General features: G+C 73.1%; 59 protein-coding genes and 1 pseudogene (1 of these 60 only partly in view). 44 read left to right on the top strand and 16 right to left on the bottom strand.

What is annotated here, in order from left to right; translation table 11 throughout:
* Nucleotides 1-506, bottom strand: a 506-nt coding sequence (locus E4P39_RS06865) for a cytosine permease (RefSeq protein WP_209306395.1), incomplete at its 3' end; no start/stop codon positions are given.
* Between E4P39_RS06865 and E4P39_RS06860 the strand changes: the two genes are divergently transcribed.
* Genes E4P39_RS06860 through E4P39_RS06845 form a run of 4 tightly spaced genes read left to right on the top strand, consistent with a single transcriptional unit; the run spans nucleotide 400 to nucleotide 2,764 of the window.
* Nucleotides 400-1,248, top strand: coding sequence for a 2-oxo acid dehydrogenase subunit E2 (locus E4P39_RS06860; RefSeq protein WP_280790824.1), 849 nt, complete (start codon nucleotides 400-402; stop codon nucleotides 1,246-1,248). The two genes, E4P39_RS06865 and E4P39_RS06860, sit on opposite strands and share 107 nt — an antisense overlap.
* 1 nt (nucleotide 1,249) lies before the next feature.
* Nucleotides 1,250-1,810 (top strand): antibiotic biosynthesis monooxygenase, encoded by a 561-nt coding sequence (locus E4P39_RS06855; RefSeq protein WP_135135625.1) that lies wholly within the window; start codon nucleotides 1,250-1,252, stop codon nucleotides 1,808-1,810.
* A 16-nt stretch (nucleotides 1,811-1,826) separates the two neighbouring features.
* Entirely contained in the window at nucleotides 1,827-2,387 is a 561-nt protein-coding gene (locus E4P39_RS06850) for a hypothetical protein (RefSeq protein ID WP_135135624.1), read from the top strand.
* Nucleotides 2,384-2,764, top strand: a complete 381-nt coding sequence (locus tag E4P39_RS06845) for a hypothetical protein (protein ID WP_135135623.1) — start codon at nucleotides 2,384-2,386, stop codon at nucleotides 2,762-2,764. The genes E4P39_RS06850 and E4P39_RS06845 overlap by 4 nt, the downstream gene beginning before the upstream one ends.
* Before the next feature lie 154 nt (nucleotides 2,765-2,918).
* Here E4P39_RS06845 and E4P39_RS06840 read toward each other — a convergent pair whose 3' ends face one another.
* Nucleotides 2,919-3,971, bottom strand: coding sequence for an amidohydrolase family protein (locus E4P39_RS06840; RefSeq protein WP_135135622.1), 1,053 nt, complete (start codon nucleotides 3,969-3,971; stop codon nucleotides 2,919-2,921).
* A 155-nt stretch (nucleotides 3,972-4,126) separates the two neighbouring features.
* Here E4P39_RS06840 and E4P39_RS22220 point away from each other — a divergent pair, with 155 nt between their 5' ends.
* The 3 genes from E4P39_RS22220 to E4P39_RS06830 are packed head-to-tail and all read left to right on the top strand — an operon-like array spanning nucleotide 4,127 to nucleotide 5,579.
* Nucleotides 4,127-4,420: a hypothetical protein gene (locus E4P39_RS22220; RefSeq protein WP_167761662.1), complete on the top strand. Its 294-nt coding sequence runs from the start codon at nucleotides 4,127-4,129 to the stop codon at nucleotides 4,418-4,420.
* A complete protein-coding gene (locus E4P39_RS22215; RefSeq protein WP_167761661.1) occupies nucleotides 4,408-5,298 on the top strand; it encodes a 2,3-dihydroxyphenylpropionate 1,2-dioxygenase in 891 nt (296 codons plus the stop codon). The genes E4P39_RS22220 and E4P39_RS22215 overlap by 13 nt, the downstream gene beginning before the upstream one ends.
* A complete protein-coding gene (locus E4P39_RS06830; RefSeq protein ID WP_135135620.1) occupies nucleotides 5,295-5,579 on the top strand; it encodes a hypothetical protein in 285 nt (94 codons plus the stop codon). Before E4P39_RS22215 ends, E4P39_RS06830 begins: the two co-directional genes overlap by 4 nt.
* A gap of 80 nt (nucleotides 5,580-5,659) precedes the next feature.
* On the opposite strand, the gene E4P39_RS06825 is transcribed toward E4P39_RS06830, so the two are convergent.
* On the bottom strand, nucleotides 5,660-6,532 hold the full coding sequence (locus E4P39_RS06825) for a 3-hydroxybutyryl-CoA dehydrogenase (RefSeq protein ID WP_135135619.1): 873 nt from the start codon (nucleotides 6,530-6,532) through the stop codon (nucleotides 5,660-5,662).
* A 204-nt stretch (nucleotides 6,533-6,736) separates the two neighbouring features.
* On the opposite strand from E4P39_RS06825, the gene E4P39_RS06820 reads away from it, so the two are divergent.
* From E4P39_RS06820 to E4P39_RS06795, 7 genes are all read left to right on the top strand, one after another.
* The gene (locus E4P39_RS06820) at nucleotides 6,737-7,570 is read left to right on the top strand and encodes a shikimate dehydrogenase (protein WP_135135618.1); all 834 of its coding nucleotides are present in this window, start codon (nucleotides 6,737-6,739) and stop codon (nucleotides 7,568-7,570) included.
* 38 nt (nucleotides 7,571-7,608) lie between these two features.
* Complete coding sequence (locus E4P39_RS06815; protein WP_135135617.1) at nucleotides 7,609-8,643, top strand: MBL fold metallo-hydrolase; 1,035 nt, start codon at nucleotides 7,609-7,611, stop codon at nucleotides 8,641-8,643.
* Nucleotides 8,640-10,088, top strand: coding sequence for an NAD(P)/FAD-dependent oxidoreductase (locus E4P39_RS06810; RefSeq protein WP_135135616.1), 1,449 nt, complete (start codon nucleotides 8,640-8,642; stop codon nucleotides 10,086-10,088). The genes E4P39_RS06815 and E4P39_RS06810 overlap by 4 nt, the downstream gene beginning before the upstream one ends.
* A gap of 88 nt (nucleotides 10,089-10,176) precedes the next feature.
* The gene (locus E4P39_RS22210) at nucleotides 10,177-10,347 is read left to right on the top strand and encodes a hypothetical protein (RefSeq protein ID WP_167761659.1); all 171 of its coding nucleotides are present in this window, start codon (nucleotides 10,177-10,179) and stop codon (nucleotides 10,345-10,347) included.
* A 412-nt stretch (nucleotides 10,348-10,759) separates the two neighbouring features.
* Entirely contained in the window at nucleotides 10,760-12,157 is a 1,398-nt protein-coding gene (locus E4P39_RS06805; RefSeq protein ID WP_135135615.1) for an MFS transporter, read from the top strand.
* Between the two features lie 93 nt (nucleotides 12,158-12,250).
* A complete protein-coding gene (aroQ, locus tag E4P39_RS06800) occupies nucleotides 12,251-12,709 on the top strand; it encodes a type II 3-dehydroquinate dehydratase (RefSeq protein WP_135135614.1) in 459 nt (152 codons plus the stop codon).
* A complete protein-coding gene (locus tag E4P39_RS06795) occupies nucleotides 12,706-13,758 on the top strand; it encodes a Gfo/Idh/MocA family oxidoreductase (protein ID WP_209306393.1) in 1,053 nt (350 codons plus the stop codon). The genes aroQ and E4P39_RS06795 overlap by 4 nt, the downstream gene beginning before the upstream one ends.
* Before the next feature lie 17 nt (nucleotides 13,759-13,775).
* On the opposite strand, the gene E4P39_RS06790 is transcribed toward E4P39_RS06795, so the two are convergent.
* From E4P39_RS06790 to E4P39_RS06780, 3 genes are all read right to left on the bottom strand, one after another.
* On the bottom strand, nucleotides 13,776-14,021 hold the full coding sequence (locus E4P39_RS06790; RefSeq protein ID WP_135135613.1) for a hypothetical protein: 246 nt from the start codon (nucleotides 14,019-14,021) through the stop codon (nucleotides 13,776-13,778).
* Nucleotides 14,022-14,288: 267 nt separating this feature from the next.
* On the bottom strand, nucleotides 14,289-14,774 hold the full coding sequence (locus E4P39_RS06785) for a DUF3043 domain-containing protein (RefSeq protein ID WP_135135612.1): 486 nt from the start codon (nucleotides 14,772-14,774) through the stop codon (nucleotides 14,289-14,291).
* Nucleotides 14,771-16,699 carry a sugar phosphate isomerase/epimerase and 4-hydroxyphenylpyruvate domain-containing protein gene (locus E4P39_RS06780; RefSeq protein ID WP_135135611.1) on the bottom strand — a complete coding sequence of 643 codons (1,929 nt, stop codon included), beginning with the start codon at nucleotides 16,697-16,699 and terminating at the stop codon, nucleotides 14,771-14,773. Before E4P39_RS06780 ends, E4P39_RS06785 begins: the two co-directional genes overlap by 4 nt.
* Nucleotides 16,700-16,910: 211 nt before the next feature.
* Here E4P39_RS06780 and E4P39_RS06775 point away from each other — a divergent pair, with 211 nt between their 5' ends.
* Nucleotides 16,911-18,638, top strand: a complete 1,728-nt coding sequence (locus E4P39_RS06775) for an alpha/beta fold hydrolase (protein ID WP_135135610.1) — start codon at nucleotides 16,911-16,913, stop codon at nucleotides 18,636-18,638.
* 39 nt (nucleotides 18,639-18,677) lie between these two features.
* Here the strand turns inward: E4P39_RS06775 and E4P39_RS06770 are convergent, their stop codons facing one another.
* Nucleotides 18,678-19,502 (bottom strand): IclR family transcriptional regulator, encoded by an 825-nt coding sequence (locus tag E4P39_RS06770; protein WP_135135609.1) that lies wholly within the window; start codon nucleotides 19,500-19,502, stop codon nucleotides 18,678-18,680.
* Between the two features lie 219 nt (nucleotides 19,503-19,721).
* Between E4P39_RS06770 and E4P39_RS06765 the strand changes: the two genes are divergently transcribed.
* The 9 genes from E4P39_RS06765 to E4P39_RS06725 all read left to right on the top strand — a co-directional run bounded on the left by E4P39_RS06765 (nucleotide 19,722) and on the right by E4P39_RS06725 (nucleotide 28,049).
* Nucleotides 19,722-20,654, top strand: coding sequence for a LysR family transcriptional regulator (locus E4P39_RS06765; RefSeq protein ID WP_167761657.1), 933 nt, complete (start codon nucleotides 19,722-19,724; stop codon nucleotides 20,652-20,654).
* Between the two features lie 87 nt (nucleotides 20,655-20,741).
* The gene (locus E4P39_RS06760) at nucleotides 20,742-23,504 is read left to right on the top strand and encodes a LuxR family transcriptional regulator (RefSeq protein WP_135135607.1); all 2,763 of its coding nucleotides are present in this window, start codon (nucleotides 20,742-20,744) and stop codon (nucleotides 23,502-23,504) included.
* Between the two features lie 74 nt (nucleotides 23,505-23,578).
* Nucleotides 23,579-24,367 (top strand): fumarylacetoacetate hydrolase family protein, encoded by a 789-nt coding sequence (locus E4P39_RS06755; RefSeq protein ID WP_135135606.1) that lies wholly within the window; start codon nucleotides 23,579-23,581, stop codon nucleotides 24,365-24,367.
* Nucleotides 24,368-24,374: 7 nt separating this feature from the next.
* Complete coding sequence (locus E4P39_RS06750; protein ID WP_209306392.1) at nucleotides 24,375-25,166, top strand: fumarylacetoacetate hydrolase family protein; 792 nt, start codon at nucleotides 24,375-24,377, stop codon at nucleotides 25,164-25,166.
* 38 nt (nucleotides 25,167-25,204) lie between these two features.
* Entirely contained in the window at nucleotides 25,205-25,495 is a 291-nt protein-coding gene (locus tag E4P39_RS06745; RefSeq protein ID WP_135135605.1) for a DUF2218 domain-containing protein, read from the top strand.
* Nucleotides 25,496-25,503: 8 nt separating this feature from the next.
* Nucleotides 25,504-25,890, top strand: coding sequence for a Rid family hydrolase (locus tag E4P39_RS06740; RefSeq protein WP_167761656.1), 387 nt, complete (start codon nucleotides 25,504-25,506; stop codon nucleotides 25,888-25,890).
* Nucleotides 25,883-26,743 carry a TIM barrel protein gene (locus tag E4P39_RS06735; protein ID WP_167761655.1) on the top strand — a complete coding sequence of 287 codons (861 nt, stop codon included), beginning with the start codon at nucleotides 25,883-25,885 and terminating at the stop codon, nucleotides 26,741-26,743. The genes E4P39_RS06740 and E4P39_RS06735 overlap by 8 nt, the downstream gene beginning before the upstream one ends.
* An 8-nt stretch (nucleotides 26,744-26,751) precedes the next feature.
* A complete protein-coding gene (locus E4P39_RS06730) occupies nucleotides 26,752-27,339 on the top strand; it encodes a GNAT family N-acetyltransferase (RefSeq protein WP_135135603.1) in 588 nt (195 codons plus the stop codon).
* A 116-nt stretch (nucleotides 27,340-27,455) separates the two neighbouring features.
* Nucleotides 27,456-28,049, top strand: coding sequence for a hemerythrin domain-containing protein (locus tag E4P39_RS06725; protein WP_135135602.1), 594 nt, complete (start codon nucleotides 27,456-27,458; stop codon nucleotides 28,047-28,049).
* Nucleotides 28,050-28,059: 10 nt separating this feature from the next.
* On the opposite strand, the gene E4P39_RS06720 is transcribed toward E4P39_RS06725, so the two are convergent.
* Entirely contained in the window at nucleotides 28,060-29,415 is a 1,356-nt protein-coding gene (locus E4P39_RS06720; RefSeq protein ID WP_209306391.1) for an MFS transporter, read from the bottom strand.
* A 74-nt stretch (nucleotides 29,416-29,489) separates the two neighbouring features.
* Between E4P39_RS06720 and E4P39_RS06715 the strand changes: the two genes are divergently transcribed.
* From E4P39_RS06715 to E4P39_RS06705, 3 genes are all read left to right on the top strand, one after another.
* Nucleotides 29,490-30,500, top strand: coding sequence for a LacI family DNA-binding transcriptional regulator (locus E4P39_RS06715; RefSeq protein WP_209306390.1), 1,011 nt, complete (start codon nucleotides 29,490-29,492; stop codon nucleotides 30,498-30,500).
* A 71-nt stretch (nucleotides 30,501-30,571) separates the two neighbouring features.
* Nucleotides 30,572-30,952, top strand: coding sequence for a helix-turn-helix transcriptional regulator (locus E4P39_RS06710; RefSeq protein ID WP_135135601.1), 381 nt, complete (start codon nucleotides 30,572-30,574; stop codon nucleotides 30,950-30,952).
* Between the two features lie 56 nt (nucleotides 30,953-31,008).
* Nucleotides 31,009-31,263, top strand: coding sequence for a hypothetical protein (locus E4P39_RS06705; RefSeq protein ID WP_135135600.1), 255 nt, complete (start codon nucleotides 31,009-31,011; stop codon nucleotides 31,261-31,263).
* 90 nt (nucleotides 31,264-31,353) lie between these two features.
* On the opposite strand, the gene E4P39_RS06700 is transcribed toward E4P39_RS06705, so the two are convergent.
* Together E4P39_RS06700 and E4P39_RS06695 are read right to left on the bottom strand one after the other, a co-directional pair.
* Entirely contained in the window at nucleotides 31,354-31,620 is a 267-nt protein-coding gene (locus E4P39_RS06700) for a hypothetical protein (RefSeq protein ID WP_135135599.1), read from the bottom strand.
* The gene (locus E4P39_RS06695) at nucleotides 31,617-32,384 is read right to left on the bottom strand and encodes a ParA family protein (protein WP_135135598.1); all 768 of its coding nucleotides are present in this window, start codon (nucleotides 32,382-32,384) and stop codon (nucleotides 31,617-31,619) included. Before E4P39_RS06695 ends, E4P39_RS06700 begins: the two co-directional genes overlap by 4 nt.
* Before the next feature lie 251 nt (nucleotides 32,385-32,635).
* On the opposite strand from E4P39_RS06695, the gene E4P39_RS06690 reads away from it, so the two are divergent.
* Both E4P39_RS06690 and E4P39_RS06685 read left to right on the top strand, forming a co-directional pair.
* Entirely contained in the window at nucleotides 32,636-33,733 is a 1,098-nt protein-coding gene (locus E4P39_RS06690; RefSeq protein WP_167761654.1) for a PHB depolymerase family esterase, read from the top strand.
* Between the two features lie 23 nt (nucleotides 33,734-33,756).
* Nucleotides 33,757-34,530: an inositol monophosphatase family protein gene (locus E4P39_RS06685; RefSeq protein WP_135135596.1), complete on the top strand. Its 774-nt coding sequence runs from the start codon at nucleotides 33,757-33,759 to the stop codon at nucleotides 34,528-34,530.
* 85 nt (nucleotides 34,531-34,615) lie between these two features.
* On the opposite strand, the gene E4P39_RS06680 is transcribed toward E4P39_RS06685, so the two are convergent.
* Nucleotides 34,616-35,818 (bottom strand): alpha/beta fold hydrolase, encoded by a 1,203-nt coding sequence (locus E4P39_RS06680; protein ID WP_167761653.1) that lies wholly within the window; start codon nucleotides 35,816-35,818, stop codon nucleotides 34,616-34,618.
* 250 nt (nucleotides 35,819-36,068) lie between these two features.
* Between E4P39_RS06680 and E4P39_RS06675 the strand changes: the two genes are divergently transcribed.
* The gene (locus E4P39_RS06675; protein WP_135135594.1) at nucleotides 36,069-36,464 is read left to right on the top strand and encodes a CopG family transcriptional regulator; all 396 of its coding nucleotides are present in this window, start codon (nucleotides 36,069-36,071) and stop codon (nucleotides 36,462-36,464) included.
* A 136-nt stretch (nucleotides 36,465-36,600) separates the two neighbouring features.
* Complete coding sequence (locus E4P39_RS06670; RefSeq protein WP_245159679.1) at nucleotides 36,601-37,752, top strand: PHB depolymerase family esterase; 1,152 nt, start codon at nucleotides 36,601-36,603, stop codon at nucleotides 37,750-37,752.
* Between the two features lie 13 nt (nucleotides 37,753-37,765).
* Here the strand turns inward: E4P39_RS06670 and E4P39_RS06665 are convergent, their stop codons facing one another.
* Nucleotides 37,766-37,996, bottom strand: coding sequence for a hypothetical protein (locus tag E4P39_RS06665; RefSeq protein WP_135135592.1), 231 nt, complete (start codon nucleotides 37,994-37,996; stop codon nucleotides 37,766-37,768).
* 106 nt (nucleotides 37,997-38,102) lie between these two features.
* On the bottom strand, nucleotides 38,103-38,909 hold the full coding sequence (locus E4P39_RS06660; protein WP_135135591.1) for an alpha/beta fold hydrolase: 807 nt from the start codon (nucleotides 38,907-38,909) through the stop codon (nucleotides 38,103-38,105).
* A gap of 149 nt (nucleotides 38,910-39,058) precedes the next feature.
* On the opposite strand from E4P39_RS06660, the gene E4P39_RS06655 reads away from it, so the two are divergent.
* Entirely contained in the window at nucleotides 39,059-39,466 is a 408-nt protein-coding gene (locus E4P39_RS06655; protein WP_135135590.1) for a hypothetical protein, read from the top strand.
* A gap of 99 nt (nucleotides 39,467-39,565) precedes the next feature.
* Here the strand turns inward: E4P39_RS06655 and E4P39_RS06650 are convergent, their stop codons facing one another.
* Nucleotides 39,566-40,471 carry a LysR family transcriptional regulator gene (locus E4P39_RS06650; RefSeq protein ID WP_135135589.1) on the bottom strand — a complete coding sequence of 302 codons (906 nt, stop codon included), beginning with the start codon at nucleotides 40,469-40,471 and terminating at the stop codon, nucleotides 39,566-39,568.
* A 71-nt stretch (nucleotides 40,472-40,542) separates the two neighbouring features.
* On the opposite strand from E4P39_RS06650, the gene E4P39_RS06645 reads away from it, so the two are divergent.
* Both E4P39_RS06645 and E4P39_RS06640 read left to right on the top strand, forming a co-directional pair.
* Nucleotides 40,543-41,790, top strand: coding sequence for a multidrug effflux MFS transporter (locus E4P39_RS06645; RefSeq protein ID WP_209306389.1), 1,248 nt, complete (start codon nucleotides 40,543-40,545; stop codon nucleotides 41,788-41,790).
* Between the two features lie 165 nt (nucleotides 41,791-41,955).
* Nucleotides 41,956-42,699: pseudogene (locus tag E4P39_RS06640) on the top strand (amidohydrolase family protein); the annotation flags it as partial.
* A gap of 87 nt (nucleotides 42,700-42,786) precedes the next feature.
* Here the strand turns inward: E4P39_RS06640 and E4P39_RS22605 are convergent.
* Entirely contained in the window at nucleotides 42,787-43,260 is a 474-nt protein-coding gene (locus E4P39_RS22605) for an EAL domain-containing protein (RefSeq protein ID WP_209306388.1), read from the bottom strand.
* 165 nt (nucleotides 43,261-43,425) lie between these two features.
* Between E4P39_RS22605 and E4P39_RS22600 the strand changes: the two genes are divergently transcribed.
* Entirely contained in the window at nucleotides 43,426-44,721 is a 1,296-nt protein-coding gene (locus E4P39_RS22600; RefSeq protein WP_209306387.1) for a vanadium-dependent haloperoxidase, read from the top strand.
* A gap of 25 nt (nucleotides 44,722-44,746) precedes the next feature.
* Here the strand turns inward: E4P39_RS22600 and E4P39_RS06630 are convergent, their stop codons facing one another.
* Nucleotides 44,747-45,919, bottom strand: a complete 1,173-nt coding sequence (locus E4P39_RS06630; RefSeq protein WP_135135588.1) for an MFS transporter — start codon at nucleotides 45,917-45,919, stop codon at nucleotides 44,747-44,749.
* 154 nt (nucleotides 45,920-46,073) lie between these two features.
* Here E4P39_RS06630 and E4P39_RS06625 point away from each other — a divergent pair, with 154 nt between their 5' ends.
* The 9 genes from E4P39_RS06625 to E4P39_RS22860 form a co-directional block, all read left to right on the top strand.
* Nucleotides 46,074-47,507: a tannase/feruloyl esterase family alpha/beta hydrolase gene (locus tag E4P39_RS06625; protein WP_135135587.1), complete on the top strand. Its 1,434-nt coding sequence runs from the start codon at nucleotides 46,074-46,076 to the stop codon at nucleotides 47,505-47,507.
* An 86-nt stretch (nucleotides 47,508-47,593) separates the two neighbouring features.
* Entirely contained in the window at nucleotides 47,594-48,109 is a 516-nt protein-coding gene (locus E4P39_RS06620; RefSeq protein WP_135135586.1) for a DUF2243 domain-containing protein, read from the top strand.
* Between the two features lie 21 nt (nucleotides 48,110-48,130).
* Nucleotides 48,131-48,487: a DUF5655 domain-containing protein gene (locus E4P39_RS06615; RefSeq protein ID WP_135135585.1), complete on the top strand. Its 357-nt coding sequence runs from the start codon at nucleotides 48,131-48,133 to the stop codon at nucleotides 48,485-48,487.
* 103 nt (nucleotides 48,488-48,590) lie between these two features.
* Nucleotides 48,591-48,794 (top strand): DUF1918 domain-containing protein, encoded by a 204-nt coding sequence (locus E4P39_RS06610; protein ID WP_135135584.1) that lies wholly within the window; start codon nucleotides 48,591-48,593, stop codon nucleotides 48,792-48,794.
* A gap of 12 nt (nucleotides 48,795-48,806) precedes the next feature.
* On the top strand, nucleotides 48,807-50,885 hold the full coding sequence (locus E4P39_RS06605) for an elongation factor G-like protein EF-G2 (protein WP_135135583.1): 2,079 nt from the start codon (nucleotides 48,807-48,809) through the stop codon (nucleotides 50,883-50,885).
* A 180-nt stretch (nucleotides 50,886-51,065) separates the two neighbouring features.
* A complete protein-coding gene (locus E4P39_RS06600; RefSeq protein ID WP_135135582.1) occupies nucleotides 51,066-51,731 on the top strand; it encodes a CDP-alcohol phosphatidyltransferase family protein in 666 nt (221 codons plus the stop codon).
* Nucleotides 51,728-52,645, top strand: a complete 918-nt coding sequence (locus E4P39_RS06595; protein ID WP_135135581.1) for a DUF881 domain-containing protein — start codon at nucleotides 51,728-51,730, stop codon at nucleotides 52,643-52,645. Before E4P39_RS06600 ends, E4P39_RS06595 begins: the two co-directional genes overlap by 4 nt.
* A gap of 4 nt (nucleotides 52,646-52,649) precedes the next feature.
* On the top strand, nucleotides 52,650-52,982 hold the full coding sequence (locus E4P39_RS06590; RefSeq protein ID WP_135135580.1) for a small basic family protein: 333 nt from the start codon (nucleotides 52,650-52,652) through the stop codon (nucleotides 52,980-52,982).
* A gap of 458 nt (nucleotides 52,983-53,440) precedes the next feature.
* Nucleotides 53,441-53,498, top strand: partial view of a DUF881 domain-containing protein gene (locus E4P39_RS22860; RefSeq protein WP_245159677.1) — the beginning only. The gene runs 605 nt beyond the window's last position; only the first 58 of its 663 coding nucleotides appear in the window; the start codon lies at nucleotides 53,441-53,443; the stop codon falls past the right edge of the window.

Here is a 53,498-nt window from a genome sequence, read left to right as displayed (position 1 = left end):
ATCCCGAGAGCCAGCGTGCCGAGATAGGCGAACGGCCGCGTCTCTTCCGACACCGCATCGCCCAGGATGCCGAGCGTGGTGGTGGCGAGCAGCCAGAGGAAGGCTGCCCCCCAGAACAGCCGCGTGACCACGGCGAGCACGGCCGGCAGCACGTTGCCGAGCAGCCCGAACGTTGCGCGGGAGATGACCATCGTCGGCATGCCGCTGCGCTTTCCGGCGAGCGTGCCGAGCCCGAGGGGAAGGAACGACAGCCCCACGCCCACGAGCGACGCGACGACCCCCTGTCGGAGGCTCATCCCGCTCGCGAGCAGCAGCGCGCCGACGGTGACGCTGAGGGCGGATCCGTTGGCGCCGAACCATAGCCAGACCAGCCGCAGCGCGCGTCCGTTCCGCTGCTCGATCGGGGTCGGCTCCACGCCACCGCGTTCCAGGCTGAACAGCCGCGGCGCGACGCGCTCATCCTCGGTCGGCTCCTGCTCGGCGACCGCGCCCGCCGCCGCCGCCACGCCCCGCCCCGCGGCGCCCGCCGCGGGCGGCGACCCGCGCGACCAGGTCGTCGAGCTGTCCCGCATGCGCCTCGCCGTCGCGGCGGGGATGAAGGCCTCGCAGGGCATCGCCGCGGCCGTGTGGACGTCGGTCGAGGTCGACTTCGACAACGTCGAGCGCGTGCGCGCCAAGCACAAGGACCGGTTCAAGAAGGAGACCGGGTCGTCGCTGTCCTACCTGCCGTTCGTGTCCCGGGCCGCGGTCGACGCCCTGCGTGCCTACCCCACGGTCAACTCCTCGATCGACATCGAGGCGAAGACCATGACGCTGCACCCGTACGTGAACCTGGGCATCGCCGTGGACCTGGACCAGCAGGGCCTCGTCGTGCCGGTCGTCAAGGGAGCCGACGGCCTGAACATGCGGGGCATCGCCCAGCGCATCACCGAACTGGCCGGCGCGGCGCGGGGCAAGAAGCTGCCCATGACGGACATGCAGGGCTCGACGTTCACCATCACGAACCCGGGACCGTTCGCCAGCTACGCCTCGGCCCCGATCATCAACCAGCCCAACGTCGCGATCCTGTGCACCGACGGCGTGAAGCGGCGACCGGTCGCGATCGGGGACGCCATCGCGATCCACCCGACCGGGATCATCGGTCTGGTCTACGACCACCGGGCGCTCGACGGCTCGACGGCCTCGCTGTTCCTCATGCACCTGCGCGACTCCCTCGAGCAGCGGGACTGGGAGGCGGAGGTGGGCTGACATGGCCGAGCGGCCGGCCCCCCTGCGGGAACCGGTGACCGTGACGGTCGCCCGCCGCGTCGCGCCGGGCAGGGAGGCCGACTTCGAGGCGTTCAGCTCGGCGCTCACGCGAGCCGCGACCCGGCACCAGGGCTTCCTCGGCGCGGGCATGCTTCGCCCGGGACACGTCGGTGAACCGTGGCACGTCGTTTTCCGGTTCGACAGCGTCGAGCACTTGCGGGCCTGGGAGTCCTCACCCGAACGCGCAGAGCTGCTCGCCGCGGGAGAGGAGCTCGTGCAGTCCACCGACGTCCAGCGGGTGACCGGGCTCGAGACCTGGTTCGCCCTGCCGTCCCGAACCGCCCCGGCACCCCCGCGGTGGAAGATGTTCGCCGTGTCGGTGGTCGGGATCTACTCCCTGCAACTGGCCCTCAACCTGGCGCTGCAGCTGTTCGCCCTGCCGGTGGTCCTGCGCGTCGCTGTCGTGGCCGTCGCGGTGACCGCCCTCATGACGTGGCTCGTCATGCCGCGGGCCGCGCGCCTGCTACAGGATTGGCTCTACGCGCCGCCCCGGCGCAGCTGAAACCGAGAGGAAGCACATGCCCCGCTACCTGGTGTCCGGCATCGCCGGTCTGGTCTCCGACGTGGCCGCCGTCCTGCGTGAGCACGACGTCGAGGTCGTGGAGGTGGCCGACATCGACGATGTACCCCGGGTGTGCACCGACGCCGGGGCCGCTGCCTTCGAGGGGTACATCCAGCTCCCCGCGACCTTCACGGTGCAGGGCGACACGGCGGTCACCCGGGTGCACCACTTCTTCGCCGAGGGTGTGCTCGCCCGCTTCCCCGCCGTGGCCGCCGCGCTGCCCGCGCTCAAGCCCGACTCCCGCCTGACGTTCGTCACGGGGGTGCTCCCGCAGGACGTGTCGACGGAGGACGACGTGGCGGCCCGCGCGGCGCTGGTCCGCATCCTCGGCCGGGCCGCGCAGGCCGACGCCGCCAACGGGCTGCGGATCTGCACTCTCGGGTCCGGTGCGACGGCCAAGGAGATCGCCCTGACGGCGCTGGGCCGCAGTTCCGGCGCCGCGTCGACGACGAGCGAGCCCGAGGAGTACAGCGAGTGGCGGATCGAGCTGCTCGGCATGATGTGGGCGGAGACGTGAGCGAGGCCGGCCGGAGCGGACCGCCGACCCCCGCCGATTTCGCGGGCCAGCTCCGGGCGGCCGCCGACCGGATGATGGCGGGCTGGACGTCGATGGCCGGGGTGGGTGCCGGGGGCGGCGGGACGGCCGCGGTGCCCGGCCTGCCGACGATGCCGGCGACGATGTCGGCCCAGCAGATGGACACCTTCCTGGACGACCTCGCGGCCCGCCGCACCCAGGTGCAGGCCCTGATCACCCAGCTCCAGAGCTTCGACGAGCAGCTGGGGACGCTCGAGGCGAGCGTGCGGCCGTTCGTGGAGTGGACGCGCACGTGGGCGGACCTGGAGAAGACGATGGTCGCGATGTGGCGGCCCCCGCCGGGGGCGTCCGGGCAGTAGCGGTCCGGCTCGTTCCCCGCGGCGGGCAGGTCCCGTGACATGCGGGACGCGGCGCTCGGGCCGGCGTCGGTGCCCGGCCCGGGCGCCGACGAGGGAGGACGCGACGTACCGGGTGGGATCGCCGGCTACTCCGCCGTGGCCCCGGCGCGGGCGGTCAGGACGGCACCGGCAGGGCCAGCAGCTCCGCGGCGTTGCCGCCGAGGATGCTGCGCTCGTCGGTCTCGTCGAGTCCGAGGGCCCGGACGGTCTCGATCGGGGTGCGGTCGCCGAGCTCGAACGGGTGATCGGTGCCGAGCAGCACGTGCCCGACACCGACGTCCTCGACGAGGCGACGCAACAGCACCGGCGAGAACACGGCGGTGTCGTAGTACAGCCGATCGGTGAACTCGCTCGGCGGCACCGCGGTGGTCCGCGCCACGTCCTTGCGTTCCCAGCCCATGTCGAGCCGGCCACGCAGCGACGGCAGGCAGCCCCCGCCGTGGGCCAGGCACAGCGTCAGCGGAAAACGATCCAGCACCCGCCCGAACACCAGACGGGCGACGGCCAGCGCGGTCTCCATCGGGTAGCCGACGAGCTGTGGCAGCCAGAAGTCCTTCTGCCGTTGCGGATCGGGGACCCCGCTCGGGTGCAGGAAGACGAACGTCCGGCGCTCGGAGAGCAGCGCCCACAGGTCGTCGTTGACCGGATCGTCCAGGTCGCGTCCGCCGCCGCGGCTCCCGATGGCGATGCCCGCCAACCCGAGGTCGTCGAGAGCCCTGCGGGCCTCGTCGGCGGCACCGGGCCACCCCAGCGCGACCGAGCCGAGCCCGAGCAGCCGCTCCGGGGCGTCCGCGACGTAGGTCGCCAGATCCTCGTTGCCCTCGGCCACGACCCGCGTGGCCAGCTCCTGGTCCTCCGCCGTCGATGCGAACAGGAACGGGGGGAGCGACACCGCATGCCGGTGCACGCCGACCTCGTCCATCTCCGACAGGCGCACGTCGACGTCGTACATGGACCTGGCCAGCGGCAGCGGAGCGCGGGGGCCGACGCCGCTGACCCGCGGGTCGAGCCGCACGATCCCGGTGGGCACCTCGTCGAGTTCGGCGAGTCCGCGGTCGGCCAGCCGCTGCAGCAGGGGGAGTGGCATCGCGTGGGCGTGGACGTCGAGCGCCCCGATGTCGGAGGTGGCCACGTGCTCCGGCGCGCTCCGTACGACGTTGACGCTCATGGGCTCTCCCAGCTTCCGCACGATCGGCTCCGGTCACTGTCTTCCGCGGGAGCGGAGTGCGGACACCCCCTTCTCACTGGCCGGAACGTGGCCGCCACGCCATGGGCGCCGGCGTTCCGCCGTGCCAATCTCCGTCCGGAGCGCGAGGAGGAGCCATGAGCTGGTATCAGATGCACCGCTGCATCTACGACTGGGTTCGCGCCGGGGAGGTCAACAGCGAGGACTCCGGCGACGGTCGCGCCGGATTCGACGTCAGCGCCTACGAACTGACCGACGACGAACGCAAGGCGTTCGAGAACCGCGACATCGCGGCCCTCTACAACCTCGGGCTGCACGAGGTCCTGCTCAATCGTTTCTGCCGGGCGGCCGGGTTCGCGCGCGACGACTACCGGAAGATCCTCGAGCCGTTCGGACAGAAGGAAGAGAGGAAGGCCCGGTGGCAGAAGTAGTCCTGGCGTACTGCGCCTCGCACGCGCCGATGATGTCGTCGGCGCGGATGGCGGCACCGGAGGAACAGCGCAACAACTTCTTCGGCGCGCTGGACGCCGTCCGGGAGGAGGCCGTCGAACGCGGGGTGCAGGCCTGCGTCGTCCTCTCCAACGAGCACTACACGAACTTCTTCCTGGAGAACTTCCCGCAGCTGTGCATCGGCCTGGGTGAGAAGAACTGGGGCCCCACCGAGGAGTGGCTGCCGATCGACAAGGTGTGGGTTCCCGGGCACGCCGGGCTGGCCAACCACATCGCCCGGCACACGCTCGAAGCAGGCTTCGACCCGGCGTTCTCCCACCAGCTGGAGCTCGACCACGGGATCATGACGGTCTACTACGAGCTCGACCACAGCATGAAGATCCCGCTCGTCCCGATCGTGCAGAACTGTGCGGTGCCGCCGCTGGTGCCGGTCCGGCGGGCCTACGAGTTCGGCAAGGCGCTGGGCGACGCCATCCGGTCGTATTCGGGTCTGCAGCGGGTGGCCGTCATCGGCGCCGGCGGCCTCTCGCACTGGATCGGCAACCCGCGGGTCGGTGACATCGCCGAGGACTTCGACCGCTGGTTCCTCGAGCGCCTCGAGCGGGGCGAGCTCGACCAGGTGCTCGACATCCCGGACGACGAACTGGAACTCGCCGGGAACGGCGCGCACGAGATCCGCAGCTGGCTGGCGGTGGCCGGAGCCGTGGACCCCGTCCGGCCGCGGACGTTGGCCTACGAGCCGGTGTATCCGTGGATCACCGGCATGGCCGTGGCGCGGTGGGATACCACGCCCGACCGTGAGCAGACCTCCGCATCCGTGGGGGCGCAGGACACCCGACGAGAGGAGTCACTTCCATGACATCGACGGACAGCACACCCGCGGGCGGGGTCGACCTGGAGGCCGTGACGCAGCGCGTACGTGACCTCAGCGAGCAGGTGGTCGCCCAGGCGAAGAAGAACGGCCTGACGTTCCTCGAGGGCTACGAGCGGGTGCTCAAGCAGATGCTCGACCTCGAGGAGCAGGCCGCCAAGGGCACCGGACAGGACTGGGCGACGACGCTGGCGGCCACGCACGCGAACTTCGTCCGGGAGAGCTCCGAGGTGTTCCTGGGCGCGGTGAAGAACCAACTGAAGAGCTGACCCCCGCGGACACGCGCCCCGCCACGAAAGCCCGGTGGCGGGGCGCGTCTGCGTCGGTCGGCCCGGGGGGAGCAGGGCGGTCAGGCGGTGGCGTGCACCGGAGGGGCTGCATACTCGAAGAACCCGCGCCCGCTCTTCCGGCCGAGCAGTCCGGCCTCCACCATGCGCAGCAGCAGCGGCGGCGCGGCGTACAGCGGCTCCTTGAACTCCGCGTACATGGAGCAGGCGACCGCGTGCGTGGTGTCCAGGCCGATCAGGTCGGCCAGGGCCAGGGGACCCATCGGGTGCGCGCAGCCGGCCACCATCGCGGTGTCGACGTCCTCGGGGCTCGCGAAGCCGGACTCGACCATGCGGATCGCGGCGAGCAGGAAGGGGATCAGCAGGGCGTTGACCACGAAGCCGGCGCGGTCCTTGCAGAGCACGGTGTGCTTGCCCAGGCCCTCGGCGAACTCCTCGGCGCGCCGCACGGTCTCCGGTGCGGTGAGCAGGCTCGGCACCACCTCGACGAGCGGCAGCACCGGTACCGGGTTGAAGAAGTGCAGGCCGATGACCCGCTCCGGGTGGGTGGTCACCGACGCCAGCTTCATGATCGGGATGGACGACGTGTTGCTCGCCAGCAGGCAGTCCGGTGCGACGATCCCTCCGAGGGCGGTGAACACGGCCGACTTCTCCCTCTCCTCCTCGACCACGGCCTCGACGACGACGTCCCGGTCGGCCAGGTCCGCGAGCTCGGTGGTGAAGGACAGGCGGGCCAGTGCGGCGTCCCGGTCGGCCTCGGTGAACTTCCCGCCGCGCACGGCCCGGCCCAGCGACTGGGTCAGCCGCGCCTGCGCGCGCTCCGCGGCAGCGTCGTCGACCTCGCGGACGAGCACCTCGTGCCCGGCTCGCGCGGCGACCTCCGCGATCCCGGACCCCATGATGCCGCCGCCGACGACACCGACTCTTCGGGCCATGATCCTCCTCCTGCCGGCGCCCCCGAGGGGCGTCGTTCCGCGTCCTGCCGGTCCGTGCATGGTCTCCCGCGGGGGCGGGGGAACAGTCCGCGTTCCCGCTGGGCAGGAAGGTCGCCCGCCGTCCACAGGCCAGGACCACGATGCTGGCGGGAACGGCGTGGGCTCGCACCGCGCCACGCCACGGCGTCCACCGGAGGAGCGCTCATGATCAGCGGGAAGACGACCCTCATCGCCCACCTGGGCTATCCGACGTTCGCGTTCAAGTCGCCGATGATCTACAACCCCTGGTTCGAGAAGAACGACATCGACGCGGTCGTCGTACCGATGGGCGTCAAGGCCGAGGAGTACCGGGAGTTCTTCCCGTACCTGTTCAAGATGAGCAACATCCACGGTGCGCTGGTGACGATGCCGCACAAGGTGACCACGATGGAACTGGTCGACGAGCTCTCGCCCACGGCCGTCGTGGCCGGCGCGGCCAACGCCGTGCTGCTGCGCGAGGACGGCAGCCTCCTCGGCGACCAGTTCGACGGCGAGGGCTTCGTGCGCGGTGTGCTCCGCAAGGGCCTCGACCTCACGGGCAAGCGGGCACTCGTCGTGGGCAACGGGGGCGTCGGCTCGCCGATCGCGGCGTCCCTGGGCGCCGCCGGCGTCGGGATGATGGGGCTGTTCGACCCCAACGACGCGGCATCGGAGGCACTGGGGGAGCGGCTCGTGGCGGCCTATCCGAACATGGAGATCCGGACCGGCTCGAAGGACCCGGAGGGGTACGACCTGGTCGTGAACGCCACCCCGCTCGGCATGAACGACGACGATCCGCTGCCGATGGACGTCGACCGGATCGCGCCGACCACCTTCGTCGGCGAGGTGGTCATGAAGCAGGAGATCACGCCGTTCCTGCGCGCCGCCCTGGACAAGGGGTGCCAGGTGCAGGTCGGCAAGGACATGCTCTTCGAGCAGATCCCGGCCTATCTGGAGTTCTTCGGCTACGGGACGCCCACCCCCGACGAGCTCCGCGCGGTGTCCCAGGTGAAGGACTGACCCGGGTGCCGGCCGGGGTCCGGAGCGCAGCAGCGGGAATGGCCGGGATCGAGGCCGCCGAGGTCGCCGACGGGGTGTACCGGCTGGCACTGCCCCTGGGCATCCACGGCGTCCCGACCGTGAGCGCCTACCTGCTCCGTGGCGACGACGGCGACACCCTGGTCGACTGCGGCATCGCCGCGGGTGTGGACGGCGGCGACCCGGGGCCGGACGGGACTGCGGCGGTCAGCGCCGCGCTGGCCGCCGTGGGGAGCTCGCTCGACCGGCTCGAACGGCTCGTCGTGACCCACGCCCACATCGACCACTTCGGTCTGGCGGGGGAAGTGGTGCGTCGCAGCGGCGGGGAGCTGTGGATGCACCGCCGTACCGAACTCGACCTCGAGAAGTACGCCGACCCGGACGAGGCCGTCGATCGCCGCATGCTCATGCTCGCCGACCACGGCCTCTACGGCCCGGAACTGACAGCGAGCTCGGAGGGGCTGCGGGACTGGCTGCCCCTCATGCCGTCGGTGGGCCGGCCGTCCCGCCTTCTGAACGGCGGCGAGCGCTTCGCGACGGGCGGCCGGACCTGGGAGGTCGTGCACACGCCCGGGCACTCACCGGGTCACGTCTGCCTCTGGGACGCCGACGAGCGACTGCTGTGCTCCGGTGACCACCTCCTGCAGGTGGTGTCCCCGCCGGTGACGTTCGAGCGAGGGTTCGAACGCGACCCGATGGGGTCCTACCTGTCGTCGCTGGACCGGGTGCGCGACCTCGGGCCCGAGCTGGTCCTGCCCGGCCACGGGACGCCCTTCCGCGACGGCGCCCGGCGTGCGGAGTCGATCGCGGCGGGAAAGCGGAAGCGGCTGACGCAGGTGCGCGATCTCGTCGAGAGCCGCCCGCGGACCGTCTTCGAGCTGACGACCGACCTGTTCGGCGCCGCGCCGCTGACCGGAGCGCAGCGGCACTTCGTGATCGCTGAGATCCTCGCCTACCTCGCCTACCACGAGGTGCGGCGTGTCCTGCGACGGACCAGACGACCGGACGGGGTCTTCCTGTGGTCGGCGGACGAGACACCGGAGGTGGTCCCGTGAGCGAGCTCCGCGAGACAGCGACATCGGCAGCGACATCGGCGCCCGAGCCGGCGCATCGGCATCGCGTCGTGGTGGTCGGCGGCGGGTTCGGCGGTCTGAACGCGGTCCGTGCCCTGCAGCACGCCGACGTCGACGTGACCGTCGTGGACCGGACCAACCACCACCTGTTCCAGCCGCTGCTCTACCAGGTGGCGGCGGGCATCCTGCCGCCCGGCCTGATCGCGCCCGCCCTGCGGAGCGTCATCAAGAAGCAGACCAACGCCCGGGCGCTCCTCGCCGATGTGCACGATCTCGACCTCGACCGGCGGGTGGTGCACGCGGAGGGGCCCGACGGCCGGCCGCTGGAGCTGCCCTACGACTCGCTGGTCGTCGCGGCCGGCGCCACGCACTCGTACTTCGGTCGCGACGAGTTCGCCGAGTTCGCTCCGGGGATGAAGACGATCGAGGACGCGCGGCACCTGCGCGACCGCATCCTGTCCGCGTTCGAGATGGCCGAGCTGTCGACCGATCCAGCCGAGCGGGCCGAGTGGCTGACGTTCGTGGTGATCGGCGCCGGGCCGACCGGCGTCGAGCTCGTCGGGCAGGTGGCCGAGCTCGCGCACACCGTGCTGCCGCAGGACTACCGGTCGATCAACACGCGGGAGGCGCGGATCCTGCTGCTGGAGGGCGCGCCCTCGGTGCTGCCCCCCTTCGCTCCCAAGCTGCAGGCGTACACGCACAAGCGCCTGGAGAAGATGGGGGTGGAGATCCGCACCGGCACGCTGGCGGTCGGGATGGACGAGCACTCGGTGACCGTCAAGGGTTCGGACGGCGAGGAGACGATCCGCACCCGTACCCGTATCTGGGCCGCGGGCGTGGCCGCCTCACCGCTGGCGAAGCTGCTGGCAGCCAGCAGCGGCGCCACCACCGACCGCGCGGGCCGTATCGAGGTCGGGCCCGACTGCTCGCTGCCTGGGCATCCCGAGGTCTTCGCCATCGGCGACATGGTGTCCCTGAACGGGCTTCCCGGCATCGCGCAACCGGCGATGCAGGAGGGCAAGTACGTCGGGAAGCTCATCAAGGCCCGACTGTCCGGTGACCAGAGGATCGAACCGTTCAAGTACTTCGACAAGGGCAGCATGGCCACCATCGGTTACAAGTCCGCGGTGGCCGACGCGTTCAGCATGAAGGTCACCGGTTTCCTCGCCTACGTCATGTGGGGCTTCATCCATGTGCTGTACCTGATCGGCTGGGGCAACCGGCTCGGCACGCTCTACACCTGGCTGCGCGCGCTGGTGTTCACCAAGAATCGCGGCCACCGCATCATCACCTTCGAGCAGGCCCACGAGCAGGCCGGTGAGCTTCGGCGGGACGTGCGCGCGGACCGCGATGCCCCGAGCGTCACACCCGCTGCGCAACCGGCGTCCCTGCCGATGCAGCAATCGGCGTCCGAGCGAGCGGGATGACAGGACGCCGGCCGGCGCTGCCGTCGGCGGGTTCGTTCCACTGAACGGCGCTCGGCCGGTCCGCTCTCCCGTCGCGTTAACGTTCGGTATGCAGCTCCAGGCGAACGTGGCGCTCGTCATCAGTGGACTCGTCGTCCTGATCGGCCTGTACCTCGCGCTGTCGAGGTCGGGAGGCGACGTGGCGGCCTTCGGGTGGTTCCTCACGGCCGTCGGTGCGCTGTTCGGGGTCGCCAACCTGCTGCTGCGAACCAGGATGTGACCACCCGGGTTCCGATGAGACGCCTCCGCGACGTCCCTCGACCCGCGCACCTCGACCAGACGGCCCGGGAGGGCGAGAAGCAGGGTGCGGCCGGCGGCCGGCCGTCGGTCGCCGCCGTTGCTCCCGGCGCGGGTAGCCCGCAGGCGGCTGCGGCCGCGCGTGGACCGGGCCGCGCGCGTGGCGCGCCACCTCGCAACCGGACGTGTGCCGCCACCCAGCGCGATGGATGCGCGGGGCCATCCCGCCTCCTCGTGACCTGAGCCCACCATCGGGGCCATCCGGTCCCGCCCCGCGACGTGCGGCTTGCCGTTCAGCGGAAACAGCCGCCCGACCGGTTGCCGTGCGGTGGGCCGACCGCTGCACTGACCACATTGCGCCGCCCCATGCGGTGTTCCGCCTTGAGGAGGTCCCTGTGCAGGACGAGATCGTTGAGCCGGCCGGCTCCCATGAGCCCACGGAACATGCGAAGACGCCGAAGAAGGCAGCGGCCAGTGGGTGGGCGGGCAGCGCGCTCGAGTACTACGACTTCTTCATCTACGCCCAGGCCGCCGCGCTGGTGTTCCCGACGGTCTTCTTCAACCCGGACGACCCACAGGTTGCGGTCGTGGCCTCGCTGGCGACATTCGGCGTCGGCTACGTCGCCCGCCCCATCGGCGCTTTCGTGCTCGGTCACTGGGGCGACACCCACGGCCGCAAGAACGTGCTGGTGCTGTGCATGCTGCTGATGGGTGTGGCGACGTTCGGCGTCGCACTGCTGCCCACGTACGAGCAGGTCGGCATCCTCGCGCCCACGCTGCTGGTGATCACTCGTCTCATCCAGGGGTTCGCCGTGGGTGGGGAGATCTCCGGCGCCAGCGCGATGATCGTGGAGCACGCACCGTTCGGGCGGCGCGGTTTCTACGCCAGCTTCACCCTGCAAGGGGTTCAGGCGGGGCAGATCCTCGCGGCTGCGGTGTTCCTGCCCCTGGCCGCGATCATGTCCGAGGGTGCCTTCCTCTCGTGGGGCTGGCGGATCCCGTTCCTGCTCAGCGCCGTGGTCGTCTACGCCGGCTACATCATCCGCAAGAAGGTCGACGAGACTCCCGCCTTCGTGGAGGAGGCCGAGCACGGCACGGTGCCCAAGGCCCCGATCGTCCAGGCGGTCAAGGAGAGCGGCCCGGACATGCTGCGGGTGGTCTGCATGGCGCTGATGAACGCTGTGCCGCTGGCGGCCACCGTCTTCGGTGCGGCGTACGCCACCAATGAGGACGAGTACGGCATCGGTATGAGCACGGCGATGTATCTGTGGGTCTCGGTCGTCGGCAACGCCGTCGCCGTGGCGATCATCCCGTTCATCGGCAACCTGTCGGACAAGATCGGCCGGCGGCCGTGCATCATCGCCGGCGCGCTCGGCTCGACGCCGCTGTCCTTCGTCTACCTGTACTTCATCAGCCAGAACAACGTGCTGATGACCTTCGTCTTCGCCGTTCTGATGTGGGGCGTCGTCTACCAGTTCTACAACGCGGTGTTCCCGTCCTTCTACCAGGAGCTGTTCCCGACCAGGACCCGCGTGACGGCGTTCGCGGTCTCGCAGAACCTGGGCACCATGATCACGGCGTTCCTGCCGACCCTGTACGCGATCATCGCTCCGGGTGGGTCGAACGTGCCCCTGATCGTCGGGAGCATCACCACCGGCATCGGGATCATCGCCGCCCTCGCCGCGTTCTCGGCCCGGGAGACCTACCGGGTGCACATGAACGACCTCGGCAACAAGGACGCGCCCGAGGTCCCCCGCGAGGAGTACGAGCGCATCCGCGCCTCGGTCAGCTGACCTGACAACCCCGCTACCGCGGACACCGGGCGGCCGGGTCGACTTCCGTCGGCCCGGCCGCCCGCTCTCGTTGCCCGACCTCAAGGAGGCGTCATGACGTCCGTGCTCGTGCTCAACGGTCCCAACCTGAACCTGCTCGGTACGCGCAAGCCGGAGGTGTACGGCAGTACCTCACTCGCCGACGTCGAGAAGATGTGCGAGCAGGAGGCCGGTAGGCTCGGCCTGGATCTGACGTTCCGCCAGTCCAACCACGAGGGCCAGCTCATCGACTGGATCCACGAGGCCGGGCGTGAGGTGAAGGCCGGGAACTCGATCGGTGCGGTGTACAACCCCGGCGCACACACGCACACGTCGGTGGCGCTGCACGACGCGATCGAGGGGGCCGAGCTCCCGGTGATCGAGCTGCACATCTCGAACGTGCACAAGCGCGAGGAGTTCCGGCACCACTCGTTCATCTCCCCGGTGGCCCGGGGCATCGTCGTGGGGTTCGGCGTCCTCGGCTATCCCTTGGCGATCAACGGACTGCACCAGCTGTTCCAGCAGGGGAGTTGACCATCACCCCGGTGCGGATCGCCGTGGCCGGCGCCGGCCTGATCGGCAAGCGGCATCTCGAGGAGATCGACGCCAGCCGTTCGGCCCAGATCGCGGCGGTCGTCGACCCCGGCCCCACCGGGCCCGACGTGGCGAACAGGTGCGGCGTGCCGCTCTACGGCTCCTTGACGGAACTGTTCGAGCGGGACAGGCCGGACGGCGTCATCCTCGCCACTCCCAACCAGGTGCACGTCGACGGCGGCCTCGAGTGCGTCGCGGCCGGGATGCCGGTGATCGTCGAGAAGCCGATCGGCGACACGGTCGAGGGCGCCACCCGCCTGGTCGAGGCGGCCGAGGCCGCCGGCGTCCCGCTGCTCACCGGGCACCACCGCAACTACAGCCCGATCATGGTCAGGGCACGCGAGATCGTGCAGAGCGGGTTGCTGGGCTCGATCGTCGCCGTCGTGGGCACCGCGCTGTTCCACAAGCCCGACGGCTACTTCGACGTCAACGGCGGCTGGCGACGACAGCCGGGCGGCGGGCCGATCCTGCTCAACCTCATCCACGACGTGAACAACCTGCAGTCCCTGGTCGGCGACGTCGTCCGGGTGCAGGCGACGACGTCGGACGCCACCCGGGGTTTCCCGGTCGAGGACACCGCGGCGATGGTCTTCACCTTCGCCAACGGTGCGCTGGGCACCTTCCTGCTGTCCGACACGGCGGCGTCGGCCCGGTCGTGGGAGCAGACCTCGCAGGAGAACGAAAGCTACGCGGCCTATCCCGACGAGGACTGCTATCACCTCGCCGGGACCGCCGGATCACTGTCGGTACCGACGATGCGCCTCCAGGTCTTCCCTGGCACGCGCTCCTGGGAGGAGCCGTTCGAGACGTCCACGATGGAGCTCGAGCGCAGCGATCCCCTGGCCAACCAGGTCGAGCACTTCGTGGCCGTCATACGCGGCGAGGCGGAGCCGATCTGCAGCGGCCGGGACGGCCTGAAGAGCCTCCACGTGGTCGACGCGGTCGTCGAGTCGGCGAGGACCGGGCGACCCGTCGACGTCGTCTGCTAAGGCCGTGCCGGCCCTCGCTAGGGGTGCGGCGTGAACGAGCGCGGATGGATGCGCCAGGCGAGCCAGAGGACGGCCGAGTCGGCCCAGCGGGCCATGGCGACCGCCCCGTGCGCGCTGCTGAATGCCGTGTTCCGATTGTCCGCTGCCGCCATCCGTGCTTCCATCTCACGCTGATCGATGGCCAACTCGGTGCCCGTGCGCAGCATCGATTCGCTGACGCGCCGGCGGAAGCTCTCGATGGCCCCCGGGGATCTGCTCGGCATGTGCGCAGCGCCCTTCTGTGTGGCGTGGTGTCGACCGACGGGCCGCCCCGCTCCGGCGCCTCCGGAAGGGACGGGTCGACCGCCCCTCCACGGTAGGCCCGCGAGCGCCGGAGGTGCGACGACCCGACGCCCCAGGCGACCACTGCCGCCCGCCGCGAGGTGCGGGCCGACCGTCAGCGGCCGCCCGGAGTCCCTGCTCGGCGGCGAGCGTCGCCGCCGCCGGCCGGCGATCGACTCATGCGGCGAACCCGACCGGCGTGGGCGAGCTCACCTCGGGGGAGAGGGCCGCCGTCCCGGCATCACCCTCGGGGGAGGGCGCCGGGCCCCGCGTGACCGGTGCGCTCGCAGAAAGGCGTACCAGGCCGTCGACGGCCCCGGCACGTCCTCGCCGGGGAACTGCGCGCGGGCCCGCCGGGTGACCTCCACTCCCAGCAGGACCGCGTCGACGGCGACTGCGGCGAGCAGGACGAGGCTGCCGAGCAGCAGGTACCGCTGCAGGTCCGAGGCCGGTGCGAAGGCGCACGTGACGGTGATGCCCGCGGCCGGCAACAGGAGGCCGACCGGCCCGCGGCGCGCGTCGACGACGTCCCGGACGAAGGCGCGGACGGGGCCGCGGTCACGGGGGTGCAGGTCGACGTCGTTCGGCTCCCCGTAGGGCGTCGTCGCGGTTCCTTGCCGGGATCGGCGTGGGGCAGGGGGTCGGCGGGTCGACCCGGAGGATCCACGCCCGCCCGGCCGGCGCTTGCCGCTCACGTCGTCCCGTGGCCGGCGGTCGCCCCGGCTGCGCGCTGACGGCGGTGGGCGGCCATGCGAACGGGGGCGTTGAGCTCGCCGTACCCGGCGTAGCCCCCGATCCGCTGCACGATCTCGAAGAACAGGCGGCCGCCGAGGATCTCCGTGTAGAAGTGCAGGAACTCACCGTCGGCGTCCCGGTCGTACAGGACGCCGAGTTCGCGCATCTGCTGGAGCAGGGCGGGCGGCGGCGCCAGCCGGGCATCGAGGTCGTCGTAGTAGTTGTCCGGGATGGCGAGCAGGGGGGCACCCGCGGCCCGGGCCGCCCGTGCGGCAGCGATCGCGTCGCGCGCCGCGAACGCCACGTGCTGGGGATCGGTCACGCCGGGCTGCCACTCCGTCCCACGGCGCAGCACCGAGACGCTCATGCCGATCCGGACGGTTCCCGCCGGATCGCTGACGGTCCGGTTCCGGACGAGGCCGAAGGGCGCGGCCACCTCCGAGGAGTGCTGCGGCTGGAGACCGAGCACCGACCGGTAGAACAGGGCCGCCTCGTCGAAGTGGTCGAACGGCTGCGCCAGGGCGACGTGGTCCACGTGCGTGATCCCGAGCGAAGCACCGGCCGGTCCGTCCACGTCGGTAGGGGCGAAGTCGGCCCGCCAGCCCGACGCGCCGGACCCGGTCGTGCAGAAGAAGACCGACGTGCCGTCCGGGGCTGCCACGGCCGACAGGTCGGCCTCCGCCTGTCCCCTGACCCGCGGCAGCACAGGCGCGAGCAGTGCCTCCGCCCGCCGGGTGGACCCCGCGGCGTCCGCGGTCTCGACACCCAGCGCCGCGACGGACGCTCCCGGGCGTCCGGTCGCGGCGTTCAGCAACAGCCGGGAGTCGCCCTGCTCCCACAGCTGCACGGGCTTCGAGCGGTGCTGCCCGGTCCGGGTGAAGCCGAGTGACTGGAGGGCCCCCTCCACGTGACCCGCGGAGCCGCCATCCACCGCCAGCTCCACGAAGGCGTGACCGTCGAGCCGCTGCGGACGGGGGAGCTCGAGCAGCTGGACGCGCTGCCGGACCTCGGGCGACAGCCGAGGCGCCGTCTCCTCCTGGAGCGCGAGCAGGGACCGCAGCGCGTCGAGCGCCGCCCGGCCGGGGTCGGCCTGCCGGAAGACGTCGTTGAAGACCTCGAGCGACAGGGGGCCGGTGTAGCCGGCGGTCAGGACATGGCCGAGGAACTCCGGAAGGTCGAACGCGCCTTGCCCGGGGAACAACCGGTAGTGGCGGCTCCACTGCAGCACGTCCATGCTCATGTGCGGGGCGTCGGCCAGCTGCAGGAAGAAGAGCTTCTCGCCCGGGATGTCGGCGATGCCGGCCGGGTCGGAACCTCGGGACAGGATGTGGAAGCTGTCCACGCACAACCCGAGCGCGGGATGGTCGGCCGTCCGGACGATGTCCCACGACCGCTCGTAGGTGTTGACGAAGCGGGCCCACGCGAGCGCCTCGTAGCAGATCCGCAGGCCCCGTTCGCCGGCGGCCGCGGCGAGCCGGTGCAGCTGATCGGCGATGTGCTCGTCGTCGTCGAGGGCGTTCGGTGAGACCGACGAGCAGACCAGGACCAGGTCGGTGCCGAGCTGCTCCATGACGTCGAACTTGCGCTCCGCGCGGCGAAGGTTCGCCGCCAGGACGCCGGGGTCGTCGGCGTCGAAGTCACGGAACGGCTGGTAGAGGTCGATGGACAGACCCAGGTCGGCGCACCGCGAGCGCACCTCCGCCGCCGACCACGGGGAGGCGACGAAGTCGGGCTCGAAGATCTCCACGCCGTCGAAGCCGGCGGCGGCCGCAGCGGCCAGCTTGTCCTCCAGCGTGCCCGACAGGCACACCGTGGCGACCGCGGTCCGCAGGCCCGCGGTCCGGCCGGGCCTCTGACGCGGCGCAACGGCTGTCTCAGCGGTCATCGGTGCTCCGTTCCTCCATCCCAGCAGCCTCCCGCGCCGGCCGCGTCGTGGTGTAGACGTTTCCGGCCAGCGAACGTCTCGTGCTGGGCGGCAGCACCTCGTGGCCGGAGCGCCGGCGCGAGCGGCAACCTCGTCGGCCCGGCACGACACTTCTCCTTCCGATGAGCGGGAGGGGGGTCCCAGAGGCGCGATTCCGGTCCAGCATGAGCAGATGGCCCAGGAGCAGGTCCCGTCGCCTCGGGAGGTCGGCGAGCGCGCCGCCGATGTGCTGGCGCCCGAGAGCAGCCAGTTCGAGGACCCCGACGCCGCCGGGTTCGGCGAGGCGCTGTCCCAGGTCCTCCGGTTCGGCGTCGCCCATCCATCGGCGTCGGCGCAGGTGGCGGTGCGACTGGCCGCGGACCTCGCGCGCGTCCCGGTCGTCACCATGGATTCCTGGCTCGGTGGGAACGTCGCCCCTCCCGTGCCCGTCGATCCCAGGGACCGCCGGTTCGCCGACCCGGCGTGGACCGGCAATCCGTTCTTCGCGGGCGTACGCCTGAGCTATCTGGCAGCCTGCCGGGCGGCGCGCGACCTGGTGGGGGCCGCCGAGCTGGACGAGGGGACGACGCGCAAGGCGGCGATGGCCACCGAGCTGATGCTCGACGCGCTCGCCCCGACGAACTTCCTCCCGACGAACCCGGCCGCCCTCAGGCGGGCGTTCGAGACGGCGGGGATGAGCCTGCTGCGAGGCGCGCGCAACTTCACCGACGACCTGCTCAACAACGAGGGGCGCCCCCGGCAGGTCGACATGCGGCCGTTCGAGGTCGGGCGCAACCTCGCGGCCACGCCGGCCAAGGTGGTCTACCGCAACGACCTCATGGAACTGCTGCAGTACGAGGCGCAGACCCCTCGGGTGCACGCCAGCCCGCTGCTCTGCAGCCCTCCGTGGATCAACAAGTACTACGTGATGGACCTCGCCCCGGGCCGCAGCTTCATCGAATGGGCGGTGCAGCACGGGCGGACCGTCTTTGCGATCAGCTACCGGAACGCGTCGAAGGAGAGGTCCGGCGTCACGATGGACGACTACCTCGTCCACGGTCCGCATACCGCTCTCGACGTCATCCAGGACGTCACCGGCGCCGAGACGATCGACATCGCCGGTCTCTGCCTGGGCGGTGCGCTCACCGCGATCACCAGCGCGTACCTGACGCAGTCCGGCGACAGCCGGATCGGCACGGTGACGCTGTTCAACACCATGCTGGACTACGCCGAGCCCGGCGCGCTGGGTCTGTTCACGGACCGGGCCACCGTGGACAAGCTCGAACGCAAGATGCAGCGCGAGGGCGTGCTGGAGGGGGCGTCGATGGCCGGCACCTTCGACGTGCTGCGTGCCAACGACCTGATCTTCAACTACGTGGTCTCGAACTGGCTCATGGGCGAGGATCCGCCGGTCTTCGACATCCTGGCCTGGAATGCCGACGGCACCCGGATGCCCGCCGCCATGCACTCCTTCTACCTGCGCAACTTCTACGTGGAGAACAAGCTGGCCGCAGGCACTCTGGAGATCGCGGGGAAGGCGATCGACCTCGGCGCAATCAAGGCCCCCGCCTACGTGGTCAGCGCCGTCAACGACCACATCGTGCCGTGGGAGTCGTCCTACAAGACGACCGGACTGGTGAGCGGGCCGGTGCGGTTCGTGCTCAGCAGCGGCGGGCACATCGCGGGCATCGTCAACCCTCCCGGCCCGAAGGCGTGGTACCAGGTCGCTCCCACCGACGACGCGCTGCCCGCGACGGCGGCGGAGTGGCGGTCGGCCGCCGAGCGGATCAGCGGATCCTGGTGGGAGGACTGGGCGAGCTGGTCGAAGGAGCACGCGGGCCCGATGCAGGACCCGCCGGGCACGGGCAGCGTGCGGCACCCTGTCCTGGGCGACGGGCCCGGGACCTACGTCCGCACCTGAGGCCGGGTCGGTGGTCCCGGCGGCGGACGTCCCGTCGGGTCAGCCCACGCTCTGGACGACGCGCTCGGGGACGGTGGCGTAGACCCCCCGGACCGGCTCCGCCTGCGACGATGCTCCTCCGCCGAGTTCGCGGGACAGGCTTCGTGCGGCGATCGACAGGGCCGCCATCACCGGCTGCAGCTCCCGACCCAGGTCCGGCACGGTGAGTTCGATCGCCGCCACGAGTTCGCCGCCCGGCCCGAAGACCGGCACCGCCACACCGCAGCTGGTCGCCTCGAGCTCGAACCGGGTGACCGCGACACGGGTCAGCCGGACCACGGCGAGCGCTCGGCGGAACCGGTCGGGTGCCGTGACCGTGTGCGGCGTGTACGCGCGGAGACCACGGAGGATCGTCATCTCCACCACGCTCGGCGGGGCGAACGCGAGCAGCGCCCGCCCCAGCGCGGTCGGGTGCACGGGCAAGGTCGCCGCCGGCATGAAACCGGACACCGGGCGCGGCCCCGGCTGCTTCTCGATGTAGGCCACCTCGAGTTCGTGCAGGACCCCCAGCCGCGCGCGGCAGCGGGTGACCCGGGAGAGGTCCTCCAGGACGCACGGCGCCCGCTCGCGGAGGGCCGGCTGGCAGGAGTCGCCGGTCCCCATCATGCGCAGGGCCAGCCCCGCCCGGTACCGGCCGTCCGGCGTGCGCTCGAGCAGACGCCAGGACGCCAGCTCGGACGTGAGTCGGTGCGCCGTGGAGATCGGCAGGCCCGCCAGCCGCGAGATCTCCGTGAGCGTGTGTTCACTGCCCTCGGTGAACGTCATCAGGATCGACGTGATCTTGTTCGTGACGGAGCGCCCTGACTCCGTGGAGTTACCGGCCATCGTGGCCCCTCTGCTGAGACTCGAGGACGACCTCCGTGGGCGTCCTGTGATCGGCGTCACGCTGGAGGGAAGCATGGCGGCCGCGCCGGTCACCAGCGCGTCTTACCCCCCTGGCCATCCGGAAGACGCATGGAGCGATCGCCTTACCTGGGGTTCGGTGGGCGATCCTGGGGTTCGTCACTGGGGCGAGCGAGGAGGCGTCCGGGCACGCTCGTGCGCGTGGACCTCGACTGGCTGGAGACGTTTCTCGCCGTCGTCGAGCGAGGCGGCTTCACCGCCGCGTCCGAGGAGATCCACCGCTCGCAGTCCCGGGTGAGTGCGCACATCGCCTCGCTCGAGCGCCAGCTCGGGGTCCGGCTGCTCGACCGGACCCGCCGGCCGGTCGCCCCCACGCCCGCGGGCGAGGTGTTCGCGCGGCACGCCCGCGACATCGTGGCCGGGGTCGGGACGGCGCGGACCGCGATCGCGGCGCTGCGGGGTCTCGACCAGCGCAGCCTCACCCTGATCACCACCGCGTGTGTCGGCGCCGCGCTCTTCCCGCGGGTCCTGGCCCGGGTGACGGCCGAACGGCCCGGCCTCCGGGTCGAGCTGGCCGAGCGGAGCTGGCACGACGTCGAGCGCCGGTTCGTCGCCGACGGCGCGGCCCTGGCCGTGCTCCCGCAGCTCGAAGAGCCGGCCGCCGCCGGTCTCCGTCAACGGGTGCTGTGGCGTGAGTGCCTTCACGTCGTGGTTCGGGACGACCACGAGCTGGCGCGCGGGGGATCCCTGGTGACGGTGGACCGGCTGCTGCGCGCGCCGCTGCTCGTCTGTCGTGCGTCCGGCGACGGGGAGTCGGAGTTCGTGCGCCTGCTCGCCCGGCGCGGCGTGGTCGCCCAGCCCCGGGTCACCGCTGACACGCCCCAGACGCTCGTCTCCCTGGCCCGGGCGGGAGTGGGAGTGGCCGTGGTCAACTCCGTGGCGCTGGCACCCTTGGACCTGACCGGCCTCGCGGTGCTCGAGCTCGACGACCCCGAGCCGCAGCGTGCCGTGGCGGCGTACTGGAACGACGTGCTCCTCGACACCGACACGGGCCGTCGGTTGCACCGCGCCGTCCTCGAGGCGCCGGTCCCGAACGGAGCCCAGCCCGTGGCGGACGTCGACCAGGCCGGCTGAGCCTCGTCAGGCGGTAGCCTGCGGCGACGTCATCCGTCGGGCGACGCGGCCGCCCCCGCCCCAGAGGGCACCGATCGCGGGGGTCGCATGCACGGCTTCGTCGGTCGAGAGCCCGAACTGGCTGCGGTGCGCACGCGGCTCGCGGCGGCGCGGGACGGCGAACCTCAGATCCTGGAGATCCAGGGACCTCCCGGGATCGGGAAGACCGCGCTGCTCTCGCACTTCCTCGCCGACCCGGGCGAGGGCGTGCCCCCGGTCGTGCTCCGGGCCAGCGGTGAGGAGACGGAGGTCCTGCTCGCCTACGGGGTCGTCGACCAGCTCGCCAGGTCAGCGGGGCCCGCCGGCGCCGGCCTCCTGCTCCCGGCCGGATCCCCGGGAACGGCGGTCGACGACGCGGTGACGGTCGGGTCGCGGCTGCTCCAGCTGCTCGGCGGCATCGAGGGCGACGCTCCGGTGCTGCTCGTCGTGGACGACGTCCACTGGGTGGACCAGCCGTCGCTCAAGGCGCTCGTGTTCGCGCTGCGCCGCCTCGTCGCCGAGCCCGTGCTCGTCCTGCTGGCCGTGCGCGACACCGAGGCATCGGAGCTCCCCGAGGGTCTTCGACGGATCGTCGCCGGGGTGCGCGGCAGCGTGCTGCACCTCGAGGGGCTGGACGAGGAGGACCTCCGGAACCTCGGAGCCGAGCTGGGTCGGGGCCGCCTCGCCCGGAGCGCGGCGGAGCAACTCCACTCCGGCACCCAGGGCAACCCCCTCTACGCCCGGGCGGTGCTCGAGGAGTTCCCTCCGGGTGACTGGGCGCCGGGGGACCGGCCGCTGCCCTCGCCGCGCTCCTTCCGCCGGATCGTGCAACGCCGCTACGAGGCGTGCGGCGCGGACGCGCGCCGACTGCTCGACGCCGCGGCGGTGCTCGGGCCACGCAGCCCGCTGCCTCTCGTGTCGGCACTGGGCGAGGTGGACGATCCGGTCGCGGCGGTCGACGAGGCCGCGGGGTGTGAACTGCTCGCGCCATCGACGGCACGCGTGCCCTGGACCTTGTCCTTCCCGCATCCACTGGTCCGCTCGGCGCTCCTCGACGTGCTCGGACCCGCCCGGCGCACGGCCCTGCACGCCGCCGCGGCCGGACTGGTCGACGACGAGTCCGTCGCCCTGCGGCACCGCGTGGCCGCTGCACCCGCACGGGACGCCGGACTGTCGGCCGACCTGGCGGGCTTCGCCGAACGCGAGGCGCTGCGTCAGGCATGGCCGAGCGCTGCCGCCCATCGGCTGGAGGCCGCCCGCCTGGCCCCCGATCGCGACGAGGAACAGCGCCTGCTGCTCGGTGCGGTGAGCTGGCTGCTGCAGACCGGCGACGCCGCGACCGCCGGGACCCACGCCGGCGCGGTCCGCGCCCTGCCCGGCAGTCCGCTCCGCGACCTCGTCCTGGGCTCGCTGGCGATGGCCCGCGGGGAGCCGGCCGTCACGGAGTCCTTCCTGAGCAGCGCGTGGGAGCAGTGCGCACCCAGCACCGCCCCGCCCGTGGCCGCCGGAATCGCGCTGCAGTACGGGATCCACCGGTACGGGCGATTGGACGCCGCCGGCGCCGTCGAGTGGTGTCTGCGGGCCATCGAGCTGGCCGAGCCGGGGTCGGCCACCAGGCAGACGGCCCAGACCTACCTCGCCCACTCCCTCGCCTACAGCGGCCGCATGGCCGAGGCGCTGGCGGCGACCGCGGACGCCGACGGGGACCCGGGCGACGCCGGCGTCGGCTGGCTCCAGCCGCGGTCCGCCCGCGGCATGCTGCGCCTGGTGGCGGGCGACCTCCCCGGTGCCCGCACGGATCTCCTCGCCGTCGCGACCACGGCCCGGGAGCTCGGCGTGCTCAACACGGCTGCCTTCGCCTTCGCCAGCCTGTCCCGGGCCGACTACCTCGCGGGCGACTGGGACGATGCGGTGCTCCACGCCGGGCAGGCGGTCGCGGTCAACGACGAGTCGCAGTGGGGCTTCCTCCAGGCGATGGTGACCAGCATCGCGGCCCTCGTCCCCGCCGCGCGGGGCGAGTGGGCAGTCGCCGAGGCGGTGCTCACCGGCCCCGGGGCCGCCCCGCCCGACGACTACGAGCGCTCGGTGCTCGCGCTCGCGGTGAGCCGCGCCCGACTCGCCGAATCACGGGGGGACGTCGACGGCGTCCTCGCCGCCCTGGCGCCGGTACCCGCTTTCCCGATCCGGGCGGCCGTGGACGAGCCCGGTTTCTGGTCGTGGGCCGACCTCTATGCCGAGGCGCTCGTGGCGACCGGTCGCGTGGCGGAGGCGGACGCACTCCTCCGGCCGCACGAGGCGCTGGCGGCGGCGCGCGGACGGCAGTCCGCCGTGGCGCGGCTCGCGCGCGCCCGCGGGCGGGTCGAGGCGGCCGCACGCCGTCCGGACCGGGCGGAGGCGGCGTTCGGCGATGCCCTGGCGGCGGCGAACGGGGCGGGGTATCCCTTCGAGCGGGCGAAGGTCGAACTGGCCGCCGGGCAGTTCCTCCGGCGCGCAGGTCAGCGCCGGCGGGCGGCCGACCTCCTGGTCGCGGCCCAGCGGACCTTCTCGATCCTGGGTGCCGCGCCGTGGGCGCACCGCTGCGCCCTCGAGCTGGCGGGGTCAGGCCTTCATCCCGGCTCCCGGCAGGACCGCGACTCCACCGCCCTCACCTCCCAGGAGATCGTCGTGGCCCGCCTCGCGGCAGCGGGCCGGACCAACCGGGAGATCGCCGGGGAGCTGGTGGTGAGCGTGAAGACGGTGGAGTACCACCTGCGCAACGCCTTCCAGAAGCTGGGCATCGCGCGACGGCGCGAACTGGCCGCGCGGCTGGCCGCCCTGTCGACCACCGGGTGAGCGTCCGTTCCCACTGCACGGAACTTCACCGGCGGGCGTTGCCGCCCCTCGCCACGAGCCGACAGGCTGCCGGTGTGTCCACCGACGCCCGTCACCAGGAGCTCGCCGACGAACTGTGGGAGGCGGACCGGACGGCCGAGCCGATCGCCCCGCTGACCGACCGCCACAGCGACCTCGCGATCGAGGACGCCTACGCGATCCAGACGATCAACATCGACCGCCGCATCGCGGCCGGTCAGCGGATCATCGGCCGCAAGGTCGGTCTGACGTCGAAACCGATGCAGGACCTGCTGGGCGTGGACGAGCCGGACTTCGGCGTCCTGACCGACGAGATGATCGTCGAGGACGGCGATCTCATCGCGCTGTCCCGGCTCGTGCAGCCCCGCGTCGAGGCGGAGCTCGCGTTCGTCATGGCGCGCGACCTCGCCGGCCCCGGGGTCAGCACGCCGACCGCGCTCGACGCCATCGCCGGCGCTCTGCCGGCGGTGGAGGTGGTCGACAGCCGGGTCGCCGACTGGAAGATCAAGCTCATCGACACCGTCGCCGACAACGCGTCGTCGGGACTGCTGGTGGTCGGTGGGCGGATGCGGCCGGTGACCGAGCTCGACCTCCGCCTCCTCGGGGTGGTCGTGTCCCGGAACGGGGAAGTGATCGACACCGGGGCCGGCGCCGCGGCCCTGGGCAATCCGGCGCGGTGCGTCGCCTGGCTGGCCAACAAGCTCGGCAGTTTCGGCTCGGGCCTCAAGGCCGGTGACATCGTGCTGCCGGGTGCGGTGCACAAGATGGTGCCGGTGCAGCCGGGAGACGTGTTCCGGGCGGAGTTCGACCACCTCGGGCCCGTGACCGTGCGCTTCTCGGACTAGGCCCGTCGTGCCGTCGGACGGAGCCATCGACGCCCAGGGGATCGCCGACATCCTCATCGCGGCCGAGCGCGACCGGAAGGGGATCGCGCAGATCAGCGACGACCACCCCGACGTCGACACCGCCACCGCGTACCGCGCCCAGCAGCTGTTCGTGCAGTCGAAGCTGGACGCGGGGGAGACGTTCGTCGGGTACAAGCTCGGCCTGACCAGCCGCAACAAGCAGCAGGCCATGGGGCTGGACGCGCCGCTGTACGGGCGGGTCACCAGCAGCATGCTCGCCACCCACGGCGACCCGGTGCGGCTCGACCGGTTCATCCATCCCCGCGTGGAGTCCGAGATCGCCTTCCTCCTCGCCCGGGACATCGAGGCGCCGGCCACGGTCACCTCGGTGCTCGCGGCCACGGACGTCGTGTTCGGCGCCGTCGACGTGCTCGACTCCCGGTACGAGAGCTTCCGGTTCACCCTCTCGGACGTCGTGGCCGACAACGCGAGCGCCGGGGCGTTCTACCTGGGGCCGGTCGCCCGCCGCCCGGACGACCTGGGGGACCTGCGGCTGCTCGGCTGCGTCGTCCGGGTGGACGGCGAGGTCGCGATGACGGCCGCGGGTGCGGCGGTGATGGGACACCCGGCGGCGTCGGTGGCCTGGCTGGCGAACGAGCTCGCGGCCGAGGGAGAGGGCCTGAGGGCCGGCCACCTCGTGTTCTCCGGAGGGGTGACCGCACCGGTGCCGGTCGTGCCGGGCGGCAGCGTCACGTTCGAGTTCGACGGTCTCGGTGCGATCGAGGTCCACGGCGCCTAGCCGGAGGGCTCGGCGGCGCTGCCAGCGGAGGAGGAACCGTGCCCACATCCATCACCGCCGTCGTCACCGACGCACCCGAGCGCTACGCCAAGCAGTTGCTGGCGCACCTCGGGCGGAAGAACACCGTCGAGCCGGTCGACGGGGTGCCCGAGGGCGGACGGCTGCTGTTCGCCTACGGCGTCGGCATCGTCCGGCCGGAGGCCGGGCGGCTCGTGCTCGAGGCGACCGCTGCGGACGACGAGTCGCTCGCCCGCGTGCAGGACGTCCTGGCCCGCCACCTGGAGCGTTTCGGAGCCCGGCGCGAGCTCACCGTCCACTGGTCGATCTAGGAGGCACCGTGCGGATCATCCACACCGACGACGCCCCGGCACACGTCGGACCGGTCCCGCAGGCCGTGGAGGCGGGTGGCTGGATCCACGTCTCCGCATTGTTCGGGGCGGACCCGAAGGAACGCGCGATCCCCGAGGACGCCCGCGCCGAGGCCGAGCAGCTGTTCGACAACCTGGCCGCCATCCTCGCCGCCGGCGGTGCCGCGCTGACCGACGTCGTGCGGGTCGGCATCGTCATGCGGGACCTCCAGCGCGACCGGCCGGTCTTCAACGAGGTCTGGGCCGAGCGCTTCGGGAACCACCGTCCGGCGCGGTCGGCGATCGAGTCCGCCGCCTTCGGCCGCCCGGGCGAGAACGCCCGGTTCATGGTCGAGGCCGCCGCCTATCGTGGCTGAGCAGGCGACCGGTTCGGACGGCGACCCGGAACTCGTCGCCAGCTTCTTCACCCTGTCCGGCGCCGGATTCGGCGAACCGCCGCGGCACGGCTTCGAACGGCGCTGCGAGGCGGCCGCGGCTGCCGGGTTCTCCGGCCTCGGGCTGCACGTGGACGATCTCGCCCGCACGCGGGCGTCGGGGCTGGACGTGGCGGGGATGCGCGCGCTGCTCGACGGCGCGGGGCTGCGCCTGGTGGAGATCGAGTTCCTGGGGGGCTGGGCGCTCGAACCGGTCGCCGCCGACGACGTCGTGGCCGGCGTGGAGGCCGTTGCCGCCGGCCTGGGCGGCCGGCACGTCACCGCGGGGGAGTTCCGCCCGGGCGACCTGGAGCCGGAGGCCGCAGCGGCGCGGCTGGCCGAGCTGGCCGGACGGCTGGGGGAGCGGGGCCTGCTCGTCGCGCTGGAGGCGTTCCCGTGGTCGGCGCTGCCCGACGTCGGCGCCGCCGTCGACCTCCTGCGGCGGGCAGGAGCCGCCAACGCCGGGCTGATGGTCGACGTCTGGCACTTCTTCAACGGCGGCGCCGGGCTGGACGCGCTCGACGACCTGCCAGGGGCCGGCGTCGCCGCGGTGCAGCTCAACGACGGCCCGCGGGTGCACGCCGACTTCCTGCAGCAGGCCCGGGCCGCCCGGCGGCTGCCCGGACACGGTGAGCTGGACGTGGTCGGTCTGGTGCGGGCGGTGCAGGCGACCGGTTTCGCGGGCCCGTGGTGCGTGGAGGTCAACACTCCGGAGTTCCGGGCGCTGCCGGTCGAGGTGGCCGCGAAGACAGCCGCCGAGGCGGCCCGGACCGTGCTCGACGCGGCGCGGGGCTAGAGGGCGCCATGGAGACCGGATCGCCCCGGGACGAGGTCCTGCTGCGCGACGGCACGCCGCTCGAGGTCCGCCCCATCAGGCCGGCGGATGGCGACGCGCTCGTGGCCCTGCACGCCCGCCTGTCCGCCGACTCAATCTACCGCCGCTACTTCGGGGCGCGGCCGCATCTCGCACCCGCGGATGTCGAGCGATTCACCCGCGTCGACGGCCGGGCACGGTTCGCCCTCGTGGCGATGCGGGGCACCGATCTGGTCGCCGTCGCCCGGTACGAGGGACGGCCGGGCGAGCGCAGCGCGGAGCTCGCCGTCGTCATCGACGACGCGCTGCAGCACCAGGGCCTCGGCCGGCTGATGCTCGAGCGACTCGTCGACGTGGGGCGCGAGGCCGGACTGCACACCATCGTGGCCGACGTGCTGACCGGCAACGCGGCGATGCTCGGCCTGCTGCGGACGCTGCAGCTCCCGCAGCGGAGGGAGAGCGACGGGGAGACGGTCACCGTGTCGATCGACCTGACCGCGGCCGACCCACCGGCCGCGCGCCTGGAACGTGCGCGGGCGCACCTGGCACGGGCCGGCTCGGAGAACCCGCCGGGCTGAGACTTCGTTCCGCTCGCCGGGAGCCGCTGCCCGTGCCGCCCGTACGGGACCACGCTGCTGGGTGTCCGCATCGGCGCATGTCCAGGAAGCCGTGTCCATCGAATCCAGGAGCAGCCATGACCCAGCAGCAGCGCGGTGACGTCGTCGATCTCCTCCTCGACCAGCACCGGGCCATCCGGGAGCTGTGCGAACAGGTCGCCACGGCGACGGCGGCCGAGCGCGAGCAGCCCTTCCGATCCCTGGTGCGGCTGCTGGCCGTGCACGAGGCGGTGGAGGAGGAGCTCGTCCACCCCTACGTCAAGCGCCGGGTCGAGGGCGCGAAGGACGCGGTGGCCGAGCGGGTCGAGGAGGAGCGCGAGGTGAACAGGATGCTGGCCGCGCTCGATTCCCTGGGCCCCACGAACCCCGGCTTCGAGGAACTGTTCACCCGGTTCCGCACCGCGCTGCTCGCCCACGCCGGCAAGGAGGAGAGCAGCGAGTTCGCCGGCCTCCGCGCCGCCACCAAGCCGGCGGAGCGCGCCGCGATGGCGGCGGCCCTCCGGCTGGCGTCGTCCCTGGCACCCACGCACCCGCACCCCGGCAACGAGTCCGCCCCGCGCGCGCTGCTCGTCGGGACGCCGATGGCGATGATCGACCGGGCGCGGGATCTGCTGCGCGACGCCCTGGCGGGGCGGTCCAAGGCCGACCCCGAGGGCGACTCGTCCGCCTAGCGCCGGGACGTCAGTGCGACCGGCTGCGGCCGAGGACCTGGCGGAGCGGCCGCGGCACGACGCCGCGCGCGGCATCGATCCGGCGCGCCTTCCGCCGGGTGACCACGATCCCGATCACCGCGACCAGCCACACGGGGTACTGGACGAGCCACGCGATCCGGAACGCCTCGAAGCCGAACCCGCCGAGCGCGTCCAGCACGACCCCCATCGTGGCCAGTACGAGCAGGCTGGCCAGGAAGCCGCCCAGGTTGACGATGCTCTGGGCCACCCCGAGGTTGGGCACGGGGTTGGACGTGCGGGCGATGTCGAACCCCACCACCGAACCCGGCCCGCCCGCGGCGAGGACGATCACCAGGACGACGAGCAGCCACCGGGGCGCGGGTCCGGGCAGTGACAGCACGGCGGTCCAGACGGTGACGTTGGCGGCGATGATGCCGAGCACCAGCCAGGAGCGGCGGAGCGGGTGCCGCGCGGTGAGCACCCCGATGACGGGGCCGATGAGGATCGCGCAGACCACGAACAGGGTGACCAGCCCGCCGGCCTGACCGGAGGAGAGGCCCTGCGCGGAGACCAGGTAGGGAACTCCCCAGAGCAGCGAGAACACCATCATCGAGAACTGCGTGCCCATGTGCCCGAAGAACCCCAGCCGCGTCCCGGGGCGCCGCCACACGGCGAGCATCTGAGCGCCGATCTCCCGGGCGGTGAACGACGGCGAGGGGGTCCACGTACCGCGGGGGCCGTTCCGGACGACCGCCAGCGTGACCGCCGCGGCCAGGACACTGGCGGCCGCTGCCGCCGCGAACGCCGTCGTCCAGCCGCTCGCGTGCAGCAGAGCGAGGAAGGGTACGGCGGACAGGATCTGACCGATCTGGCCCAGGATCCCGGTGAGCTGGGTGACCAGCGGCACGCGACGGGCGGCGAACCAGCGGGGGAGGAGACCGAGGACGGCGACGAACATGACGGCGTCGCCGGCGCCCACGAGGATCCGGGCCAGCACCACCAACGGCAGCGCGGGCGCGAACGCCAGCAGGAGCTGTCCCGCGGCGAGCACGAGACCGCCGAGCACCAGCACGGTGCGCGCGCCATAGCGGTCGACCAGCAGGCCACCGGGCAACTGGGCGGCGATGTAGACCGCCACCTGCAGGAACACGAAGGCGGACAGTGCGGCGGGGCTGATCCCGAAGCGGTCCGCGGCGTCCAGGCCGGCGACGCCGAAGGTCGTCCGCTGCATCACGGCCAGGATGTAGCCGAGCATGCCGACCCCCCAGACGAGGGCGGCCCGGCACATCAGCGCGGGCGCGGGGGACCCGGCGGTCTCCGCGTTCTCCTTCGTCAGGGGCAGTCCAGTCGCCTCGGTCACGGCCATGGGCCTAGTGTGGCAAACGTTTGCCATTGTTTGCCACCTACGGGATCGTGGGTGGCGTCACACGGAGGAGTCCGGTGGGAGTGCTCGACCCGGCGAGACGTCGTCCGGTGACGTTGCACGACGTCGCCCGCGAGGCGGGGGTCGCCGTCTCCACGGCCTCCCGCGCCCTGTCCGATCCGGGGCGGGTGAACGTCCGGACGCGCGAGCACGTGCAGGCGGTGGCCAAGAGACTCGGGTACCGGCCCAACCGGCTGGCGCAGGCGCTGCCGACGGGCCGGACCGGCATGCTGGCGATCCTGGTCCCCGACATCACGAACCCGCACAACTTCGGGCTGGTCCGGGGCGCGGAGGCGCAGGCCCGGGCGGCAAGCTCGACGCTGATCATCGCCGACACCCAGGGGGGTCCGGAACTGGAGACCGCCCACCTGGACCGGCTCGCCTCCTCGGTCGACGGCTTCCTGCTCGCCGCCAGCCGGCTGTCGGACACGGAGCTGCAGGACCTGGCCGAGCGCCTGCCCGTCGTGCTGTTCAACCGCCGGGTCGAGGGGCTGGCCAGCCTGGCCACCGACTCCGCCGACGGCAGCCGCCAGATCGTCGAGCACCTCGCCGCCCTCGGGCACCGGTCGCTGGCCTACCTCGCGGGGCCCAGCGGGGGATGGTCGGACGCCGAGCGGTGGCGCGCCCTCTCCGAGCACGCAGCGGCGTCCGGCATCGGGATCGTCCGATGCGGCCCCTTCCCGCCGACCCTGGACGGCGGTCCGGCCGCCGCCGACGTCGGCCTGGCCACCGGTGCGACCGCGCTGATCGCGTTCAACGACCTGCTGGCCATCGGTGTGCTCCGGCGGCTGGCGGAGCGGGGCGTCCCGGTGCCGGCGCACGTCAGCGTGGTCGGGTACGACGACATCTTCGGTGCCGACTTCTGCTCCCCGACGCTGACGACGGTGGCCGGCCCGGTCGACGACGCCGGCCGGATGCTGGTCGACGTCCTGCAGGCCGGGCGGACCCCCGAGCCGGTGATCACGCTGCCCACCCATCTGCGGATCCGGAATTCGACCGGGCCGGCGCCCGCACCTCCGGGCGGGTGAGCGCACCCCCGGTGGGGGACGCGGACGGGCAGGGATCGGCGAGACTGTGCGCAACCCAGGGAGGATCGGCGATGGCGACAGAAGACGGCGAGGACCCGCGCGTCCGGCAGCTCGGCGAGTACATCCGCCTGCAACGGCAGATGGCCGACCTGTCGTTGCGCGGCATGGCCGATCTGACGAAGGTGTCCAACGCCTACCTGAGCCAGATCGAGCGGGGGCTGCACCAGCCGTCGATCCGGGTCCTGCAGGCGATCGCGGAGGCGCTCAACATCCCGGCGGACACGTTGCTGGCCGAGGCCGGGCTGGGGTCTCCCGCCGGGGACCAGACCGCGCGGAGCGGTTCGGGCACCGAGGCGGCGATCCGCAGCGACCCCGACCTCACGCCCGAGGAGCGGGAAGCGCTGCTGCGCATCTACCGGAGCTTCGTCGAGGGGCGCTCACCGCCTGCTTGACATCTCACTCATGGTGCGTACTATCCCAATCAACACCTACCGCCGGGAGGCACGCGATGACGAATCACACCGAGCAGTACACCCAGATCTTCCAGCAGGGCCAGCAGGCCGCGCAGACCGCGGTCGAGAACTGGACCCGCCTGGCCAAGACGTTCGCGGACCAGGTTCCGGCCTTCGCCACCCAGTTCGACGCCGAGGCGGCCGTCGACCGCTACTTCGACCTCAACGAGAAGGTGCTCGAGGCGCAGCGCGACGTCGCCAAGCAGGTCCTGGCCGCCGGCGCGACGCTCGCGTCGGCCGCGAAGGCCTGATCGACCGGACGGGTCGCCCGTCGCGGTAGGGCCGGCCGGGGGGCAACCCCGGCCGGCCCTCCGTCCGTTCCGGGCCCGGGCGCAGCCGGATCAGCGGCCGTAGAGGCCGAACCTGATCTGGAGCGGACCGACGCCGACCACGATCGCCGCTCCGTCGGGGGACACGCCCGCACTGGGGCCGGTCCAGATCCCGGGGGTCACGCGCACCTCCATCGCCGCCGCGCTCGGGGGTGGCGGGGGTGGGGGAGCGGACGCGACCGGGACGGGGACGGACGCGTGCGCCGGAACGACGGCGCGCAGGTCCTGCAGCAGGTCGTCCTGCAGTCGCCCGGCGTGCCGGGGGAGTTCGGGAGTCATGCGGGGACCTTCCCGGTGGCCACGAGTACCTCGTCGGCCAGCGCGACGTACGCCGCCGCGACCGCGCTCGTGGGGCTGGACAGGACGACCGGCCGCTTGGCGAGCACGCTGCTCGGCACGCGACGGGAGAGTGGGACGCGGGTGCTCAGCAGCGGAAGGCCGGTGCCCGCCAGGGCGCCGGCGACGTCGCGGGCGGCACGCCCCTGGCGGTCCCACACCGCGCAGGCGACGCCGACCAGGACCGCCGAGGTGTTCTCGTAGGTCCGGTGCTGCTCCAGGAAGGCCGCCAGCCGGACGGCGCCGAGCGCCGACCCCGGGTCGCTGGTGAAGACGGTGAGCACGGAGTCGGCCGCGCAGACCGCGGCCAGGGTGAGGGCACCCAGGTCGCCGCGGGTGTCGAGCACCACGTGGTCGTACTCGCCGAGCAGCGGGCGCAGCGCCCGGCGGACGCTGGTCGTGAGCCCCCCGGTCGCGGCGAGCTGGGTCGCCACCGCCTCGAGACTGGGGTGCGCGGGCAGCAGGTCGAGCCCCGGCGCGACGGCGTGCCGGACGACCGCACGCGCCTCCACCGAGCCGTCCTCGAGCAGCGCGCCCAGCGAGTCGTCGCGGCCCTTGGCCACGACTCCGAACGCACGTCCCAGGCTGTCCTGCGGATCGACGTCGACGGCGAGCACGCGGCCGGACCGGGCGAGGGCGGCCGCGACGTTGGCCGCGACCGTCGTCTTGCCGACGCCGCCCTTGGAGGAGCACACGGCCAGCCTCATGCCCGGGAGTCTGGCACCGGCCGGCTCCGGTTCCGGGGAGGCCGGACGGGCCGGGACTCACTGCCCGCCCCATGCGGCGCTGTCTCCCCAGCGTTCCCATGCGGCCGGCCCGTCATGGAGTCCGCGAGGCGGTGGTCGTTCCCAGCGGGTGGGAGGCGGCAGGCGGGCTGGGTACCGTCGGGTCTCCCGCCTCCGCCCACCAGCAGGGCGCGGCAGCACGTTCCCCGCGCCGGTCCAGCAGAGGAGGGCAGTTGGCTCGTCGTCGCCGATCAGCGAGCGCCACGCGGTCCGGCCTCCTGTCCCTGCCGTTCCTCGTGCCGGTGCCGTCGGTGCGGCGCCGGAAGGTGGCCGCCCGGCGTGCCCTGTCGGCGCTGACCGGCGTGGCGGTGCCGAAGCCCGCGCGACGCACCGCGGCGACACGGTCGCCCTCGAAGAGGTTGCCCCCGACGCCCCGGACAGCCGGACGGTGGCTCCGGTCGACCCACCTCGGGGCGGCGGGCTCCCGGTCCTATGACGTCTACCTGCCGGCCGGCCACCGCCGCAGCGTCCGCGTGCCGTTGGTGATGCTGCTGCACGGGTGCAACCAGACCGCGGAGCAATTCGTCGCCGCGACCCGTTTCACCGCTCTCGCCGACCGGCACGGCTTCGTCCTCGTGGCACCCCGGCAGACCCGCGGGCACCAGGCGGGCGGCTGCTGGCGCTGGTACGAGTCGGGCCATCAGACGCGCGGCGCCGGCGAGCCCGCGGTCCTCGCGGGCATCGCTGCGGAGGTGCTCGCCGAACCCTCCCGCTGGCGGATCGACGGGACGCGCGTGTACGCGGCCGGGATCTCCGCCGGGGGAGCGATGGCGCTGATCCTCGCCGCCACGTACTCCGACGTCTTCGCCGCCGTGGGCGTGCACTCGGCCCCGGCGTACCGGTCGGCCAGCAACGGCCGGGGGGCGTTCGGTGCGATGCACGGACGGGGCACCCCGCCGGCACCGACGCCCGGGGCGGGCATGGCGCCGCTCGTCGTGGTCCAGGGCACCGCGGACCCGGTGGTCTACGGGAGCAACGGCAGACTCGTCACCGAGCAGTGGCTGGCGTACGACGCCGTGCGCTCGGCCGACGTCCGGGACGGTCGTCGGATCACTCGGTCCCGGGTCATGACCAGGCGCTCGACGGACGGCCGCAGGTACTCCGTCACCCGGTGGTACTCCGCCCGCGGCCGCAAGCGCCTGGAGCACTGGGAGGTCGACGGGCTGGGACACGCCTGGTCCGGCGGGACGGCCGACGGGTCCTACAGCGATCCCAAGGGCCCCCGGGCCAGCACGGTCATGTGGCAGTTCTTCGCGGCGCACAGCCTCTGACCGCCCCGTGCCATCGTTGTCGCATGGACCGGGACCTCGCAGGAGCTCGTGACCTGGCGATCGACCTGGCGCTCTCGGCCGGTCGCCTCCAGGTGGAGCGGCGGAGCACCGTCGTCGTGGGGGGCACGAAGGCCCACGCGAACGACCTCGTGTCCGACGTCGACCTCGCCAGCGAGCGCCTCATCGTGGAGGGGATCTCCGCCGAGCATCGTGACGACGGGATCCTCGCGGAGGAGGGCAGCGCCCTCGCGGGGACCAGCGGCTGGCGCTGGGTGATCGATCCCCTCGGCGGGACGCGGAACTATCTGACCGGGACCGGACCCTGGTCGGTCTGCGTCGCGCTGCAGCGGGACGGGGTCACCTATGCGGCCGTGGTGCACGACCCGGTCTCCGGCGAGGTGTTCAGCGCGGTCGCCGGGGCAGGGGCCCGACTCGACGCGGCGGCCCTCACGGTCTCCTCGGCCACACGGGTCGAGGAAGCGATCGTGGGACTGAGCTTCGACCCCTCGCCCCGGACGAAGCGGCGCATGGTCGGCGTGCTCTCCGTCCTCCTGCCGGCGATCGGTGACGTGCGCCGCCTGCCGGCCGCCCTGGACCTGGCCTATGTGGCTGCCGGGCGGTTGGATGCCGGTCTGATGGTCGACACCCAACTCTGGGACGTCGCCGCGGGTCTGCTCATCGCGGCCGAAGCGGGGGCCGTCGTCGGCGAGGTGCCCGGGGCCGGTTCGGAGATCATCCTGGCGGCGACCCCCGGCGTCCGGCCCGACCTGGTCCGGCTGATCGAGGCCTCGGCCTGACCCGGTCGGCCCGACCGCAAGGGTCGCCGGACCCGCCGCGGGTCCCGGTCGGGTCGGCGCCCCGACCGGGACCGTCCCGGTGGGGTCAGCGCCCGCTGTGGGCCCGGACGGCGGCCATCAGCACCGGCCAGTCCTCGGTCAGCGCCTGCCGCCCGGTGAAGAGGCCGAGGTGTCCGCCGGCCGACGTCCGCCGCATGACCTCGCCCGGCGGCGTGCCGACGGCGTCCGCGGCCGCGAACAGCTGCGCGGGCGGGGTGATGTGGTCGCGGGCGCCCGCCAGGAGGAAGAGGGGACAGGTGATGTCCGCCAGGTCCGCGCGGCGCCCGTCGATCACGAGCCGCCCGTCGATGAGCTCGTTCTTGTGGAACAGGTGCTCGACGAGCCACAGGTAGAAGGCGCCGGGGATGTCCTGGGTGTGCTTGAACCAGTCCTCGAACACGCGGTAGCGCTCGACGTGCTCGGGGTCGTCGACGTTGTCGAGCAGGGCCAGCTGGCGGCCCAGCTCGGTCTGCGGCTGCATCAGGATGAAGTTGGACAGGACAGCGCGCCCGGACATGTTGCCGCCGTTCATCGCGACGAGTGCCCGGTAGGGCGCCATGCCCAGTGCGCGGGTCAGGAGCTGCGTGGACGCCGCGATGAGCGACTCGCCGGCGTGGAAGTCGATCGGGGCCCCGGCCAGGGTCAGTGTGTGCACGCGGTCCGGGTGCAGGGCGGCGTAGATCGTCGCCAGCCAGCCGCCCTGGCAGTCGCCGACGAGGTTGGCGCGGCCGCCGGCGTGCACGATCGCCTGGTCGATGACGTCGAGGTAGTCGGTGATCGTGACCTCGCGGGTGGCCGGCGTGGCCGGACGCCACTCCATCGCGTAGAGCTGGGTCAGCCCCGCCTCGAGGAGGACGGTCAGCTGGCTCTGGCCCGGCGCGAAGTCCACGACGTGCGAGGAGTGCCCGGCCTGCGGGGGGAGCACCAGCGTCGGGACGACGCCGGTGTCCGCGTCGGCGGGGGAGAAGTCGTGCACGTGCGCGAACGGCGTGCTCAGCACGGTGCGGTGCGGGAGGTGCCAGGTGGGCACCCGGCGGTCGGTCATGCTGCTCCACCACAGCGCACCGCGGGTGGCGAGGTCGAGGGGCGTGGCTCGCCGGGCAGCCGCACCGGACCACACGCTGCGCGACGAGCGCGCAAGCTCCGCGAGGCTGGCGGTGGTGGTGCTCGCCGCGTTGCGCGCCAGGAGCTCCGCGGGCGTCGGAGGCGCCACCTGGGCGCGCGGGGTCAGGTCGGCGGTGCTGGTCATCGGTTCCTCCTGCATCGGCCCGGATGTGGGCCCCGTCACGGGCGCGAGCGCTACCCGACGGTAACTCCCGGACGCGCGGACCCGAGGGTGCTGAGCGAGATGGCCGCTCTCCATCCGTAATCCGGATCGCACCGTGCGCGCAGGGCGCACCGCGAGCGGCCGGTGGACGCCGCGGCGCGCAGACCGTCGGACCGGGTTGACCATCCCACGGGATGGTGACAGGATGGTGACACCGCGAAGGGAGTGGTCGATGGCCGAGATGGACAAGAGCGAGAAGATCACCATCAACCTCGGTCTCATCGACCTCGGGCAGATCGACCTGCTGGTCGACGAGGGGTTCTACGCCAACCGGACGGACTTCATCCGCACCGCGATCCGGCGGCAGCTCGAGACCCGGGCCGCCGCGGTCGACGACACCGTGGCGCGCCGCACCCTGACTCTGGGCGCCCAGCACCTGAGCCGACGTGACCTGGAGGACCTGCGGAGCGCGGGACGCACCGTGCAGCTGCGGGTTCTCGGGCTGGCGACCATCGCCGACGACGTCGATCCCGAGCTCGCCCTGGCCACCATCTCCGCGGTCGAGGTGCTCGGCGCGTTCCGGGCGTCCCGGGCGGTCAAGGCCGCCCTGGCGCCACGCATCACCTGACGGCCGGCACCACCCTCCAGCCCCGAGCGGCCGCCCACCTGGGCGGCCGCAGATCCCGCACGGCGCCGACCGACCGGTCCGCGCCCGTCAACACCCCCGAAGGGGCTCTCCCATGGACGACGACCGCACTTCCGGCATGTCCGAAGCGCTCCGGCTCACCCGCGCCGGGCAGTTGAACGAGGCCTTTGCAGTGCTGCAGCGTTCGCTCGGCTCGGCGACGGTCCCGCCGGCGCCAGGGGCCACCGGGACGAGCTACGGATCGGTCGGACTTCCCCGGCCGACCGCCGTCGGCGCGCCCGGCGCCGGCGGGTTCCTGGGCAAGCTCCGCAGCACGCTGGCCGGACAGCCGGGCGCGGGGCTGCCCGGCGCCCTCGGTGGCCTGCTGCAGAACCTGCCGTCGGGCGGTGCCCGGGGCCGAGCGGGTGCTGCCGAGGCCGCCGCCGCGCCCGGCGGCGAGATCCGGCACCTCAGCCACAGCGAGCCGGCCGGCACCCGGACCTACGACCTCTACATCCCCACGAGCCGGACCGGAGATCGACTGCCCCTGGTCGTTCTGCTGCACGGCGGCAAGCAGGACGCCGCCGACTGCGCCGCCGGCACCCGGATGAACGATCTGGCGGAGCGGCACGGGTTCCTCGTCGTCTACCCCGAGCAGGCGGCCGCGGCCAACAACGGTGGCTACTGGAACTGGTTCTCACCGGCCGACCAGCAGGCCGGATCCGGCGAGCCGTCGATCATCGCCGGCATCGTGCGGCGGGTCATGGCCGATCACGCCGTCGACCCGGACCGTGTGTTCGTCGCCGGACTGTCGGCCGGCGGCGCGATGGCCGCGGTCATGGCGGCCGCCTACCCCGAGCTGTTCGCCGGGGCCGGGATCCACTCGGGGATCGCGTACGGGGCGGCGCACGACATGGTGTCGGCGTTCGCGGCCATGCGCAGCGGTGGCTCCCCGGTCGCTGCGGGGACCGTGCCGCTGATCGTGTTCCACGGCGACGCCGACGGGATCGTGGCCCCGGTCAACGCCGAGAAGATCGTGGCCGCCCGGCTGGCCGGTGCTCCGACGTCGGTGTCGGACACCACCCGGATCGAGTGCGGAGCCGGCCACTCCTGCACCCGCACGGTGCACACCGCTGCGGACGGCGCGGTGCTGGTCGAGTCCTGGATGGTGCACGGCGGCGGTCACGCGTGGTTCGGGGGCAGTCCGGTCGGGTCCTACACCGATCCGATGGGCCCCGACGCGTCCGCCGAGATGGTCCGGTTCTTCCTGGGGACCCTGGCCGGGCAGTAGGCCAGTTCGGGTCTCAGTAGTCGGCGGCGGCGGTGCCGGTCGCCCGGGGGCGAACGTGCCTCCGGGGTCGAACGTCCCTCCGGGGCAGCGGCCGGCCCGCGCCGTCGATCCCCGCCGCGACGAGCTTCCGGTAGTGGTCACGCGTGCGGTCGTCCAGCAGATCCCAGGGGCGGGCCCCGTAGCGCTGGTACAGCTCCCGGGGACGGCGGTCACGCCACCGACCCAGGATTCGTCTCACTGCCATGGCGCCATGCTCCCTGCGCATGATTGCCGGAGCGGAACGCGCCGATGAATACGCAGGTCGGTCCGGCGTGCCGCTCCGGGAGTAGCCGCAGCGGGATGGAGCCGGATCAGGCGCCGGACCCGAGCAACTCGCGTCCACGCGCCGCGGTCTCACGCACGAGCCCGAGGATGGCGTCGGCGGCATCGGACTGCGGTGCGTGACCTGCCCCGGGCAGCAGCCGGAACCGCGAGCCCGGGATCAGGGCCAGGTAGCGCGGGGTCTGTCCGGCGCCGACGACGTCGACGGAGCCCTGGGCGAGCAGAACGGGCACGTCCACGCGGTGCAGGCCGGTCGGCACGTCCTGGAGGATCGCCCACCAGAGCATCGACCAGAACCCGGTGGCGTCGGCGAAGCCACCACGCATGGCGAGTGCCTCGCTCTCGGTCGCCTCCCACGGTCGGGCCCGCATGCCGACCAGCAGCGCGGCACGACCGGCCGGAGTGCCGGCCATCGTGCCGAGCAGCGGGCGCAACGTCCGCATGAGGGTGCGCGCGGTGGCCATCAGGACCCCCTGGTGAACCCGCTCGGCGGGCAGGCCCAGGCCGGAGGGGGAGATCGCCACCACGGACAGCGCGCGGGAACGCGCGGCCAGCTCGATCCCGATCCGTGCGCCGAGAGAGTTGCCGAGAATGTGTACCCGGCCCAGCCCGCGGGCGTCGAGGTCGGCCTCCACGGCGTCGGTGAGCGCCGAGACGGTCGGCGGCCACGTCCCCAGCGGGGAGCCCCCGTGGCCGGGCAGGTCGAGGGAGAGGACGTCGAAGTCCTCGGCAAGCCGAGGCAGGAGCGCCGAGAAGTCGTCGCGGGTGGAGCCGATGCCGTGGAGCAGCAGGATCGGCTCGCCGTGTCCGGTGCGGTCCGATGCGAGGAGGCTCATGGTGGTCGCAGCGCCGGCACCCCGCGGAACCATCCGCTGCTCCCGGTGCGTCCGGTCACACAGTGGCGTGCGAGCTCGCGCTTGACATGTAGCCCGGGTGCTTGGGATAGTTAACGCCGACCGGCCACCACCGACATCTGGAGCCCATCATGACTGCCACCACCGACTTCACCGCCGCCACCCGCAACGCCCAGGACGTGTTCGCCACGACGCTCGACTCCTGGAAGAACGGCCTGAGCTCCCTCACCGACCGGTTCGGGACCGTCCCGACGGTCGCCGAGTTCCCGAAGGTCGATCTGACCGAGGCGGTCGAGCGCCAGTTCGCCTTCATCCAGCAGGTCGTGGACCTCAACCACCAGTACGCCCGCCAGCTCGCCGAGGTCGCCGAGACGCTGACCGGTGTGACCCGTTCCCAGCTCGAGTCGGTCAGCACCGTCGTGCGCGACCAGGTGGTCAGCATCACCGACCTCGCGCCCCACGGCGTCGACACGGTCGAGCAGCCGGACGCTGACCAGGCCGCTCCGAAGACCGCGCCGGCGAAGCGCACCACCAAGTAGGTGCTCCGGCGGGCGGTCGCTCCGGCGACGGTCCGCGGCGCTCTCCCAGCGCCCCTCCCGGTTCTCCGGGAGGGGCGCTGTCGCATGCCCGTGGGCAGGTCATCCCCGATGAGCGGCTCCGGTCGCCTCCAGCACCAGGTCGAGGAAGGCGCGGGCGCTCGGCGCAGCCGGTCGCGGCCGCGGGTGCACCAGGCCGATCGGATGCCGCGCATCCGGGTCGTCCAGACGCAGCACGCTGACCTCGGCAGCGGCGCCGATCGCGGACGCGGGCACGAGGGCGGCGCCGAAGCCGAGCCCGACGAAACGGACGACGCCGTCGGAGCTGCCGACCTCGAAAGCCACCCTCCGGGCGATACCGGCGCGGTCGAAGGCCGCGTCCACCTGCAGGCGGAGCCCGGACTCCGGTCGCATGTCGATGAAGGGGCCGTGATCGGCCAGTTCGCCGAGGCTCGCCCGCTGATTCCCCGCCAGGGGATGGCTCCTCGCCACCACTGCCACCAGCGGCTCGTCGGTGAGCAGGTGATGGACGAGCCCGTCGGGCGCCTGGCCTGCGAACAGGCCGACGAAGGCGAGGTCGAGCTCGCCCGCCTGCACCTGCCCGGCCATGTGCCGGCTGCCGGTGTCCTGGGCGGCGATCTCCACGCCGGGATGCCGGGTGTGGAAGGCGATCAGCGCGTCCTCGACGAGGGGTGCGGCCCGGCCGACGCTGCCGACCATGCCGAGCCGGAGTCGTCCCGTGATCAGCCCGGAGAACGCGGCCAGCTCCGCCCTGGCGAGCTCGGCACCCTGCAGGAGCGCCCGGGCGTGGGGGAGGAGGACCTCGCCCGCAGGCGCCAGCCGGACCGACCGGCTGGTGCGATGGAACAGCCGGATGCCGTGCTCCCGCTCCAGGCGGGCGATCTGGTGGCTCAGCGCCGACTGCACCACGTGGCAGCGCAGCGCCGCCTTCGTGAAGTTGCACTCGTCCGCGACCGCGACGAAGTACTCGAGCTGACGGAGATCCATCGACAGCTCCGATCGCTGCGGTGAACAGGATGTCTTGGACAGATTGATGCCGCCTCCAGACACTCGTCAACGTGTCCGTCTCTCTCCACCGCCCAGCGACCGCGGGCCGGCTGCCCGTCCTGATCGCCGTCCTCGGCGGTCTCACTGCCTTCGGCCCGTTGTCGATGGATCTCTACCTGCCGGCGTTCCCCACCCTCGCCACCGACCTGGACGCCACGCACGCGCAGGTGCAGCTCACCCTCACCGCCGACGTCCTCGGGCTGGTGGCCGGGCAGCTGGTGCTCGGTCCGTTGTCCGACGCCTGGGGGCGGCGCCGGCTGCTGCTCGGCGCCACGGTGGTCTGCACTCTCGCCTCGGTGCTCTGCGCGCTGGCCCCCTCAGCGCTCGTGCTCACCGCGTGGCGCTTCCTGCAGGGCTTCTCCGGAGGAGGCGGCATCGTGCTCGCCCGGGCCGTCGCCGCCGACCTGACCAGCGGGGTCGACGCGGCCCGCCTCTTCTCCCTCTTCATGACGCTGTCCAGCGTCGCCCCGATCGTCGCGCCGATGCTCGGCGGGCTCCTCCTCGTGTGGACCGGTAGCTGGCCGGTGATGTTCTACATCCTGGCCGGCATCAATGCCGTACTGGCGCTGGCCGTCTGGGTCGCCGTTCCGGAGACCCTGCCGGAGGAGCGGCGGCGCGCCGGCGGCATGCGGGCGACCGGCCGGGCCTTCTGGGACCTGGCCCGCGACCGGGTCTTCGTCGGCTACGCCCTGACGGTGGCGTTCGCGTACGCCTCGCTGTTCGGCTACATCGCCGGCTCGTCCTTCGTGCTGCAGGAGCACTACGGGCTGACTCCCACCCAGTTCAGCCTGGTGTTCGCGGCGAACGCGGGCGGCATGATCGTCCTGGGGCTGCTCGACGCCCGCCTGGTCCGGCGGTACCCGACCCGGCGGCTGCTCATGGTGGGGCTCGTCGGCTCCGCGGTGGCCGCCGTCGTCCTCGCGGTCGTCGTGACCGCCGGCGCGTCGCTCGGCGTGGTCGCGGTGCTCCCGCCGCTCTTCGTCGTGATCGCGACCCGCGGGCTGGTCTCATCCAACGCCACCGTGCTCGGCGTGGAGCGGGGTTCCCGGACGGCCGGGTCCGCGTCCGCGGTCCTCGGCGCCTGCATGTTCGGCGGCGGCGTGCTCGTCACCCCGCTGGCCGGTCTCGGGCCGGAAGGCTCGCCGGTGCCCATGGCTCTGGTGGTCGCCGGTGGTGCGATCGCGGCGCTGCTGGCCACGGTGCTCGTCACCCAGGCCAGAGGTCCGTCGGCCGAGGACGTGTCCGCGGCCGCGAGTTGAGCCCGGCTGCGGCGTCCGCTGGGCGGGAACCTTCCCCGTGCCGGTCGCCGGCGGCGACGATCGTCGCGGCGAGGGAGGACGGGACCTGTGGACGAGCCGTTGATCGACTGTCACGCGCACGTCTTCGACCCGGCCCGGTTCTAGTACGCCCCCGATGCGTACTACGTCCCGACCGGACCGGAGACCGGGACCCTCGAGCAGCTGCGCCGGACGCACGACGTCCATGGCGTCCGGCACGCGCTGCTGGTCGGCCCGAACTCGGGCTACGGGGAGGACAACCGGTACCTGCTCGACGCGCTCGAGAGGGGTGCCGGGCGGTTCCGGGGAGTCGCCGTGGTCCGCAACGAGGTGACCACGGCGGAACTGACCGCGCTCCGGGACGCCGGCGTGCTCGGCGTCACGATCAACGCCGCCCTGCTGGGGGTGGCGCACTATGCCGATGCAGGGAGCCTGCTGGCCTCCCTCACCGACCTCGACATGTTCGCCGACGTGCAGGTTGCCGGCGACCAGCTGCCGGCCCTCGCCCCGCTGCTGGCTCGCTCCGGCGTTCGCGTGCTGATCGACCACTGCGGGCGGCCGGATCCCGCGGACGGCCTGGACGACCCGGCGTTCCGCGAGCTCCTCCGCCTGGGTCGCGCCGGGCATGCGGTGGTCAAGCTGTCGGGGCTGGTCAAGTTCTCGCGCCGACCGCCACCGCACGAGGACACCTGGCCCTTCGTGCGGGTGCTCGTCGACGCCTTCGGACCCGAACGCTGTGTCTGGGCGTCGGACTGGCCGTTCCTGCGGGCCCCGGTCCGCATCGACTACGGCCCGTTGCTCGCGCTGCTGGAGGACCTGGTGCCCGACCGGGCCGCACGGGGCCAGATCCTCTGGGACACGCCCTCGCGCCTTTTCGGATTCTCCGCGTGAGCCCGCCGGCGCTGGACGCGCGGCTGGAGAAACCGGCGGCGGCTCGCCGAGGCGGTCAGCGCGGTTGCGACCGTGCCGACGGGCGCCTCACCTGGGGCAGGTCGAGCAGCTGCGGAGACCGTCCGCGAGGCCGGTCCCGCGCCTCTCGCGCCTCGCCGCCCGCCCGGGGAAGGCCGCCGCTCGCACGATGGCGTATGGGCTCAGCCAGATCGGTCCGCTCAGCAGCTCCCGCATCGAGACGGCGGGGCTCCACAGCCGGCCCTGCGCCGTGACGCAGCCGGGGCCCTTGATGAGCGCGGCCTGCTCCGCGGTCTCGACCCCCTCGACGATGACGTCGACGCCGACCGCACGCGCCAGGTCGATGGTGGACGCGACGATGGCGAGAGCGTCCTCGTGCTCGCCGATGTCGGCGACGAAGCTCCGGTCGATCTTCAGCTTCGACGGCCCGCACCGCTCTCGGCCTCGCCGGAGCGCCGGACCGGCTCGGTGGCCGCGGCGACGCCCGGTGTCGAACGCCTCTGGTGCGGGGTGCCCTCCTGCTGCATCGTGATCGACGCGCATCGCTCGTGCGCAGGGGGCGCCGGGAGGGACGTGCGACGAGGGCGCCAGAACCGCCCCCCGCATAGTCCGGGGCGCCCGGCCCCGCAGGCGGTCCGAGTTCTCCGGTCCCCACGTGCCGTGCCTCCGCGCTGATGGACGGGGACCGGAAATGACAGGAGCAGGACCATGATCCGAAGCCCTCTCGTCCACCGCTGGATCGCTCTCCCGGCTGCGGCGGTGCTGATGGCCGGCGTGGCCCCGGCCGCGGCTGCCGAGACCGATGGGGGCACGGAGCCGGACCCGGCCGTGGTCCTGCACTGGAACGAGATCGCCTGGCGGACCATCGGTGTCGAGGGCATGAAGCCGCCACCGGTGGCGCAGCTCTACCTCGGCCTCGTGTCGACGGCGGTCTACAACGCGGTCGTGACCGTCGAGGGCGGAGGTGAGCCGACCCTCCGGCAGCCGCGAGTCGACGACGACGCGTCCTCCGACGTCGCCGCTGCCACCGCGGCCCACGACGTGCTGAGCTCTTTCTTCCCGGCGTCGGCGGCCGCACTGCGGGCGGACTACGACGCGTGGCTCGCCGGCATCCGGGACGGGGAGGGCCGCGAGCAGGGCGTGCAGGCGGGCCGGGACGCGGCTGCCGCGCTCCTCGCCGCCCGAGAGGGTGACGGTCGCGATGCGCCCATCACCGTGCCTCGGGACGCCGAGCCGGCTCCGGGCGCGTGGGTGCCGACACCGCCGGCCTTCGCCGAGTTCACGGCCCCGTGGCTGGGCACCACCCGGCCGGTGCTCCTCGACTCGCCCGAGGACGTTCCCTACGACGGCCCCGACGCGCTGACGAGCGAGGCCTATGCCGCGGACTTCGCCGAGGTGAAGGCCATGGGAGCGGCCACCGGTTCGGCCCGCAGCGAGGCCGAGACCCAGACGGCCCTCTTCTGGAGCGACAACCCGCCTCGGCAGTACCAGGACGCGATGCGGGACCGGGCCGTTCGGCACGAGCTGGACGTCTTGGAGACGGCGCGGATGTTCGCCGCCGCCAACGCCGCGGGAGCCGACGCCCTCGTCGTCTGCTGGCAGGCCAAGCTCGACAGCGACTTCTGGCGGCCGCTGACGGCGATCCACGAGGCGGAGCGGGACGGCAATCCCGACACCACCCCGGACCCGGCCTGGGCGTCGCTGGTGCCGGCCCCGTCGTATCCCGAGTACCCCAGCGGCCATGGCTGCGTCAGCAGCGCTGTGGCCACGGCCCTCGAGGAGCTCTTCGGCGAGGACGAGCTGGACATGACGATCGCGTCCCGGGCCTCCGGCGTCACCCAGGCCACGCGGGACTACGACTCCGCGGACGCGTGGATCGACGAGGTCGTCGACGCCCGGATCTGGCTCGGGATCCACTTCCGTGACGCCATGGACGACGCCGTGGCGATCGGACGCGAGGTGGCCGACCGCGTCGTCGACCGTTGGTTCGAGTGCGAGGACTGAGAGGTCGGACCCGGAGGGACCGCGGTCACTCGGGCCTGCGCCAGCGGACGCGCCCCCACACGGCGGCGACTCCCAGCGGCAGGCTCAGGGTGCCGGCGAGCAGGAAGACGGTCCGGTACTGCCCGGTGTCGGCCAGTTCGGCCACCGCCAGCGCCGCCAGCGCGCTGCCACAGAACAGCGCGCCCGCGAACAGCGAGACGACGGTGGCTCGGGCCGCCGGCAGAACCTCGGTGGCCCAGGTCTGCAGCGAGGAGTGCATCGAGCCCCACGCCAGGCCGAGGAGCAGGGTGACGACGACGGCCGTTCCGGCGTCCCGGGACAGCGCCAGCAGCAGGCAGGCGGCGAGTGCGGACACGGCTCCGACGGCGATGAGCCTCGACGGGTGCAGCCGGCGCGACAGAGGTCCGACGACACCCGCAGAGACCAGGACCGCCACGCCGTAGATCGCCGCGATGCCTCCCGCGAGCGCGGTCGTGGCGCCGGCGGCCTCGATCGCGGCGGGCAGCAGCGTCAGCGTGCCCAGCAGCACCGCGCCCTCGACGAACGCCAGGCCGAGCACGAAGAGCGTCGTCCGTGATCGGGCGACCAGGAGGAACGGCGCGGCCGGGTTGCGGTGACTGCGCGTCCGTGGCGGTTCGACGAGCAGGCGCAGGGCGACCGCCAGGGCCAGGGCGGTGAGCCCGGTGGCGAGGAACGTCGCTCGCCAGGTGAACACCTGGGCGACGATCCCGGCGCCGACCGAGGCGAGTGCCGTCCCCAGGGCGACGCCCACCATCAGCCGCGTGAGTTCCTGCTGCCGGCGGTCGGCGGGCACGGTGTCGCCCACGTAGACGATCCCGGCGGGGTAGGCGGCCCCGAAGAAGGCACCTCCGACACCGCGGGCGATGCCGAGGGTCAGCGGGGTGAGCGCGAACCCGGCGACGAGGGACGCGATGCCGGCACACACCAGCGCGATCCGCATGGTGCGGACCAGCCCCAGCCAGTCGGAGACCACTCCCCAGAGCGGCTGACAGAGTCCGTAGGCGAGGAAGTAGGCGCCCGCAGCCTGCACGATCGCCGACGGGGGAGCGCCCAGGTCATGCGCGATGGCGAGCAGCATCGGCGGCATCGCGAAGCGGTCCAGGAGGCCCACGAACGCATTGAGCTGCAGCAGCCGGATCGGACGTATCCGGCCGGACGAGGTTCCCGGCGCCGGCATCCGGCCATCCTCCCGGTCGGTCCCCGGACGCCGACGCCCGGCGTCCGCGCCGTTCCCCCAGGTGAGAAGCCCGTCCGCCGGGGTAGTGGCGTTCCCTCCGGAACCGCGGCTCGTCGTCCAGGGCCGATGGTCGCCACTCCCTGAAAGAGGAGCCATGTCCCGCCGCCGATTGCTGCTCCTTCCTCTCGTTCCGGTGCTGATGGCCTCGTGGCTCACCGGCCCCGCCGCCGCCGCACCGGCCGACGCCTGCGCCGACCCCGCGGCGATCCAGGTGCCGGGGGCCGCGCGGCAGGAGGTGACGTGCCACCCCGACCTGTCGGCCGCCGCCCTGTCGCTCACCGGCCACAGTGACCCCACGGACTGGGCCGGGCTGCACTCCAAGCGGACGGTGAACCCGGCGGCCGGTGCGGGCATGCAGATCGACGGCTACTTCCCCGACGACTCGACGAGCAACACCACGCACGGCTGGAACCACGACTCACAGTTCGTCATCCGCCTGCCGGAGCAGTGGAACGGCCAGCTCGTCATCACCGGCGCCCCGGGTGTGCGCAAGCAGTACGCCCCGGACTACATCCTCAGCGACTGGATGCTGTCCCAGGGCTACGCCTATGCCTCGACCGACAAGGGGAACACCGGGACCGCGTTCTACGAGAACGGCGCACGCTCGGCACCGGGGCAGGCGGTCCGCGAGTGGCACGACCGGGTCTCTGAGCTGGCCAAGGCCGCCAAGGACGTGGTCGCGCAGCGCTACGGCGCCCGGCCGGCCCGCACGTGGATGACGGGCATCTCCAACGGCGGCTACCTCACCCGGTGGCAGCTGGAGAACCGCCCGGAGCTCTACGACGGCGGCGTGGACTGGGAGGGGACGCTGTTCACCGCCAACGGCCCGAACCTCTTCACCTACCTGCCGACGGCCCTGCGGGAGTACCCGCAGGCGCTCGCGCTGCCGGCCTCGCGGCAGCGGATGTACAAGGTCGGTTTCGAGCCGGGCTCGGAGATCCTCTGGCCCGACCACCACGCCATCTACTGGGACCTCACGCAGCGGACGTACCGCGAGGCGTTCGACCCCGGCTACGACGGCGCGACCAAGGCGGGGACGCCGTTCTGCCGCATCGGCACCGCCCCCGGGACGCCGACGGCCTGTGACGCCCAGTACGACTACGCCTCCCGCCCGCGGGCGGTGAAGGACGCCGTCGCCTCAGTCTCGCTCACCGGCCGGATCGGCAAGCCGATGATCACGCTGCACGGCGACCTGGACGCACTGCTGCCGATCAACGCGGACTCCGACGTGTACTCGACGATGATCGCGGGCGTGGGCCGGAGCGGCATCCACCGCTACTACACGATCACCGGCGGCAACCACGTCGACGAGCGCGCCGACGTCTTCCCCGCGCAGCTCCGGCCGATCCTGCCCTGCTACCGCGAGGCCTTCCAGCGCCTGACCGCCTGGGTCACCACCGGCACGACGCCGCCGGCGAGCCAGACGGTCGCCCGGCAGCCGTCCGGCGACGAGGTCAACACCTGCCCGCAGCTCGCGGCCTCGGCGACGGATCCGAAGCCCGGCAAGGGGAAGGGCCCCGGGCAGTGACGGCCGGGCAGCCCTACGACCGGCGCGGGCGAGCCGCGTCGCGCACGGCCGCGTGTGCCGGCGGGAGGGCGGGGTAGCCCGTCGGCATGGCGACGGGCGGGCGGGTGGCGGAGGGGCGTCGTCCACCGCCCAGGACCTCCGGCCTGCTGTTCGGGCTGGGCCTCGGCGGCTTCGTCGACGGCATCGTGCTGCACCAGATCCTGCAGTGGCACCACATGGTCAGCTCCGTGGAGCCGACCGACAGGGTGCTGGGGCTGGAGGTCAACACGCTGGCCGACGGCTTCTTCCACCTCGCGACGTGGCTCTGCGTCGTCGCGGCCTCGATCACCGGGCTCGCCGCCTGGCGGCAGGACCGGCTCGCGCCGAACTACGCCTTCCACGTCGGGCTGGTGCTGGCCGGCTGGGGGATCTTCAACGTGGTCGAGGGCCTGATCGACCACCAGCTCCTCGGCGTCCACCACGTCCGGGACGACCTCGGTGCCCCGCTGAGCTGGGATCTCGCCTTCCGGGCCTTCGGCGTCCTGCTGGTCGCCGGCGGCTGGGCGCTGCACCGCCGGGGGGCGGCCGCCCTAGCCGCCCGGAGCGCTGCGCCGGTCAGCTGACCGGCGCGGGGGAGGACGGCGGTGCGGCCCGAGGACCTCTTCGCGGGGCACCCGGTCGCGTCGGCCGTCCTCCGGGCGGTGTTGGACCTCGCGGACGGCCTCGGCGACGTCGAGACCAGGACGTCCAGGAGCCAGGTGGCGCTCCGGCACCGGCGGGGCTTCGCCCATCTGTGGCGCCCGGGTCAGTACCTGGCGCGGCCGGCCGCCGAGATCGTGCTGTCCGTGGTCCTCGACCGGCACGACGACTCGACCCGCTGGAAGGAGGTGGCGCACCCGGCGCCGACCTCGTGGATGCACCACCTCGAGGTGGCCGACGCTGCCGAGATCGACGACGAGGTGGCGCGGTGGCTCCGGGAGGCGGCCGACCTCGCGTGCTGAGGGCGGATGGCGACGCCACGCGGGAGGGGGACTTGCCCTGACTCCCGCCCGGCGGGCAGGCTGTGACTCAGGCCACAGCCGGGCGCTCGTCGAGGAGGCTGCCGTGGAAGCTCATGTCGGAGACAGGATAGTCGTCCACTCCACCCACCAGGGCGAGGCGGAGCGGGTCGGTGTGGTGCTCGAGTGCCACGAGCCGGACGGCGGCCCGCCGTACCGGGTCCAGTGGGAGCCCGACGGGCACACCGCGCTCTTCTACCCGGCCGGCACCCCGGCCGTGGTCCACCACACCGGCCCCTCGCACAGCTGAGGGGCCGGACTCATGCCGAAGGACACCGGGACGGCTCCGGCCCCCCGACCCGCTGAGAAAGTGCGCAACGTGGCGCTCGTCGGCCACGCGGGCGCGGGGAAGACCACCCTGGCCGAAGCCCTCCTCGTCGCGACCGGCGCCCTGCCGCGGGCCGGGCGGGTCGAGGACGGCACCACTTGTCTCGACACCGAGGAGGTCGAGGTCCGTCAGCAGCGGTCGGTGTCCCTCGGCGTCGCCACCGTCGAGCACGCGGGCCACCGGCTGACCCTGCTCGACACCCCCGGCTCCCCGGACTTCGTGGGCGAACTGCGCGCCGGACTGCGCGCCGCGGACGCAGCGCTCTTCGTCGTCTCCGCGGTCAACGGCGTGGACGCCACCACCGTGCAGCTGTGGGAGGAGTGCGCCACCGTCGGCATGCCCCGGGCGGTGGTGATCACCCAGCTCGACCGGGCACGCGCCGACGTCGACGAGGCCGTCCGGCTGTGCCAGCGACTGCTCGGGGAAGGCGTGTTCCCCATGCACCTGCTCGACCGCGGTCCGGACGGCGCGGTCCGGGGCCTGGTGTCACTGCTGGAACCGCACCCCGAGACCAGCACGGAGGCAGCCGACGCCGACCGGCTCCGTGGCGAGCTCATCGAGGGGATCATCGGGGAGAGCGAGGACGAGACCCTGATGGAGCGGTACCTGTCCGGCGACGAACTGGCCGTCGCCGACCTGGTCGCCGACCTCGAGACCGCCGTCGCCCGCGGCCACTTCCACCCGATCCTGTGCGTCGCGCCGCTGACCGGCGTCGGCGTCCCCGAGCTGCTGGACCTCCTCGTCGCGGCGTTCCCCTGCCCGAAGGAGCACGGCTGCCCACCGGTCACCCGTCCCGACGGCAAGGCGACGCCGGCCATCGAGTGCGACCCCGACGGGCCGCTGGTGGCCGAGGTCATCAAGACGACGACCGACCCCTACCTGGGCCGGGTCTCCCTGGTCCGCGTCTTCTCGGGCACCCTCCGCCCCGACATCCCGATCCACGTCTCCGGGCACGGCATGACCGACCGCGGCCATCCCGACCACGACGTCGACGAGCGGATCGGCGCGGTGTCCTCGCCGCTGGGGACCAACCTGCGCCCGGTGGCCGCCTGCCCGGCCGGCGACATCTGCGCCGTGGCCCGGCTCGGCAGCGCCGAGACCGGGGACACGCTCAGCTCGCCGGAGGACCCGCGGCTCGTCCCGCCGTGGGAACTGCCCACCCCGCAGCTGCCGGTGGCGGTCGAGGCGGCCTCCCGCGCCGACGAGGACCGGCTCGCCGCCGCCCTCGCCCGGCTGGTGGCCGAGGACCCGACCGTGCGGCTGGAGCGCCGGCCCGACACCGGGCAGCTGCTGCTGTGGTGCGTGGGGGAGGCACACGCCGAGGTCCTCCTCGAGCGCCTGCGCAGCCGGCACGGGGTGGCGGTCAGCACGGTGCCGGTCCGCGTGCCCATGGTGGAGACGCTCGGGGGCCCGGCGCGGGTCACCGGCCGGCACGTCAAGCAGTCCGGCGGGCACGGGCAGTACGCCGTCGTGGTCGTCGAGGGCGAGCCCGGCCCGCCCGGCTCCGGCATCGTCTTCGAGCAGCGGATCGTCGGCGGCACGGTGCCCAGCCAGTTCCACGGCAGCGTGGAGAAGGGCGTCCGCGCGCAGGCCGAGCGGGGGATCGGCGGCGACCGGCCGCTGGTCGACGTCCACGTCACCCTCGTCGACGGGAAGTCGCACTCGGTCGACTCCTCCGACGCGGCGTTCCAGGCGGCGGGGGCGCTCGCGGTGCGCGAGCTGGCCGCGGCCGCCGGCACCCGGGTGCTCGAGCCCTGGTGCGTGATCGAGGTCGTCGTCCCCGGGGAGTACGTCGGCGCGGTGATGAGCGACCTCTCCGCCCGCCGCGCGCGGGTCACCGGCAGTGACGCCGACCCGGACCGGGACCGCACCACCGTCCGGGCGGAGATCCCGGAGGTCGAGCTGCTGAGCTATCCGGGGGTCCTGCGCTCGGTCACGCACGGCACCGGCAGCTTCTCCCGGCAGCAGCTCGGCTACGAGCCGGCACCGGCGTCCGTGGCGGTCGCGGTGTGAGCCGGCCTCTCCGAGGGCGGATTCCCCGGAGTCCCCGCCCCTGACCGCCTGCCCCGGCGGAACCCGCCGGGTTCCGGCACGCCGTCGGTGCGCTCCGGTGCGCCGCCTCCGGCCGCGTCGGCGCAGGCCACTAGCCTCGGGCTCGGTGTGCAGCGGGGTGTCGGGCGGGGTGGAGGAGCAGTGACGTCGTCGAACGGCCCGTGGGCCGCCGCGTCGCTGCCGTCCGTCCCGGGCGGCTCGCCGCCGGTGACGGACCGCGAGGCCCTGCCCGACCGGGTGTGGACGCTGCCGAACGCCCTGTCGGTCCTGCGGCTGCTCGGCGTGCCGCTGTTCCTCTGGCTGCTACTGGGGCCGGAGTCCGACGGCTGGGCGCTCGCCGTCCTCATGATCTCGGGCTTCACCGACTGGCTCGACGGCAAGCTCGCCCGCTGGCTGAACCAGGGCAGCCGGCTCGGGGCGCTCCTGGACCCGGCCGCGGACCGGCTCTACATCGTCGCCGCCCTGATCGCGCTGGCCCTCCGCGGCATCGTTCCGACCTGGCTGGTCGCGGTCCTGCTCGGCCGGGAACTGGTGCTGGGCGCGGCGTTGCTGGTCCTGCGGCGGTACGGCTATCCGCCGCTGCAGGTCCACTACCTGGGCAAGGCGGCCACCCTCCTCCTGCTCTACGCCTTCCCCGGGCTGCTGCTGGCCTACGGATCCAACCCGGTGGCCGCGATCGCCGAGCCGATCGCCTGGGCCCTGACGATCTGGGGCACGGTGCTCTACGTGCTGGCCGGGGCGCTCTACCTCGTGCAGGTGGCCGGCATCCTGCGCACGGAGCGGGCCGCCGGGGGGACGACGCCGTGACGGGGGCTCGACCCGGGCCGCGGTACTCGCTCGGGGCCTCGCTCCTCGACGCCGTCCTCGCCGAGACCCTCGATCCCGCCTATGCCGAGGCGGCGGCCCGGCGCGCGGCCCGGGCGGACGGCGGCCCCGCCCGCCCCCGGAGCCGCTGGCGGGCGCGGACCCTCGTCGCGCTCACCATGGCGATCGCCGGGCTGCTGCTCGCCGTCACCTACGACCAGGCCGCCGCGACCGCCCAGGGGCGCGAGCAGATCCGCGCCCGGCTGGTCGCCGACATCCAGCAGGAATCGGCGATCAGCGAGGGGCTGACCGCCCAGCTCGAGGAGCTGCGCGTCGAGGTAGGTCGCAGCCGGGAGAACCTGCTCGCCGTCAGTGCGGTCGGCCAGGACGCGCTCGACGAGCTGGCGCGCGCCGAGCAGGGGGCCGCCGCCGTGCCCGTCACCGGTCCGGGCTTGCTGATCACCCTGGCCAACGCCGACCCGAAGACCGACTCGGACCCGGTCGGCGGCGGCACCGAGGAGGACCTGCGTGGCCGCGTCCAGGACGGTGACCTCCAGGTGGTGGTCAACTCCCTGTGGGCGGCGGGCGCCGAGGCGGTCAGCGTCAACGGGCAGCGGCTCGGTCCCACGACCGCCATCCGATTCGCGGGGGAGGCCGTGCTGGTCGACTTCCGGCCGGTCACCAACCCCTACGAGATCAGCGCCGTCGGTGACCCGGACACCCTGCTGAACGAGTTCCTCGCCAGCCCCGAGGTGAAGGCACTGGCCGACATCTCCAACATCTACGACCTCCGTTTCGACTTCGTCCGGGAGGACGAGCTGACCCTTCCGGCGGCAACCACCCCCGAGCTCCGGCTGGCCCGAACCGCCGGCGACGAGCCGGACGTCCCCGTTCCCGACCAGACGCCGGGAGGCTGACCCCGTGATCCCGATCATCGGACTCGCCGCCGGGGTCCTGCTCGGCCTCTTCTTCGACCCCACCGTCCCGCTGTGGCTCCAGCCGTACCTGCCGATCGCCGTGGTCGCTGCCCTCGACGCCGTGTTCGGTGGCTTCCGCGCCCGGCTCGACGGGATCTTCGACGCGAAGGTGTTCGTCATCTCGTTCGTGTCGAACGTCGTCGTCGCCGGGCTGATCGTGTTCCTCGGTGACCAGCTGGGGGTGGGTGCGCAGTTGTCCACCGCCGTCGTCGTCGTGCTGGGCATCCGCATCTTCGGCAACGCCGCCGCCATCCGACGGCACGTCTTCCGGGCATGAGCGAGGACCAGCGGCCCGGCGGTCCCGGGCCGGCCGACCAGGGCACCGGGGACGACGAGGTGGTGCCGCACCCGTTCGGCTCCGGCGACGCCGGGGCGCCGGCGGCGGGCAGCCCGGCGCGCGGCCCCGCACCCCCCGGGAATGACGCCGCCGCACCGGACCGCGCGACCGACACGGCGGCCGCCCCCGAAGCGGCTCCGGCCCCTGAACCGGCTCCGGCCTCGAAGCCGACCTCGACCTCCGAGCCGGCTCCGGCCCCCGAACCGGCTCCGGCCTCGAAGCCGGCTCCGGCCCCCGAACCGGCTCCAGCCTCGGAACCGGGAGGAACCGTGGCTCCCGACCAGCCTGCCGCTCAGGTGCCGGAACCCGGACCGCCGGCCGTGGGGTCTTCGGCCGGCGAGCCGCCGGCCTCGACCCCGGCGGTGGGTGCGAGCCGTCGTCGCGACCCGCTCGCAGCCGTGCTGATCGGGGTCCTGACGCTGCTGCTCGGCTTCGCCTTCGCCGTCCAGGTGCGGA

The organism is Blastococcus sp. CT_GayMR19 (assembly GCF_004570385.1).
Classification (GTDB): Bacteria; Actinomycetota; Actinomycetes; order Mycobacteriales; family Geodermatophilaceae; genus Blastococcus_B.
The sequence above is the reverse complement of the archived record's forward strand: the minus strand, read 5'-3'. Positions and strand labels throughout refer to the sequence as shown.

What these genes read in the sequence shown, in the direction of transcription:
- E4P39_RS06815 (WP_135135617.1), top strand. Translation starts at nt 7,609, where the DNA reads ATGGCCGGGATCGAGGCCGCCGAGGTCGCCGACGGGGTGTACCGGCTG.
- E4P39_RS06770 (WP_135135609.1), bottom strand. Translation starts at nt 19,502, where the DNA reads ATGGCCGGTAACTCCACGGAGTCAGGGCGCTCCGTCACGAACAAGATC.
- E4P39_RS06775 (WP_135135610.1), top strand. Translation starts at nt 16,911, where the DNA reads ATGGCCCAGGAGCAGGTCCCGTCGCCTCGGGAGGTCGGCGAGCGCGCC.
- E4P39_RS06725 (WP_135135602.1), top strand. Translation starts at nt 27,456, where the DNA reads ATGACCCAGCAGCAGCGCGGTGACGTCGTCGATCTCCTCCTCGACCAG.
- E4P39_RS06665 (WP_135135592.1), bottom strand. Translation starts at nt 37,996, where the DNA reads ATGGCAGTGAGACGAATCCTGGGTCGGTGGCGTGACCGCCGTCCCCGG.
- E4P39_RS06685 (WP_135135596.1), top strand. Translation starts at nt 33,757, where the DNA reads ATGGACCGGGACCTCGCAGGAGCTCGTGACCTGGCGATCGACCTGGCG.
- E4P39_RS06605 (WP_135135583.1), top strand. Translation starts at nt 48,807, where the DNA reads ATGCCGAAGGACACCGGGACGGCTCCGGCCCCCCGACCCGCTGAGAAA.
- E4P39_RS06705 (WP_135135600.1), top strand. Translation starts at nt 31,009, where the DNA reads ATGACGAATCACACCGAGCAGTACACCCAGATCTTCCAGCAGGGCCAG.
- E4P39_RS22210 (WP_167761659.1), top strand. Translation starts at nt 10,177, where the DNA reads ATGCAGCTCCAGGCGAACGTGGCGCTCGTCATCAGTGGACTCGTCGTC.
- E4P39_RS06710 (WP_135135601.1), top strand. Translation starts at nt 30,572, where the DNA reads ATGGCGACAGAAGACGGCGAGGACCCGCGCGTCCGGCAGCTCGGCGAG.
- E4P39_RS22220 (WP_167761662.1), top strand. Translation starts at nt 4,127, where the DNA reads ATGAGCTGGTATCAGATGCACCGCTGCATCTACGACTGGGTTCGCGCC.
- E4P39_RS06670 (WP_245159679.1), top strand. Translation starts at nt 36,601, where the DNA reads ATGTCCGAAGCGCTCCGGCTCACCCGCGCCGGGCAGTTGAACGAGGCC.
- E4P39_RS06680 (WP_167761653.1), bottom strand. Translation starts at nt 35,818, where the DNA reads ATGACCAGCACCGCCGACCTGACCCCGCGCGCCCAGGTGGCGCCTCCG.
- E4P39_RS06820 (WP_135135618.1), top strand. Translation starts at nt 6,737, where the DNA reads ATGATCAGCGGGAAGACGACCCTCATCGCCCACCTGGGCTATCCGACG.
- E4P39_RS06620 (WP_135135586.1), top strand. Translation starts at nt 47,594, where the DNA reads ATGGCGACGGGCGGGCGGGTGGCGGAGGGGCGTCGTCCACCGCCCAGG.
- E4P39_RS06790 (WP_135135613.1), bottom strand. Translation starts at nt 14,021, where the DNA reads ATGCCGAGCAGATCCCCGGGGGCCATCGAGAGCTTCCGCCGGCGCGTC.
- E4P39_RS22600 (WP_209306387.1), top strand. Translation starts at nt 43,426, where the DNA reads ATGATCCGAAGCCCTCTCGTCCACCGCTGGATCGCTCTCCCGGCTGCG.
- E4P39_RS06730 (WP_135135603.1), top strand. Translation starts at nt 26,752, where the DNA reads ATGGAGACCGGATCGCCCCGGGACGAGGTCCTGCTGCGCGACGGCACG.
- E4P39_RS06625 (WP_135135587.1), top strand. Translation starts at nt 46,074, where the DNA reads ATGTCCCGCCGCCGATTGCTGCTCCTTCCTCTCGTTCCGGTGCTGATG.
- E4P39_RS06695 (WP_135135598.1), bottom strand. Translation starts at nt 32,384, where the DNA reads ATGAGGCTGGCCGTGTGCTCCTCCAAGGGCGGCGTCGGCAAGACGACG.
- E4P39_RS06655 (WP_135135590.1), top strand. Translation starts at nt 39,059, where the DNA reads ATGACTGCCACCACCGACTTCACCGCCGCCACCCGCAACGCCCAGGAC.
- E4P39_RS06675 (WP_135135594.1), top strand. Translation starts at nt 36,069, where the DNA reads ATGGCCGAGATGGACAAGAGCGAGAAGATCACCATCAACCTCGGTCTC.
- E4P39_RS06650 (WP_135135589.1), bottom strand. Translation starts at nt 40,471, where the DNA reads ATGGATCTCCGTCAGCTCGAGTACTTCGTCGCGGTCGCGGACGAGTGC.
- E4P39_RS22605 (WP_209306388.1), bottom strand. Translation starts at nt 43,260, where the DNA reads ATGCGCGTCGATCACGATGCAGCAGGAGGGCACCCCGCACCAGAGGCG.
- E4P39_RS06720 (WP_209306391.1), bottom strand. Translation starts at nt 29,415, where the DNA reads ATGGCCGTGACCGAGGCGACTGGACTGCCCCTGACGAAGGAGAACGCG.
- aroQ (WP_135135614.1), top strand. Translation starts at nt 12,251, where the DNA reads ATGACGTCCGTGCTCGTGCTCAACGGTCCCAACCTGAACCTGCTCGGT.
- E4P39_RS06780 (WP_135135611.1), bottom strand. Translation starts at nt 16,699, where the DNA reads ATGACCGCTGAGACAGCCGTTGCGCCGCGTCAGAGGCCCGGCCGGACC.
- E4P39_RS06760 (WP_135135607.1), top strand. Translation starts at nt 20,742, where the DNA reads ATGCACGGCTTCGTCGGTCGAGAGCCCGAACTGGCTGCGGTGCGCACG.
- E4P39_RS06830 (WP_135135620.1), top strand. Translation starts at nt 5,295, where the DNA reads ATGACATCGACGGACAGCACACCCGCGGGCGGGGTCGACCTGGAGGCC.
- E4P39_RS06700 (WP_135135599.1), bottom strand. Translation starts at nt 31,620, where the DNA reads ATGACTCCCGAACTCCCCCGGCACGCCGGGCGACTGCAGGACGACCTG.
- E4P39_RS06855 (WP_135135625.1), top strand. Translation starts at nt 1,250, where the DNA reads ATGGCCGAGCGGCCGGCCCCCCTGCGGGAACCGGTGACCGTGACGGTC.
- E4P39_RS06630 (WP_135135588.1), bottom strand. Translation starts at nt 45,919, where the DNA reads ATGCCGGCGCCGGGAACCTCGTCCGGCCGGATACGTCCGATCCGGCTG.
- E4P39_RS06850 (WP_135135624.1), top strand. Translation starts at nt 1,827, where the DNA reads ATGCCCCGCTACCTGGTGTCCGGCATCGCCGGTCTGGTCTCCGACGTG.
- E4P39_RS06840 (WP_135135622.1), bottom strand. Translation starts at nt 3,971, where the DNA reads ATGAGCGTCAACGTCGTACGGAGCGCGCCGGAGCACGTGGCCACCTCC.
- E4P39_RS06825 (WP_135135619.1), bottom strand. Translation starts at nt 6,532, where the DNA reads ATGGCCCGAAGAGTCGGTGTCGTCGGCGGCGGCATCATGGGGTCCGGG.
- E4P39_RS06660 (WP_135135591.1), bottom strand. Translation starts at nt 38,909, where the DNA reads ATGAGCCTCCTCGCATCGGACCGCACCGGACACGGCGAGCCGATCCTG.